The following is a 48,388-nucleotide window of genomic DNA, read 5'->3' as shown; positions in this document are numbered from 1 at the left end:
GCCCGGGGGTGGCCCCGGGCGCAGCGAGACGGTGCCGTCGGCCTCGCAGGTAGGCGGCACGAACGTTCTCGACGGGCAGGTCCAGTTGTTCGGCGAGGCGGGTGGCGACTTCGTCGGTGAGCGAGGCGTGTCCGCGTTCCAGGGATGCCAGAAGTCCGCTCGAGACTCCGGCTTGGGCGGCGAGCGTCGGCTGGGTGCGCCCGGACAGTTCCCGGAGGGTGCGCAGCGTGCGCTCTTGTTCGGGGACGTCGACGAGGTAGTCCATCGAGACGCCGAGCAATCCCGCTGCGGCAGCGAGGTTGTCGGCGGTGGGGGTGGATCTGCCGCGTTCCCAGGTGGATATCGCGCTGGTGGTGATTTTCGGTCCGCGGTCGTCGTCGACGTCGAATCCGGCTTGCTCGCGCAGCACAGCGGTGATCCGCAGAGCGAGGTCGCCTTGGGACCAGCCCTTCTTCTCGCGCTCTTCCAGCAGGCGATCGGGACGGAAGCCGAGCAACTGTATGCGGCTCATCCGGCGCACCCGTACATGGTCGGCCATGCTGCCGCACCCCGGTTGTGTTGTCACAAAGTGTCACAATTGATTACCGCAGTAAAGTTCTATAATAAAGTCGAATACAGTTTTGGAGGAGTGCAATGGCAAGGACCCGTAGACGTTTGACCGCACTGGCGGCATTGCCTTTGGTGGCGGCGGTCGGCGCGGCCACCGCGCACGCTGCCCCGGGGCAGCCCGGGTTGGCCGCTCCAGGCCAAGGACAGCCCGGGTTGTCGACGACACCGACACCACCGACGCAACCAGAGAGCAGGCAGGCCGCGTATCTGCCGCCTCCGCCGCCGGTTCCCGCGCGCCCGCGCCCGAGTCAGCAACAGCCGCAGGCGCAGACGGTGATCCAGCCGCGCGCACCGCGGGCGGAGGCATCGCCGGAGTTGGAGAACGTGCCGGATGCTGGTGAAGCCGACGAGCAGCCGGTGGTCGAGCCCCCTGCCGAGGCCGCGCCGCCACGTCCGGACACCTTCCGGTTTGGCTCGACCACACTCGATGTTCCCGACTGGGTGGATCCGGCGCTGGTGAGCGAGGCTCAGGCGTGGTCGAACTGGGCGGAGTGGTGGGTCGCGGCCGGCTACGACCAGATCGGATTCAGCAAGGACGAGAGCGATCGTCGTGCGGCGAGCACGCTGGCGGGTGCGGGGTTGGGCGGATACGCCGGTGCCGTGATCACCACGCCCTTGGGCGCGCTGCCCGGCTGCTTCATCGGTGGGGCGATCGGCGCTGCCGCCGGGTTTGCCCTCGGTGCACCGACCGTCGTGGGTGCACCGGGGATGGCGGTACTCGGTGGCATGGGTGGTTGCATGGTCGGCACTGCGGTGCTCGGCCTGCCCGCTTTCGCCGCCGGTGCTGCCGCTGGTGCTCTCGTCGGTGGGGCAGTGGGTGGGGCGATCGGCGGCGGCACCGACATCGCTCCGGTTCCCAACCCCTTGGACACCCCGCCTCCGGCCCCGGCTGTCTCGGGTGACCCGATTCCCGCGCCAGGACCCGTCCCAGAGCCGGTCGTGGTGCAGGAGCAGGTGGTGCAGGTCGCCGGGCAGGTGGCGCAGCAGATCGAGCAGGCTGCTCCGCAGATCAGCGCGGTAGCCGACCAGGTCGCTGCGGTGCACCCGGTTGTGGAACAGGCCGTGACCTCGCTGCGTGATGCCATCGCGGGGATCCCGATGTTGGATCCGGCGCAGTTCGGTGCAGTCGCGGCGCCGTTGAACGAGTTGATCGGCGCTGCCCAGACCATCGCGGCGGCGTAGGGGAGACGGGGGTGACTTCGGTGGACGATCGAACCAGTGACAGGCAGTGGGTGTTGCCGCCGCTGTCCGCGGCCGTCGCCGAGGAATCCGTGGCCGCAGACGGGGACGCGGGGTGGCTGGGCTGGGTTGACGACCCCGACGCGGCGCCCCTGGTCCCCGGGGGGCGCGGGACGGTGTTCGATGATCAGGCTCAACAGGTCGATGAACGGGAACGGCCTCTGGCTGCCGTTGATGACCCGGTGGCGGAGTTGGCTGCCCAGACCCGTCGCCGCGCAGATCACGCGATGCGACGCCGACGCGCGTTCGAACGTTTCGCCTCGGCCGCGGGGACGGTCGCGGCAGTGGCTGTCGTCGGCGGCGGGGCGTGGCTTGCCCTTGCCGGTGGCCAGAACTCCTCGGCGGCACCCAAACCCGCGCCCACAGCGGTCCCCGCGGTTGAGACAACTCCGCCGTCGGCGAGGACTGCCGCACCAGTGTGGTGTGAGGAAGTGCAGACCCCGGGGCGGGTGGTCAGTGCCAGCGCCGGTGACCGCGCCACTGCGATCGGGGTGATCCTGTTTCAGCAGTACGCCTGGTATGAACTGCGCGACGCCGACGCGGTCCGCTCGGTGCTGGCAGCCGATGCCGTCGCGGCATCGGTCGAGGCGACCCGCGCGGCGATCGCCACCACTCCGGCTGGGACACGGCACTGCGTCACCATCACCCCGGTCACCGGCGACCGGTTCAGCGTGCACATCGCCGAACGGCATCCCGACGAGTCGGAGGTGTCCTGGGATCAAGTGGTCACCACCGCCCAACGGGACGGGGCAGTCGTGATCACCTCGATTACTGCGGGGGGCAACTGATGACGCTGCATGTCGATTGGGGCGCACTCAACGGTCGCGACGACGCGGAAGTCTGCGGGCTCGAGGCAACGGCTGCGCCGGGGTCACCAACCGGCCTGGTCGCGGTGCGTGGCGGAGGGGGGCGGCTGCTGCGCGCCGAAGCACCGCCGGTATTGGTGGTGGGCAGCTCAGGCGGATCCGGTACGACGACAACGACTCTCGGGCTGGCAGCCGCAGCCGCCAGCTGCAGTGACGGTGAACTGTGGCCGGTAGCTGTGGACGCCACCCTCGGCGGCGGCGACCTCGCCGCGCGCGGGTGTGATGCGGTCGCGGCGGCGAGTTCGCTGCAGAGCTGGCTGGCCACCGACCAACCACAGTTGCCGTCGACGGTGTCGGCGTTCACCGGCGCCACCTCGACCGGCGCGGCGGTGCTGGCGCGCACTCCCGATCCGTTGCCTGGGCGTCAAAGCTATGTCGCGGTGCACCGGTATTTGGAAGCGGCGGGGGCACTGCCGATCTATGACGCTGGTGCGCCGGTGAGCAACCGGCTGGTGTCACCGCTGCTGGCCGACCCGCGCATCGCGTTGGTGATCACCGTGGCCGCGCGGGCGGATGCGCTCAATCGGCTCATCCCGGTGCTGCGCTGGCTCGACGACCACTTCGGTCAGTTCCACATCGCCGATGCGGTCTTGGTCGTGACGCAACAGATTCCCGGTGCCGGGTCGGCCGCGATCCATCACCTGCGCGCCCACCTGGGCGCGTGGGTGCGCTCGGTCGTCGCGATTCCCTATGACCTTCATCTGGCTGAAGGCGGGCCGGTGTCGTGGCATCGCCTGGCCGGGCACACCCGCGCGGCCTACGTGCATTTGATGGGAGATCTGCGATGACAACAACCACCCGAGTACGCATTCGCCGCGGCAGTGCCGCTGTGGTGGCGGCCGCCGCCGCGGTTACAGCGTTCGGTGCCGCCCCGGCGACTGCTCAGCCGCAGGTAAGTCCGGTTCCACCGTCGGCTGCGGTGGAGTCGTCCATTCCGTGCACGCCGTTGCATGTCATCGGATTCCACGGCACTGGCCAGTCCGGTGAACAGGCCAATCCCACCGTCGATTCGGGCTTCTTGGGTGATGCGGTCACGCGGCCGCTGCTGCAGGCCGCGCAGCCGTTCGTCTCGCGCCAGCTTGTGGCCTACGCCGCGGACTTCGGATTCCAGAACAAGCCCTACGTCGATTCGATGACCAGCGGCCTGGCCGAAGGTCTACGGACGATCGCCGAGTACGGCAACCGGTGCAAGGAATCCAAGATCGCCATCATCGGCTTCTCCCAGGGCGCGCAGATCGCCGATGAAATCGCACGGATGATCGGCAACGGTGATGCCAACGCGCCGGTGCGAGCCGACCGGATCGCGGCGGTGTCGTTGTTCTCCTCACCGATCAGGGAGAACGAGTCGGCCATCTTCCCGGGGACCACGCAGCGGCTGTCACCGACAGTTCCGGCTGGCCTGCCTACGACGGTGCTGTCGGAGTTGCTGCTGGCCAACCCCACCCCGGCGCCGGGAGCGGGACTGGCGCCGAAGGTCGGCAGATACACCGGTTATGGCCGGCTCACCGGCATGGTCGCTTCCTGGTGCAACGGCGGCGATGTCGCATGCTCGACACCGGCGGATGCTCCGCTGGCACGCACACTGGCCAACCTGGGCGGTCAGATTCATTTCTCGGCGCAGGACCCGTTGCGCACGGTCACCGAGATCGCCGACGCGCTTGGTGGCTCGGTGCTGCGGACCGCGGCCGGGGTGATCAACAACGACGTGAACTTCTCCAACGGCCGGTTCTCGGTCAACAACTCGGGCAAGACGATTCTGGGGCGGCTCGCTGAGAACTCCGACCCGCGTTCGGTGACATCGCAGGCCGACAGCGACATCATCCGCGCGGTGATCAAGACCGGCGTGATGGGTTTCAACGCGGCGGTCGCGGTGGCCCAGAAGGTTCTGACCCCCGCCACGATCGCCTCCCTCGTGGCGGTCGGGATGACCAATCCTGTCGGCGCTCTGGCTGATCTGGGGATGAAATTGGCGGGGGCGGTGCTGGATCTCGTTCCGCCCGCGACGATTTCCAGCGGCGTGCGCTACATCTTCAATGAGGTCACCAAGGACGTGACCGACAATGCGGGCCTGGTGAGGATGGCCACCGACCTGCGGTACTGGAACTCCGGTGCCCAGCACACCTCCTACGACGTCGCCCAGGTCGGCGTCGACGGGCAGACAGCGGCCCGCTACACCGTCGACTGGTTCGCCGCGCTGGCCAAGGCCCTCGGCGAGAAGGCCACCACCCCGTCATCGCAGCCGTACCAGCCCACCACCGTCGTCGTGCCGCCGAAGACGGCGTCCCCGACCACGGTGTCGTCGAAGTAGATGCGGAATCGGCGGGGTGATGAGTGATGACCGTGATCGCGACGGGATGCGCGCGCGATGAGTTCGGCTGGCGCGGCCGCGGCGGTCGGTGGCGTCGGGATGGTGACGCTCACCGCGGTCATGGTCGTGATGTTCGCCGACGCCGATCGTTCCTCGACCAGTTGTCTGCCGGGGAATTCCTCCCCGGCGCCGGTACTGGCCGGGGCGGTGGTGGCGTCCTCGGCGGCCGATCCCGCCGGGCTCGGTATGGCACCGGGAAACGCCAGCGAGCGGGTGATGCCGATGGCTGAGGGCACCTACACACTGGCGAGTGGATTCGGCCCGAGGTGGGGCGAAATGCACAAAGGCGTGGATTTCGCCGCAGAGATCGGCACTCCTATCTACGCGGCCGCCGACGGTGTGGTCGTCGCGGCCGGTCCAGCGTCTGGCTTCGGCAACTGGATCGTCATCGACTCCATCGGCGAGCAGGGTCAACCCTTCTCGACGGTCTACGGACACATGCGTGACGACGGAGTCGGTGTGCGGGTCCGCCAGCAGGTCAGCGCAGGCCAGCAGATCGGCACGGTCGGCGACGCGGGTCAGTCCACCGGTCCGCATCTGCACTTCGAGGTCGTCCCGGGTGGCCGCTTCACCGGCGGAACGCAGATCGACCCGATGCCGTGGCTTGCCGGTGCGGCAACAAGTTCGGGCACCGGCGCCCCGGACAAGGCTGGACAAGCACCGGTGCCGAGTTGCCCGCCGGGGTTCGGCACTCAGGGCGGGCAGCTCGCCGATGGGACTGTCCCGGCCGAACTCGATCGGTGGTATCGGCGGGCGGGTTCGCTGTGCCCGCAGATCACTGCTTCACTGCTGGCCGCGCAGGGCCGCCAGGAGTCCGGGTTCCGGCGAGGGCTGACCTCACCGGCAGGCGCTGAGGGGCTGGCGCAGTTCCTTCCCGGCACCGCGGCCTCGCTCGCACCCGATGGGCAGCCGTATGTGATCGACGCCGACGGCAACGGCACCGCCAGCGTGTGGGACGACGGTGACGCAATCGTCGGCCAAGGCCGCTACATGTGTGCGCTGGCATCGCGGATCGAGGAATGGAAAAGGCAGGGAACAGTTTCCGGCGACACCGCAACGCTGGCGCTGGCGGCCTACAACGCCGGTGAGGGCGCGGTGCTGAAGTACGGCGGTGTCCCCCCATATGGCGAGACACAGAACTACGTGCGGGTGATCGTCGAGGCCGAGCCGCAGTTCCGCTCCGCGGGTGCCAGCGGCCGTTTCGACCCGGCGCCGGGCAGCCCGCTCGGCGATCAGACCGTCGCCGCGGCCCGCCAGTATCTGGGCACCCCATATGTCTGGGGCGGGGGCGGGCCGTCGGGCCCGTCCGGCGGTGGCTTCGACTGCTCCGGGTTCACCTCCTATGCCATCCATGCCGCCTCCCACGGCACGGTGACCCTGCCGCGCACCAGCGAGCAGCAGTGGAGCGTGGGCGTGGAGATCCCGCTCGAGGAAGCACAACCCGGTGACCTGGTGTTCGGCAACTGGGGTGAGGCGGGACCGGGGCACGTCGGCATCGTGGTCGGACCCGGCCGGATGATTCACGCCCCGCAGTCGGGTGAGTCGGTGACCGAGGCGGATTTTCAGCGCGGGATGCGGGCGCGGCGGGTGATGTGACGTGACCCGAAACCGGCATTCGATCGGCATCATCGTTGCGGCGCTGTGCGCTGCGGCCGTGGCCGGATGCGCGCGCGACCACTCGACACCCCCGCCACCGGTGACGTCGACACCGGCCACCGTCCCCACCCCGCTGACGGCGTCTGGTCCGGTGGCGGGACAGAGCCCCGATGCTGTGGCCGCCGGTGCGATGCGCGAGCTGTACACGCTGGTGCCCGGCCGCGAGAGCTCGGGTGATTCGCTGCGCCGCGTCGCGGCCTGGTTGAGCCCGGCGATGCGGATTCGGATCGAACACCTGCCCGCTCCACCGGCAGCGTCGTTGCAGTGGGCGAGCTGGGTAGAAAGTGGCGCGCGGGTCGAGGCGGCGACGTTCGTCAGCGCCGAGCGTCCACCGCGCGAGCAGCCGGGCACCGCGGCGCGCAAGGTGGCGGTGAGCCAAACCGTGCGCTGGCCGGATGGTCGTAGCGAGCCGCTGCCGCCGTTCAGTGTGGCCGTCACCGTCGTCGAGACCGGCGACGGCTGGCGCGTCGATGACTACCGGACCTGGTGAGGAAGGCGGCAATGGTGTTGACCAACTCCGACTGGCCGCCGGTGCCGATGTGGAGTCAGCGGGTTCCCGGGCAGGTGGGCCGCCCGCCGTTGGTGTGGCTGCTCGGTGCGCACGGCGGGGCTGGTACCACCGCGCTGGCGAGCTCACTGAGCTACGCCGGCGACGCGCACCGGCGGTGGCCGGGTTTGGTCGGCATCGGCCGCGACCTGGACTCGCCGTTCGTCGTGGTGGTGGGCCGTACACACATGTCGGGACTGGCCGCAGTGCATCACGCGCTGCTGTCGCACGCACACCAGGCCACGCCCACCGGTGTGCGGTTGCTGGGCATGATCACCGTCGCCGACTCCGACCGGCCACTATCGAAACCGACCGCCACCCGCCGCGACACCGTCGAGGCATTGGCCCGCGACCTGCACGCCGTGCCGTGGCGGCTCGGATGGATCGAGCCGTGGCGAACACTGGAGTCTCACGAGCTGCCCGCCTGGACACCTGATCACCCCCGCCGCGTCGGCGAGCGCGACCCCACTCGAGTACCTCCCGCGCCGGTCGCCGGACTGGCCGAGCAGCTGTTCACCACCGCCCGCGCAGCGGTCACGCAACTGCGTCAACAGCCGCCGACAACAGACCGTTCCGGCCGGGCGGAGGCCGGATAAACCGTTGGCTCTCAACACGTTTCGACAAACCGAAAGGAACGAATCTATGAGCATCACACTCGCCGCGTTCGACGTCCTGGCCCAGCAGACGGGGGACAAGATTCCGGTCGCTCCCGTCCAACCGCCCGGCTCGGACAAGATCCAACTGCTGTTGGGTGTCGGACTGTGGCTGGCCACCGCCGCGATCGTCGGCTACGGCATCCTCTCCGGCGTCAAGTTCGCTGCCGCCTACAGCGAAGGGCACGCCTCGTCAGGGCAGAAGATGGCCCCGGTCGCGTGCGCGATCGGCGCGGCGATCACCGGCAGCGCCGCGGCGTGGGTGTCGTTCTTCCTGTGACCGGATCACCGACCGGGAGTTACGCGATGGTCACCCCGCCTGCCGAGGTCACCGGCCCGCTGCTGTCGCTACTGGGTCACGTGCTGTGGCTGGTGTTAGCCGCCTGTATCGCCGGAGGCATCTGGGCAGGAGTCGAATTCGCCCGGGACTACGAGTCCGGGAAAAGCCTCAAGCAGGCGAGCACCCGGGTGATCACCGTAGCCCTCTGTGCTCTGGTCGCTGGCAGCGCCAGCGCCTGGGGCGCGGTTCTGCTGAATTGAGGACATCACGACGATGAGGATTCGCGCGAAACTATTCGCGGCGGCGACGACGAGTCTGCTTGCCGCCGTAGCGATGACCGGATGCAGCCGCGAGGACACCCACCCCGTAGCCAGTTCGGTGGTGGACACGACCGCCGCACCGTCCGCGGCGAGGTGGCAGCTCTACCGCGGGGTCTACGTGCCCTACACCGCCGCGGGGCCCGCCGATGTCAGCGGCGCCGCACCGGCACGCTATCGGCAGATCCCGCAGGGCGCGGTCGCTGCCGCGATGCAGGGCCAAGCCCGGCTTTCTCTCGCGCCGGACGGCATCTGGCCAGCCGTGACCAAGGCCGTGGCGCTGGCCGGGCCAGGCCGCGACCGCTACGCCACCGAACGCGTCATGGCCTCCATCACCCAAGAAGCAGATCCGGCGCACACCGCGCAGTTCGCCGGGTTCCGCCTCGAGGGCTGGACCCCGGAAGCGGTGACGGTGTGGCTGGCCACCCGGATGCCGTCGGGGCCGTTGTTCGCGCAGCCGACGCGGATGGTGTGGCACGAGGCGGATTGGAAGATCGAGCTTCCCCTCCCATCGGCTCCCGGCAGCGGTGACCGCGTGCCCACCGATCCAGTCGAACTGCCGAACCTGCACGGCTATACCGAATTCCATCACTGAACGGACATGCGAAGAAGGGGAGACCAGGCCGTGACCGACAGCGACGACCAGCCCGAGACACGATCGGGATGGATGCACAACCGGACCAGCCTCGTACTCGCGGCCGGGTTTCTCGCCTGCGTCCTGGTGGCCGCGGGCGGAGTGCTGGCGGGCCGTCTTGTCACCGCTGACGACGAAGCGTCCGGCCCACATGCCTCGACGTCGGCGACGGTCACCACCAGCCTGATCCCGAACCCGCCCTCAGCTGACGGCGGGTTCGGGCCGCCGTCTGCCGACAGCCTGGGGCGGCCGGTCGCGCATCCGAACAATCCAGCAGGCCAGGCGCTTCGGCAGTCCGGGGTGGGACGTGGCGACTACCGATGCGAGGTGCCGCCGAACTGCGCTGCGGTCGAGGCGCCCGCCGGAATGATGTGGCAGGAGATCAAGCCTTCGGTGCTGCCGTTCTCGACCAGCGATGGACCGGCCCGCGTCGAGGGTGTGGCGGCCACCGGCTACACCCGAACACCCCAAGGTGCGGCGATCGCGGCGTTGCACATCTTCTGGCGCGCGGTGGCCAGCCGAACCAACTTCGACGTGATCAGCGCCCGGCAGATGGTCGGCAGCCGTGCCGATTTGGAGAAGCTAAAGGCCACCCGAGAGTGGGACTACACCTCGCGGCCGTCGACGATCCCCAGGCCTGCGGCGTTCCGAGTGACCGCGTGGCAGGACGAATTCGCCGCGTTGCAGTTCGCTGTTCCCGCGAAGGATCCCGGCACCTACAGCACCCTGTCGCTGGATGTCGTATGGAGCGAGGGCGACTGGAAGTTGCGCGCGCCCACCGTTGCGGCGCCTCAACGCACGGTGGTGTCCCTGGTCGGGTGGACGCCATGGTGAAACGGACGCTGATCATCATGGCGGCCATGGTGGCGGCCCTGATCCTCATTCCGACGATCGCCGCGGCTCAACCTTCGGACGGCTCCACCGCGACACCGCAGCCCACGACCCCGGCCACCACGACGAGCCCGCAGGCCAGCGACAACGACCTGTATGCCGACTGCCGGGAGTGGGGCGCGAATGTTCCCGGACCGCTCGGGACACTTGTCGAGGGCGCCTGCGATGTCGGCACGGCCGCGCTCAACCCGGGTGAAGCTGCGGGGGAAGCGCTCAAGGGGGCGGTCGGTAAGGCCGCGGTGGAATTCGCCGAGGGATGGAAGAAGGGCATCGCGCTGATGTTCTCCTGGTGGTACCGCACCCCGATCACCTCCGCAACCAGCTCGGACTCGACCTCGGATCTGGTCGGTGACGTCCATGAATACCTGCGGTTCTTCCAGATCTGCGCGTTCACCTTCAGCGTGCTGATCGCCACCGGCCGCGTCGCGGTGGCCTCGGCGCAACTGCGCAGCCAGCACGCGACCGAAGCGGCGACGATGGTGGTGCGCACCGTGCTGGTCTCCAGCATGGGCGTCGGGCTGATCGTGTTGGCCGATGACGCGATGCGCGCGGCGTCGGTGTGGTTGCTCGAGACCATGGCCGGCGGCGTCGACCCCTCCCACGCCCTCGACCGAATCATGCAAATCGAATCACTCGGCGGCACATTGGGTGCGGGCCTGCTGTTCGTCTTCGCGTTGATCGGGGTGTGCGGTGTCGTCGCCCAGATGGTGTTCATCCTGATGCAGATCGCGGTCTCGAAACTCGTGCTGGGGGTTTTGCCGCTGGCGGCGTCGTTCTCCGGCACCGAGGCAGGCCGACAGGCATACAAGAAACTCATCGCCTGGACGACGGTGTTCCTCCTGTTCCCGCCGGTGACCGCGCTGATCTACGGCACGGCGTTCGCGCTGGCGTTCGGCGCCCAGGACGCTCAAGGCGCGTTGGCGGGAATGATCCTGTTGACGCTGTCGGCGCTGGCGTTGCCCGCGCTGGTTCGTCTGCTGGTGCCCATGGCTGGCCAGGTCTCCGGCGGAAGCGGCGCTGCGGTGATGGGCGCCGTGCTGCTGGCGACCGGCGCGGTCCCGCTGGCGGGCAGCTTCGCCAGAGGCGCTTCGCAGATCGGCGAGGGCGGCAAGAGTCCGGCGGCCAGCGGAGGACGCTCCGATGGCGACGCACCGACCGGCGCGGTGCCCACGCCGACACCTCCCTCTCCCTTCGGCGGGATGGGCGCACCGGCACAAAGTAGTGGTGCTGCCACTCCCGCCGCCCCTGGTGCCAGCGGCAGCGCCGCTGTGGCGGCCGCGGCTGGGCCGATCGGTGCCGCCGCAACGCAGGTGGCGCAGCGCGTGCAGAACATCGGCCAGGGGGCGGGGCAGATCCTTGCCGACGGTGCGCAGCGCGGCACCGGGTCACCGGACCTGCCACCCCCCTCGGGGCCTTCGGGATCGGTCCCCCCGACGGGCGGACGGTCGGATGGTCACTTCTGATCAGGGAAAGTCAACGAATTCATGGTGAATCAGCAACTGGACCCGAACGCACGACGCACCTACGGCGCCGGTCACGAAGTGCGCCGGACCTTCGCCTTCGGTCTGCCGCGCAGAGTGTTCTACACGATCTTCGCCTCGATCGTGGTGGGGGTCATCATTTCGATGATGGGCCTGCCCCTGATCGGGCTGGGCTGGGCGGGACTGTCGGTGCTGGCGGCGGTGCCGATGAGTCTGCGGCTCAACGGCAAAACCGGCTATGAGTTCTTCCTGCTGGAATGGGCGTGGCGGCGGCAGAAGCGGTCGGGCCGCAACGTGCTGCGTGCCGGGCCGCTCTCGCATGCCCCTGGTGGCCGCACCAGGCTGCCAGGCATCGCTGCGGGCACCGAAATGTGGTGGGGCACTGACAAATACGGTCGACGGTTCGGCATGATCCGCATGCACTCCACCAGCCAATACACCGCGGTGCTGCGCTGTTCACCGCGCGGGCTGGCCGGGATGGAGCAAGACATGATCAACCTCATGGTCGCCGAGTGGGGGGCGTTCCTGGCCAAGATCGCCGAACCCGGGGACGTCGCCGCGATGGTCACCGTGCTGGAAACCACGCCGGAGACCGGCGCTCGCTTGCACACGGAGATGACGCGGATCGAAAGCGCCGCCGCACCAGCGAACGCGCGCGAATGGCTACGTCAGGCCGGAGCGGGGCAGGCCGCCGACCGCACCGGCTACCAACTGCATACCCGCATCGCGATCACCTGGAATGCGCGCACCGAGGCCAAGCGCAAGGACCCGATGGTGATGATCGGCGAGCTGGCGGGCCGGTTACCGGAGTTGTGTGAGCACCTCAGCCGCTGCCAGGTGATCGCCGAACCGATGTCCGACCACGAAATCACCGCGACGGTGCGCCGCTGCTACGACCCGCGGCCCGAGACCGAAATGGCCGTGGAAAAGCTGCTGCGCCACCGTGGCGCGGTGCCACCGGGTGAGGTCATCGACTGGACCGACGCCGGTCCATTGGCAGCCGACGAACTCGACAAGCAGACCTATTCCCACGACAGCGCATACTCCCGCACCTGGGTGATGGTGGACCCGCCACGCGGATTCTTCGACGAGACGGTGCTGCGGCCGCTGATCGCCGGCCGCGCGGATGTTCCCCGCAAACGGGTGACGTTGACCCATCGACCACTCTCGCCTGCGGACGCTGCCGAGAGTGTGGACGCGGACATGCTCTCCGCGGTCGGCGAAGTGACCTCCACCCGAGGATTGACCACAGCGCGCGCCAATCTCAAAGTCGCGGCAACCAACCAAGCTCGTGAAGAGCAGGCACGCGGCGCGGGCGTCACCGACTACGACCTGGTGATCACCGTCTCCGCCACCACCCGTGACGAACTCGACTCCTATGGCGACATCGCCCGCGATATGGCCACCGGCGCGCACATGCGGATCCGCCCGGCCTTCGGCCAGCAGGCAGCAGCCTTCCAAGCCGGCCTGGGCATCGGTGTTCTGCTGCCCGACCACGCAACCGTCAGCCGCGCGCTGCAAGGAGAATGAGATGCGCCGACCGCTGTACGGCACGCGCCGGTTCGTCGAAGACCATCTCCTGCGCTCGTATGAGACGCGCACCCCGAAACCCCGACCCGCCTCCCCGGACGCGCTGATGCTGGGGCGACGTCGCCGCCGGGAAGCAGCGCGCGCCAAAGCCAAGGCCGACGCCGAACGCTACCGCGCCGAGGAAGCCGCGCGCGATCCATCCCGCCGGGAGCCGACCTGGCGCAGGGCTCATCGCCTGACACGCAGAGGACTGGAAGGGCCAGGCGGGGGAGCGATGGGCGTGGTCGACCCGCCACCACGCTTCAGGTCCACCACGGTGCAGGCGTGCGGGTTGTACCCGTTCCCGGTCGGTGACACCCACCCGTTGGTCGGCACACCGCTGGGCATCAACTCCCACACCGGCGGCACGTTCTGCTACGACCCGACCTCGGCGACCTACTGGTCGCGAACCCAGGTCACACCGAGCTTGTTCATTCTCGGGTTGCCGTCGTTCGGCAAGTCCAGCTTGGCGCGCGAACTGGTGATCGGGGAAGTCGCGGCCGGACGCTGCCCGATCATTTTCGCCGACACCAAGGGTGAATACACCAAACTCGTCGACGACCTCGGTGGCGTGGTGATCGGCCTAGGCCACGGCCACGGCCACCTCAATCCCCTGGCCCTCGGTGCGCTCGGCTCGATCGTGCCGCGCCTGCTGAATGCCGGGCGCGCCGACTTGGCGGCGAAGGTCCGGGCAGAAGTGCTTGCTCGCCGTCGACGGCTTGTGCAGGGATTGTGCGAGATCGAACGCGGCGAACGACTCGCTCAGATCGAACGCAACATCCTCGGCCAGGCGCTGCGGATGCTGGACGAAGATCCGCGTTTCTCCCCGACCCAACCGCCGCTGATCAAGGATCTGGTGGAGCTGATCGAAGCCGCGCCCGACCAGCTCGTGCGCCGCGCCCGCGCCCGCGAGAAGACCGGCTACATCGACATCGTCAGCGGACTGCTGGCGACGCTGGACGCGCTGCTCGACGGCGATCTCGGTACGGTGTTCGCCGGTCCGACCACCCAGCCGCTGAACCTGGCCGACGAGGTACCGGCCGCGGTGTGTGTGGATATCTCCGCGTTGTCGGCCGGTGACGACAAATTGTTGGCCGCGGTGATGTTCGCCTGCTGGGAGGACGGATTCGGCGCGGTCGAGGCCGCGCACACTCTCGCCGATGCGGGTCTGGCGCCGCAGCGCACGTTCTTGACGCTGATCGATGAGCTGTGGCGGGTGCTCAACGCCGGGCCGGGCATGGTGGAGCGGATCAACGCCACGACACGGTTGACCCGCACGCTGGGCACGGCGCTGCTGATGATCACCCACACGGTCAAAGACCTCGAATCGCTCGAGTCCGAATCCGACATCAAGAAGGCCAAAGGCTTCATCGAGCGGGCGGGCGCGGTGATCGTCGGTGCACTGCCCCGCGATGAGATGAACGCGCTCGACCAGATCATCCCGTTCACCGCTGCCGATCGGGCGATGGTCTCGGCGTGGAGCACACCGGGGATGTACGACGCGGCCACCGGCCGCCAAGCCGCTTCACCAGGCCGCGGCAAATTCCTACTCAAGCAGGGCACTCAGCGGGTGCCGGGCTCACCCTTCGAGACCCGATTCACCCGGATAGAGATCGAACGCGGCTGGCACGATACCGATACCAGGTTCGCGGGGGTGCGAGCGGCATGAAGCAGCCGTCGAGCACCGACCGCCCGATCTATGCCGGCGATACGCACGCGACCTTCTACGTGGCGATCGGGCTGCTGGGGTTGTGGGTCGATGCCACAGCGACCGTGTGGCTGTCGCTGTGGCTGGGCGGCGCGCATCCGGGCAATCCGCTGATGGTGTTGCTGGCGTGGGGATCCGGCCGCCAATCATGGACGATTCCGGCTACCGCGTTGGCGCTGGTGTTCGTCATCGCGCAACTGGTGGCGCTGGCGTGGGTGGTGCGCAGCTGGTGGCGGCGCGTGCGCGACACCGCGCACGGCGGCCGCCGATTCGATTTCGTCGCGCAGTGGATGGCCAAGCCTGCGGATGTGGCGGCGCTGAGCCGCGATGCGGGTTGGGCCACCGCCGCGCGACTGCGCAGCACGACCTGGCCGGGCATTCCCTTGGGCGTTCTGGTCACCCCGCGCGGCACCCCCGGCTACGACCACGTCAGGACCCAGCAGCATCCCGACCGGATGCTCTACAGCGATTGCGAATCGCTGTCGGTCGACATCTGGGGACCACGCTTCGGTAAAACCACCAGCCGCGTGATCTCCGCGATCGTGGAAGCGCCAGGACCGTGCGTGGTGACCTCCAATCGCCGCGATGTCGTCGACGCCACCCGCGGTGTGCGCGAAAAGCTCGACAAGGGGAAAGTTTTCGTGTTCGATCCGCAGCGCATTACCGGTTCCGGGGAGCCGCAATTCTGGTGGGATCCGCTGTCGGCGATCACGATGGACGATCGCGAGATGTGGCCGGACCGCGCGGAGAAGCTGGCCGACATCTTCCTTGCCGCCACGATGCCACCGGGCTCGCGTCCAGATGCGTTCTTCGATCCGGAGGGCCGCGACCTGGTGGCTCGGCTCTTGCTGGCCGCAGCGGTCGAAGACGAGCCGATCACTCGCGTATACGACTGGATCACCGACCCGACCCCACAACCGCTGCAACATCTGCGCAAGAGCGAATTCGACACCGCAGCAACAGCCTTGTCGAGGTTCATCGGCTACTCCGCACGGCAGAAAGACGGTTTGTTCGGCACCGCGAAGAAGATGACCAACATTCTGTCGCGCCCGAGCGTGCGCAAATGGGTGACCCCGGCCCCGGGGCGGCCACAGTTTGATGCGCGCCGGTTCGTCACCACACCCTCCACCCTCTACATCTTGTCCAAGGAAGGCGTGGACAGCGCCGGAGCGTTGGCCACGGCGTTGACGTGGGCGACCTGCGATGCCGCCGAGCGCCATGGTGAGGCGTGCGGAGGCCGGTTGCCCGTGCCGATGGTCGTGGCACTCGACGAGCTGGCCAACGTCATCAAATGGCCTGATCTGCCGGGCAAGTTCAGCCACTACGGCGGCCGCGGCATTCTCATGATGGCCATCCTGCAGAACTGGTCGCAGGGGGTGAACTGCTTCGGCGCCGAAGGCATGCAACAACTGTGGGACGCTGCGAGCATCCGCTGCTATGGCGGCGGTGTCGCCGACGAGACGTCACTGAGCAAGTTCAGCGATCTCATCGGGCCACGCTGGGAGATCGCTACATCGACGAACGTTTCGCGCCCGTCGGATTTCCTGTCGATGACTGGCGGGCATACCTCGGTCAGCCGCGATACCCGCGAACACAAAATTCTCCCGGTGGCGCATCTGGCGCAGCTGCCACGCGGACGCGTGGTGATCCTCTGGCGCGGGCGGCCCGCGCTAGTGCGGCCGGTCCCGTACTGGGATCGCCCGTACGCCGCGGAGATTTCCGCCTCGCTGGCCGCCTACGACCCGGCCACCAAGTTCAGCAAGCCCGAGCAGCCAGCGATCGCGCCACGGCGTAGGCAGTGGGCTCGAAAGCTGGCGCGCCGGAGGCCCGCCGCGCTGCCGACGACCGCACCGCTGCCCACGCTGACCCAATCCACTGACATCGAGGACGTATTGCCATGAGCGAGTTTGATCCCGAGGACCTGTCGCTGGATCTGCGGGTCGGTTTCCGGTTCGCGGAACTGATGGAGAAGCGGTTTCCGACCAGTGTGCGCGATATCGCGAACACTCTCGCCGACCGCAAGATCGTGGAGGCGATCAACACTGTCGGCGGAGGGCGCATCGGCCGGCAGCTCGACCAGCTGGCCACGAAAATCGCGGCAGAGCAGGCGCAGGCGCTGGCCACCGGCAAGAGCGGCCCGGCCCCGCAGTTGGGGTACAAGAATCTTGAGGATTTCTGCACGGAACTGTTGTTTGAAATTTATGCATTCAACCCGGAGTCGACGTCTTTGAAATGGTGCCCGGACTGGTGGAAACATGTTGGGGCGCATTACCGGATCGAAGCGCTGTGGCGAGCCTATGAGTATCACCGCCATGAAGGCCTCACCGGCATCGCGGACTGGCTGAAGTCCTACGCCGATCCGACCATGCGGGCACTGATGGACCCTGAGGGCCCGTTCACCTTCTGCCACGCGATCAAGGGCCACGAGTACCAGGGCGACGCCGTAGCGCCGCTCACCCACACTCCGATGCCGCCGAACTGGCCACATGAGACCAGCCGGACACCGGCAACCCCTCCCGCTGCCGACGGACCGGATGAGCAGGAGTTTCACGACACCGACGACGAAGGGATCTGATCATGACTACGCCGCCGTTGGAAGATCCCGGCAAGGAGCTGGCGGCCGCGCTGCGCACGGCGGTGCTGGCGGCTGCCAAACTCGGTGAATTGTATGCCCGCCGCCGCGAGCTGCTGTTGCGCCGTGAGCTGGCCGCCGGTGGTTCCTCCGGGCGCGATATCCAACGTCGGATCAATGCCGAACGCAAGCTGGCCGAAGATCGGCTGCGCGCGATGCGCGGCACCATGCGCACCCTCGCGTCGATCACTCCCGCTACCATCGCCGATGTCTACCGTGACGCGGTCGCGTGGCGTGACCAGCTGCCGATGGCCAAGGAAGTCGCCGAGTGGGTTGAAACCTACATGCGCGGTTTCGGCATGGATCCTGCCCAGTTGCAGGCGGCCGGAAAGGAATTCGCGCGCCGCGCGGAGCCGACAGCGCGGCCGGGTCTCGCACTGGGCATCACCGACACCGATATCTCCCGCGCGAACACCAGCGACGCGACAGCGGTCGCCCAGTTGGCGGCCGAGCACGACCGGATCCGCCCCGCCACCCTCGACGGCTTGACCGCCCATCTGGGCCCAGAACGTATGCGGGAGGTCCGGGCCGCCCTCGACCAGGCCGACATGGCGGCGGCGCGGGCGGTCTATGAACGCCACCAGGGGTTGACCGGGACGGAGGCGCTGACTCCGGCGATGCTGGCGGATTGGCGCGCGGCGGAAGCGACACGGTGGGCGGTGAACAATCAAGCCGCGGACCTGGCACTGTTCGCCGCACTCATCCTCGACAGCGACAGCGGTGATGACGCCAGTGAGAAACCTTCGGCACGGATGACCGACTTGTGGCTGGCGTGGCGGGCCCGCGAGCGCGAGGGTCTTGCGCATCCGGATCTTGCGCAGCTTTCAGGGCTGGCCTTCGCCGCCCAGCTCGACCGCGCCCACGAATGGGTATCGGACTTCGATCCGGACGGCTATGACGAGTGGCGGCGCATGCGCTCGATCGACCCGCGGCGCGCGGATGCGGCGCTGGTGCACCGCTATGAAGTCGAGCAGGCGACACAGTGGGCCGCCGAGGTCGGTGATGACCTGTGGAAACACGGATTCGCGCGCACGGCCGCGCAGCACCCTGACGACGGTCTCGACCAGATCGCGCGGCGGGTGTGGCTGGCGGCGGGCAAGCCCCCACCGGCGTGGGATCCCGATGTCAGCGCGCCGCCGTTGGAACAGCGGTGGGCCGAACAGGTTCAGGCTGCCACCCGCGTGCAGCAGCAGGACCCGGATCTGTGGCGAGATTGGCAGGATTGGCACAGCGATCCCAATCGCCCGCCGACCGAGACCACCGCGCGGGATGCGGACATGGTCGCCGACTACCACCACATGCAGGCCGAAACGTGGGCCAGCGAGGCACGCGAGGCCCGAACCCTGGCCGAGTCCGTACCTACCCGCACCCCGAGCCAGTTGTTGGCGGCGTGGCGCTCGCATACCGCCGGTCAGCATGTGCTCACCGCCGAATCCGACACCGAGCAGGAGGTTTTCGACCGGGCGCAATCGTGGCTGCAAACGCGAGACCCGATCGCCTACATGGCCTTCGCCGCCCATCTCGACGCGGTACCCGAGTCCGAGCGCGCCGGTGCCCGCGCGGATCTGGTGCGTGATTACGAAACCCATGAGGCGCGCCGATGGGCCGAAGCCCTCGAGACTTTGGGCGCGGTCGCACCGGGCACCGCAGCGCGTGACGCCGACGAGTTGATCAAGATGTGGCGCTCCTACACCAGTACCCTGAACAAGGAAGGGGCACAGCAGCAATCGAACACCGGCGCGCAAGGACAGACGGCGAAGACCGGCGCAGGTGCCGGGCAGCCGAGGCGTAGCGGGCAGGAGGCGGCCCGTTCGCAGCAGGCTCGGGCGGGCAGGCCTGCAGGCCCGCAGCCGAAGACGCCCAGTTTGGCCAGCTTGGTCCAGGGCCGCGTCCCTGATTGGGTGATCAGCCGGCCGGGGTGGCGCCAGAGCGTGGAAACGACATTCCGCGGGCTGGTCAGCGCGGGGGTTGACCCGCAAGTCCTCGCCGACGCGGTAGCGGATCTGCGATTCGCCGACGCACGCGACGCGACCAGGCTGTCGATTTGGAAGATGCGCCGTACGGCTGGCCAGGGGCACGGCGTCGAGTCGGCAGACCAGAATGCGGGAGGCGCGGTTGATGACGTGGTGAATCAGATTTTGGCCAATCGCCGTGGAGGGCGCCATTCGCCGGGCGACATTGCCGCGTTCGAGGCGCGTTTGGCCGGGATGGATCCCGCGGCCGCGCAAGCACTGCGGATTGTCTACCGCGCGTTCGCCACCGCGCCGGACTCGGCGGTGCAGTCCGCGTCGCACACAACACCGCCATCGGCTGGTCCGCAGATGGGTTCGCCGCACCGGTCGCACGAGCAGGGCCGCTGAGCGGGGCGCGGGTATGAACGAACAGCGGATCGACGCCGAGGTCGACCGGCAGCTCAAGAAGCGTCAGAGCGAGATCGTGGCTCAGAAACTGGAGGAGGCGTTCGAGGCCGATCCGCAGCTCATTGCTGATATCGAGGCGCTCGCGGCGCGGGCGGTGAAAGACAAGCTCGCCGAATTGACAGCGGCCGCGGCCGAAAGCACGGCTCCGCGGTATGCGGATGTGGGGCAGTGGGTGAACGACTACCTGTCGGTGGTCTATTGGCGCGATGTTGCCGGTGTGGACTCCGGCCATTGCTGGTGCGCGCAGTGGTGGAGGCATGAGGAGGCTGTTGAACGGCTCACTCCGCTGTTTCAGCGTTGGATGCAGTTGGAGGCGACTGCTGAGGGCATGCTGACCTGGTGGGCAGTCGCCGACCTCCATATGGGGAGGCTGCTGGCCAAAGACGGCCCGTTCAGCCGGTGCACACCGGCCAAGCACTACGCCGGACCCGACGCGGCAGGCCTGCCCTGTATGGATCCACCGGAAGAAGGAACGCCGACCTAGGCCGGGTGATTCGATCGTGTCCCGGCTCATCGGTGTGGTCGGACGGCAACGGGCCTACCGTGCCGCCCTTCCTCGCTCGACGCGGCGCGCAGGCTGGTGCTGGGCGATCACAGATCCAGGGAGGTACGCAGGGCGGCTTCGACGTGCTCGACGGTGTCGGGGGCAACACTGTCGATACGGTCGCCAACCCAAGGCCGGTACACGCGGTGGGTGGCGGCGGTGTTGACGAATCCGTGGCCGGGGATGCGCACGGTCAGCACGTCGCGGTCGTCGGTGTCGAGCAGGTCCAGGGCCATGAACCAGGGGCGCGCGGAGTCGAGTACCGCTTGGTTGGACACGAGCAGCACGATCTTCTGCATCGCCGCGCCGGGTTGACCGTAGTTGTGAATGTCGCCTCGGGTCAGCCTCACGCGGCGCCTTGGGAGCGCTTGTGGTGGTCGGCGAGCGAGGCGGCGTACTCGGCCTCTTCGGCGGCGGCCTGGGCTTCGGCGGCAGCCTCGTCGTAGCTCGGGGGGACGAACGACCGTACGGCCTCGTTGCGCGCGGCGCGCGAGAGCCACGCGGACGGGGATTGCCCGGCAAGTTCGGCGTGCTTCTGCGCGATGCGCCAGGCCTCGTTCTCCAGCGACAAGGTCACCTTCGTCGTTTTGCGAGCCATACCCCAGACCCTACCCGCAGCCGTACCGAGAGTCAGCCCCCGGCTGACGCCGATCGGCTTGCCCTTCACGACTGACGGCGGATCCGTCGGCGCATCGTGCCACCGGTATGGGACCGGGCGGGCTAGGGTCGGACATCAAGCGATGCGGATGCAGATGCCCGGCCCCGCGGCCGGGCATCTCGCCCACGGTGGTGACGCACCGTGGACGGCAGGGCCTCAGCCCTGTGTCATCCGAATCGCTTCGAGGACGGCTCTGGCGACTGCGGCAATCGCCGTGACGGCGGGCGCCCAGCGCCGGAGCCTGCGCCAAAACGGATGCCTCGGGCGCTCGTCCATGTGAATCACCTCCTCTCCCTTCGGTTTCCAACGGTGAGCTCTTCCGTTGGAGCACCGCGTGCGGCGGGAGGAGTGTTCGCCCCGCTCGGCGCGGGCGTCGTGCGGCGCGGGCGCCGAGCGGGGCGAACGGGACCCAGTCCAGTGGATCGGCGGCCAATTGTCGAGTAGCATCGGGGCCGGAGCGATGACGGATTGATACGCCTACGCTCAGAAGGTGACGATGGGACATAGAGGAAGACCTCTAGACGCATCAATCGGTTTTCTGCATTCCGTCCTGATTCGGTAGAGTGCAGCCCGTGACGGGTACCGGCAGGAGCGGATCGAAGCCCAAGCGCGACCACCGGCAGACTCGATTGGCGAACCTGCAGGCGATCAAGGTCGACGGCCGCAAGCGGATCGATGAGGATGTGCGGGCAAATCTGCAACAGTGGTACGACTTGGGCGGCACCCGCCGAACCCACATCGAGGTGCGCGCCGGGTTCCTGCGCCGTCTCCATCCCCTGACACCCGACGAACTCGAAGCCGCGGGCGATATCGTCGACCGACCCAAGCCGGACCTTCCGCGCCCGCCCGCGCTCGCGAAACTGACCACCATCCCGAAGGGCGTGGCGCTGCGCACCGCGCTGACAATGCTGTTTCTCGTCCAGACGCAGCCGCGGGCACTGCGTCGTGGGTCGCGCGTGGACATCCCGATCGTCTGCGACGACGATCACCGTTTCGGGCTCGTGGATTTGATCGCGGTGAACGCGACCCACACGGTCAGACCGGACGGTGGTGAGTTCGCGGCGACGACCGCTACCAACTGGCAGCGTCAAATCCGCAGCGCCCTCGCACAGCTGGCCGATGTCGGGCTGGTCTCTCTGCCGTCTGGCGGCGGCCGCGGTAGCCCGCGCTACCACGATGTGCGCCTGCACAGCGAGGTCGGCAATGTCGAGGGCACGCAACCGCCGGTCTACACCCCACCGCAGGCTCGGCGTACCCCGACGTTGACCATCCCGATCGAGTTCTTCATCAACGGTTGGGTGCACGCACTGACCAACCGCGAGATCGCGAATTGGCTGATGTACCGCGAGCTTCGGACGCAATCGGACCCGCCGAAACCATCCGAAGATGGGAGCCTGCCCTGCGATCTGCGCATCGCCCCCCGCACGAGACTGATCGATTACGACCTGACCCGGGCCACATGGGACACCCACCGCAACCTGAAGGCCTTCGGCCTGTTGGATGTGTGGACCGATCCGCGTCGACGGCACAACGGTACGACCGATGAGGGCAAATGGGCGGAGCCGCACCGATTCCGGCTCATCGACGAAGGACTGGAGGTGCCCGGCCTGGAAACCGTGGAGGCCATCCTCAAGGACACGACGATTCCGCTGAACCTGTGACCGTGCGTGCGCGACCGCTGCGGTCGGCCACTGCCGAGTCGGGAATCGGTGCCACGTCACGGCGGGCCTCCTCGAAGCATGAGAGGAGCGCCCGGCCCGAGGCCAGCGGCACTAGATCCGGCCGCCGGGCATGGACCGACTCCCTCTCGGGATCGGCGCCCGGCCCGCGGCCAGCGGCATTTCGTCCATCAGAGTAGCCGACCGCGCAACACTGACGGGTGGTGCCACACTCGGCGATCGCGGGCGGCACCGCTCGGATGCTGGCCGCTTATGTGCGGTCGGAGCTGATGACGTCCAACGCCTCGAGCAGGTCGGCGACGAGGAAGGCGACCGCAGCGGCGGTGGTTTCGGGGTCGCCGACGCCTTCCTCGGCGCGTCCGGCCATTACCGATCCGATGGCTTCGGGTCCAGCGAAATGCTCGGCGAGCTGGTCCAGGGCGGTGCTGGTGACTTCGCGGCTGAGTTCGTCGGCGAGCAGGGCCAGGAATCCCTCGCGTAAGTCCTCGGTGGGGACTGCGGCGAAGAGCCGGTAGATGTCGTGAGCATCCTTGTCGTTGACGCGGCGAGAATCGTCGAGGCGTTCGGTGATCTTGTGGGATTTCGCGACGATCAACGCGGCGGGCGAGGCGACCTTGATGGCGATGACGCGCGAATCGCCGGGTGCCAAAGACCTCACCGGCATTTCGCGGTATTCGACCAGGGCGGCTTCGAGGCCGTGACAGCGGCGCGTGGCCTTGTTGTCGTGGGGTGGGATGCGCCCACCCCGGGTCCGCGGGGTGCCGGGCCCGGCGAGTTTGGCTGGGACCATGAGGTCGACCGGAATGCCGTCGGCGTTGATCCAGGAACCCGGCTGTCCTGTCGCCGAGGGCAAGAAGCCGGCCTCGCGCATGGCCTGTTCGATCTTGGGGTCGGGCTCGAGCAGACCGGGGTCCAGGGCGAGGTCGCTGTCCTTGGTGGTTTCGGCCAGGGCGATGTCGAGTCCACCGGTGTGCAGGTAGACGGCTTGAGCGCCGATGACGATGACCGCTTGTCGCTGCTCGGCGAGTGCTTCGAGGGCGTCCAGCATGACGGTGCGTGCCTTGATGAGCAGGTCGGCGGGGTCAACGCCAGGATTGTTCATTGCGCTCCATCCAGTCGAGGAGTTCTTCGGCTTCGGCGGGTGCTCGCCCTGGCCCGGTCAGCAGATCCACCGCGACCTGGCTGGGAGCGGCGATCCGTAGTCCGTCGAGCGCGTTGCGAGTTCTTTCGAGGACGACAGGATAGGCGGGCCGGGCGATGAGCACGTTGGCTCCGGCTTCGGCGGGGCGCAGATCCCACGCCTGGGCGGCCTGCTCTGGATCGGTGGCATACAGCATCATTGAGCGCGTCGGGGCATACGGTGCCCAGACACTGGCGGCGAGGCTGCCGGTCACGGCGTAGTCGGCGACCGGTCGTTTGCGCATCCGATCCATCAAGACCGTCATTCCCCGCGGTGCGATCCAGCGGGTCGTGGTGTTGGCGTGCAGGAACTGATAGTCCCGGCTCCAGCGCCGCAGCAGCGCGGTCGGGCTCGAAACCACGACCAAACCGTCCTCGTCGCGGCTGGCCAACTTCTCGGCGTTCAGGAATTCCAGCACCCGGTACACCGAGCCGGTCGAGGCGCCCGATACGTCGACCAGCTCCCGAATCTTCCACGGACCGGCGATGTCGGCCAAGGCGCGCACGATCTTGGCCGCAGGCTCACCATTGAGTGTCGACTGCGGCCGCCCGGGACCGCGCCACGGGTCGCGGTCTGCGCCCCGATCACGCAGGAACAGCGCCGGTGAGTCCACCCGCAGCAGCAGGTTGCCGGTCGCATCCGCGTACGACAACCCGGACTTGGCCAGATGTTCCCGGGCGGATTCGGACAAATACGGTGCGACCACCACGCCGACGCTTCCCGGCCGCCGAGCCATCCAGTGGGCGAGCTGATTGCGGACGCGATGAAGATCGCGCGGCCGCACTTCGTGCTTGGCCTCCACGAACAAGGTGACTTGCCGTCCGTCAGAGCCCTGCACGGTATACACCGCGTCGACGCCGCCGTCGTCGGGCCCTGGCTGCTCTTGCAACGTCCAGGTCGCGGGCAACCTGTCTCGGATCACGGCGGCAGCCGCCGACAGCATCTCGGCTTCGGTCCGCGGTGGCGCTTCACCCACGCTCATGTTCGGATAATACAAGCATTCCGAACCCCACGGAAACTATTGGTTTACCGAACACGACGTGTCGTGAACTAGTGACGCGAGCCAGGCACCTGCACGGCAACCCATACTGCGAGCCGGGCAACACCGACCACGGCCTCCTCCCTGCTACGGCGCCGTCATCCGAAGCAGATGGTGGCGGGTCTGTCGCACGTCGGCCAACGCTCGGTGCCCGCCTCCGTTGGGCAACCACCTGCGGGAGTGAGCGTGGTCGGCTCGAGGGACCATGACGTCGGCCCAGTGGCTGCTGTCGGCCAGCCGGGTGCGGCGCATGCCGTGGCGGGTGCAGTCGGAGGTGATCACGGACCGGTCGTATTCGGCCTTGTAGGCGAGAACGGTGCGGTCTTTGGTGATGCGCAACAGCCGCTTGTAGACCGTGGGCCAGTCCGGCACGCCATCGGCGGTGACCTCGGCGTCGGTAATGCCATGCACAGCGAAGGCTCCCGGTGTGATCGGCATGCCGGGGCCGGGGTTGACCAAGGTGTCCAGCAGCGTCTTGCCGGTGGCGGCGTCGATCACCGCGATCTCGATCACCGCGCCGTACATTTCCTCGGTGGTTTCGGTGTCGAGGATGACCGCGGCGCCGGGTTCGAGCATGCTGCGGGCGAACCGGATCGCCGCGCCGGCTGCGGAGTGCAGTTGCATGCTGGAGCGGTAGGTACGCAGGAGTGGGTTCTGCTCGATCGCGGCTTCGACATCGCCTTTGGTCGGGCCGCCGTCGATGCGTTCCCAGTCGATCTCCCACACGTCCGGGCCGGGCACCCACCAGCCCCACATCTCGATGCCGTGTTCGGCGCCGAACCATCTCAGGAACGCGCGGATGGCTCGCGAGCGGGACACCGCGCGGCCGCCGACCAGCTCCAGCAGGGGCGACTTCTCACCTTTCGGGGTCGCGCGTACCTGTTCCCAGTCGATGTCGGGCAAATCCAGCAGCGCGAGCACATCACCGGTGCGGTACAACGGCACCGACACGGTGCGGTATCGGCCGACCTCTTTGTCGTGGTGGGCTTTCGGCTTCACCCATCCGGCTTCGACGGCGATGTCGAAGTGACGGCGCACGACATCCAGCAGTTCCGCGGCGGCGTCGGCGGTGACGAGCCGGTCCTGGCGGACCTGTTCGTCGAGTTCTTCGTCGGCGGCCAGGGCGTCGATGTCCTCGCGGCGGTAGCGGCCGAAGCGGCCTTTCTGGATCTGCCGCTCGGCCACGACCGCGGCGAACTCGCGCCACTGCCACCCCAGCCGTGTGCAGGCTTCGTCCTGGCTGACCGAGGTCGCGGTCCATGCCTCGCGGGCGGCGATGACCGCCTCGACCTGCTCGGCGCTGACTGCGTCGATTTGGGCGGGCGCGAACAGCTCGTACTCCTCGCCGCCGCGGGGTGAGTACACGTCGACGACCTCGAGGTGCCCGGCTTCCGCGAGTGCGTGGATGTCGGTATGTTGCACCGGCCGGCCGAGACGGCGCGTGAGCCGCTCAGCGCAGCGCGCCGAGCCGATCGGATGCTCGGCGCCGAACCGCTCGACGATCTGCGGCACCAGGCCACGGATCTGCTCGACCTGCTCGGGCAGCCAGCCCCTGGGGTGGCCGGGCTTGGGCAGCATCCCGGCTGCGTCGGCCTTCTCGAACTGCCAGCGCGCCAGCCCGATCGCGTCGGCGAGCACGAGCGGACCGTAGTGGGATCGGGCGCTGGCAGTCATCGACGAAGTCTCCTCAAATCGCAACGCTTGCAAGGCGATTCAGCAGTATCGTCCCAGGACCCACCGACAAGAAGAACTTCGACACGCGTCCACGAACATGACTTCGGCCCCGGGCGCAGGTGCGGGGCCGAAGCGGTTGGTGATCACTCCTCGACCGCAGTTCGAGGCTGGGCCGAGATTACCCCTCTCACCCGGGTCGGTCGGGCATCTCGCCCAGGTGTCGCAGCCGAACGGGCGCCACTTGACATGCTCGGGGAGAGTGGCAATGTCCTGGGTGAGGCCGGGGTCTGAAGCGTCGAGTTCGGGCCTTGGCCGGAACGCCGCAGGCTCGGTCGTTGGCGAAAGGGCTGGGCCTGCGGTGTCGTGAGCAGTACGTGGTTCGCGGTCAGGAGTTCCGCTCGCGGGCCTTCCACTCCAGGAACACTTGAGCGATCGGGGTGAGCGAGACCTCGCGTTTGGTCGAATCCATGATGGTGCTGGCCATGCCACCGGGTGCGCTACGGGCCAGGTCCCAAGACGATTCAGGCAGTGACCCGTCCCGGTGCTCGATGAACATGGACTGATCATCGGCGGACAGCGTCCTCCACCATTTGAGCAGAGGCTCGCGGTAGGTGGCCAGGACACCTTGCAAGCTCGGCAGCAACTGTTCTGCGGCGTTGCCCGTGTAATTCGCAGTCCAGACCGCTTCTCCTACGACGTAGCTGGGATCCATCCGCCTGAGGTCGTCCGCCAACGATCGCGGAAGCGGCATGCCGGGTTCGGCGAGCAAGGCCACCCGGTCATCGAGGTTGAGCAGGGAGAACCACACCATGCTGGTGTTCGCCACGACGTCACTGTTGTCCACACCAGAAATTAGACCAGTCGCGACCGACACCACGCGTTGATCGAAACGGCGGCGATCGCACGAACCAGGCGGGCGGCTGCCGGAGGCAACCCGCTGGGCTTACTCGGGGATGACCAGGATCGGACTGCGTGGCTCGCAAAACCTCTCGTCACCTTCGCGGTGCATCACCGATTCGGCAAGGGCGCCCGCTCGGTCGGCTGCCCCGAAACCTTCCACGACGTCTAACCGAGGATGCCGCGCATAGCCGTGAGCACCAATCGGAACCCGAGCATCATGCTGTCCGCCACCGACATCTCGTGCCCGCCGTCGCCGAAGTCCACCCGCACATACGTTGCACGGGAGTCCGGCAGGTCGTCGCGGTACAGGTCGATAGCGACCGGCTTGTAGCCCTCGCGCGGCACGTACGTCGCCTCCGCAATGTGTCCGTGCGATTCCTCCGGCGCCTCCGGCTCGCGGTCCTCCACGCACCACGACGGGCATTCGACTCGGCTCATTGCATTCCCCTCCACAAAATCCAGCGGTCCGCGCGACGCCATCCCTGCGCCCGCAGGTGCCCCAGATGGACCGCAACCCAAAGCTACCGATCACGCCTCATCTTCGATCGCGGTCAGGTCTAGTCAGTCGAGCTGAGCGACGACCACCGGCAGCCACCGACGCCGATTGATTGAATGTACCGCAGTCGGATCTTGCCGGATGTAGGCGGCGAACGGCAGCTCAGAGGTGCCTAAGTCAGCCAAGTAGCCTCGGACGCATCGTCTTCCGCCCGCCGGATCGTGTCGGTCCGACGTGCCACAGTTATGCATGTGAGCTACCAATATGTGAGCTTGACCGCCGCGATCGGCGACAAGCACTGCCCGCTGCGCCAGTATTTCGATCGGCGCTTCCCGCACATCAAGCCCGTGCAAGCCGATTACCGGGCATCGGCGGGGACGCTGCTGGTCGACGGCGCCACCGCGAACCCGGGAACCCTGGGTGCCGCGTTCGATTTCCTCATTCGGTTCACCCTGGACGCCGACTATCGACCGCAGATCGCGGTAGCGTCCCCGTGGATCTCCTGTAGGCCGGAGTACATCGGCGAAGTTCTCGAGGTGGCGCGGCTGGCCGGTGCCGCAGCTCGTCGACCGCTGTCGGCGAGCGCGTTGTCGACGGTCATCCGCGCGTGCTGGGCGCTGGCGTTGTGCACGGAGGTGTACCGCAACCCGTTCGCTTTCCCCGCCTCGCTGTTGGCCGATCCCATCCGCAGTGGCCGCTTCAACGCGGAGACGCTGCTCACGCTGGCTCCGGATGATGCGATCACACAGGTGCGGGCGCTGTACGTACTGGCGCTTAGCGAACTCGGCGAGTTGCTGTCTCCGCCGATGTCGGCGGTGGCGTTGGGGCCGACGTTCGCCGCCTCGCGTTTTTGCGGCGCCGACGCCGACATCATCGTCGACGGCGCGCTGCTCGAGCTGAAGACCCGGCTGGGTACCGCGACGAAGTCCGGGCGCGCGGACTCGCTGTCGCTTGCCGATATCTACCAGGTGATCGGCTACGCGGTGTTCGACACCACCGACACCTTCCGGATCCACACGATCGCCCTCTACTCCGCCCGCTACGGGGTGCTGCATCGCTGGCCGCTGCAGCAGCTGCTCGACACCGTGGCCGGTGAGCCGGTTGATCTCGCTGCCGAGCGAGCGCACGTGTTCAAGCTGTTGAGTTCGCCCCAGGGCATGTCGGCGTGATGGGTGTTGCGGCCTAGGCTGGAAATGTCATGGATGACGCCGAGTGGGGGGACGAGGAACATCTTTGAGAAATCCGGCGGTTAGCAGTTACCGCATATAGTCGCACACTATGTGTGGTAGTGTCGGTCTCGTCCTGCCGCGATGCGCTGTTCGAGCGGGGGCGACTCGGGAAACTATCTGCGGTACTGGTGGAAGGTCGGTCGAATGGGGCGGGTTCGGATGCTGCCGCCGCCGGTGAGCAGTGTGCGGTTGGCCGACGCGGTGCGGATCTACCTGGCCACGATCACGGTGCCCAACACTCGTGCGACCTACGCGGCGGCGCTGCACAGGTTGGTGGCCGATTTCGGTGCCGACACGAATGTGGCGTTGCTCGATCGGGAACCGGATCGGGTCGCCGGCTGGTTCACGTTCGTGTGGGGCGGCAAGGCTCCCAAGACGTTCAACATCCGGTTGACCGCGCTCGCGGCGGCGTGCGGGTATTGGCGTGAACAGCAGTGGCTGACCGGTGATCCACTGGTGCGGTTGCGGGCCCGGCCCGCACCACCGGACACCAGCAAAGCGTTGAGCCGCGAGCGGGTCACCGAGATCTTGGGATCGGATGCACCACTGCGGGAACGGGTGCTGTGGCACATGCTCTACGAATCCTCCGCACGCGCCGAGGAAGTACTGATGCTCGATGTGCCCGACCTCGATACAGCGAACCGATGCGCGGTGGTGACCCGCAAGGGCGGGGCGCGCGAGCTCATCGCGTGGCAGACCAGCACCGCGCGGCTGCTGCCACGGCTGCTGGCCGGCCGCACATCCGGTCCGCTGTTTCTTACCGACCGCAAAGCGCAGCCCTCGGTAGCCCGCAACGATATCGACCCGTCGACAGGGCGGGCGCGCCTGTCGTATCGGCGCGCGGCGGAGTTGTTCGAGACCCACACCGAACGTTTCAGCGACGGCCCGTACACGCTGCACCAGCTGCGGCACTCCCGGTTGACGCACGCCGCGGAGGAGGGCGCGTCGACGCCGGTGCTGATGAAGCTGTCGGGCCACACGTCGGTTCGCAGCCTTGCCAAATACGCGCGGGTGTCCGATGAAGGGCTGCGCCGTTATCAAGCCGACAGCGACCCGGCCGCACGGCGGCGGGGGCGCTGATCCAGCTCGAAGGGCGCTCCAATCAGTGCGACGCCTACGGCTCCGAGGTCATCTAGTCAAGTGCGCGGACCGTCCGTGTCGCCGGTCGACGGGACTCGCCGCCGGGTCGTGTCAGTGCTGTCGTCGATTATCCGGGTCCGGCTGACCTGACTTGCTCCGATCCGACAGCGGCAGAGGCAACCCGCCGACTCGTCAGCCTGTGGCTGACAGGTCGTCACGCGTCGACGGTTGACGCCGGGGATTGCTTGCCGGGCTGTTCTATTGACGGGGGCGGATGACGATCGCCGCGCGCCTGTACCAGAAATTGGCGGTGTTGCCTTCATTGCCCATGTAACCCTCGATTTCCGACGCGAACGGCTCGAGCGTCGAGTTGGATTCGCCCGTGCACAACTCCTCGTCCAGGACATACGGCTCAGCGGGCTCACCGGCCGTCCCTGACCGGTCGATCAGCCAGGTCAATGTGATGATCGACTCGCGCAGCTCGCCGAGATCTTCCGATCCCGGGACCAAAGGAAGGCTGGATTGCACCGGAAAGCTCTCGGGGTCATCGGGCACGGGATCCACCATTTCCCCGTCGTCATCGAAGTCCACCTCAGAGCTTTCGACGCATTTCCACCCGTCTTCGACGCGCTCCCAACGCTGACGATAGATCAACATGTAGGAGGTGTAGTCGTCCTCGTCGTAGGAGTCCACGACCTCTGCGAGCGCCAGCGATATGTCGCATCCCGCGAGTTCGGCCGCGGCGAGCATCAGCCCGGCACGGGCAGCATCGCCGCCCTTGAGCTGATCCCACCCGAATCCCTGCTGGGAATACTGATGATCCAGCAGGTAGACAAGTCGAGGAGGTGGGCGTTTCTCCGGCTGGTCGTGGAAAGACTCCATCGGTGTGGTGAAATGCGCGCGCAACTGCTCGGCCAGTAACGCGACCGACGGATGCGTGGCGAAAGCGGCCGCGTCCGGGCCGGTACGCCCCTTCGCCACCAGGTTGTAGGTCAGCGTGATCCGGAAACCGTCGGTGACCGGCAGCACCTCATGCTCGCAGTCGCCATAGAAGGCGACGAACGACAGCTCCTGCGGTGAACCCTGGTCGGTGACCTTCGTCCCCTGCTGCTCGATCACCAACTCCCCGCCGGTGAACGCCGAAGGCAGAGTCACCACCAGCGTGCCGATCATGCCGTCAGCCTTCTCCGAATCCTGATGACGCCGGAAGAATTGTCCCGGCTCATACACCAGCATCGAATGCAGCTCCGCCGACAACTCGCAATCCGGCGCCAGACCCAGCTCGGCCCGCAGTATGTCCAGCATGGGCAGCAACGTCTCGCGCCACCACCGCTCGTCGACCGTCACCCGGTCCCGCGGAACCTCCCATGTGTCGCGCACAGTCGCGTCCAAGAGGGTCTGCTCGCGCAATCCATACCGTGCCGGCCGCGCGACCTCGCACAGTCGCCGCGCCTGAGCCGGCATCACCGGCAACCGGATCGGCCCCACCCCCTCTACCTCGATCAGCAGGTTCTCCGCCGACCCCGTCCGACGCGCAGCGAATGAACCCCCCGACGGCGCCGAACCCATGAGCTCGCCGATCACCCGCAGGGTCTCGTCCGTCATGCACTTCTCCCATGTTCGGCAACCGTCGCGGGCATCCTCTCAGGGCCCACCGACGATCCAGTCCCCGATGCCGGGAACAGCGGAGACAGAGTCGGCCGGGCCCCCCGGCCCAGGTCTACGCCGTACGCAGGTAAGCCACTACCGCACCCCGGTCAGTGCGCAAATTCCGGCTCGCGAACCCGAAAAGTCAGGTGTCAGTCGTCGTCGCGGGCGTCGGGATCACGTAGCGGGCGGTGTGTTCCGCCGAGGTCGGGCAGGTGGAAGGCGTAGTGCCCGTCGATGCCGATGTGGCTGCGGATGAACGCCGACAACCGGGCAGCGTCCTCCTCACGGACCGGATAGTCCTGTGCACGAAGCTGTTCCAAGGCGCGGTCGCTGTAGATGGTGTTCCACAGCGCGAGACAGTTGAGCACCAGCCCGAGTGCTGAGAGTTGGTCTTCCATGCCCTCGTAGTAGGTGCGCACCATTTCCCCTTTGCGGCCGTGGTAGATCCGCCGCGCCAGGTCATGGCGGCCTTCGACGAGGTTGGCCTGGGCTTTGCCTTCGCGCCGGTAGGGTTCGTCGTCGGCCAGCCGCAGGATGTGCAGAGTCTTGAAAATCCGGCCGTAGTGCGCGATCGCCTCCCCCAGCGGGGTCGGCCGCCCATCGCGGGAAATCATGCGGGTCACGTCGTGACCGGAGACCTCACCGGAGTGGATCGACACCGCCACCCGGCATATGTCCTGCCAGTGCGTGGCGATCTTCTCGGCATCGATGCGACCGCGGGCGGCTTGATCCAGTGGCCCGTAGTCGGCGTGGATGTCGAACCGCCACAGGCGCTGATCGGGCAGGTTCGCCAGCTGCGGCCGGTATTGGTAGCCGGTCAAATGCAGGAGACCGAAGACGATGTCACTGTACGATCCTGTATCGGTGATGACCGAATCGGGCACCTGTCCGCCGCGCTGGCTCTGCAACACATCAACGATGTGCAGCGAGTCGCGTGGGGTGCCGGATACGACCTTGGCGGCCAGGCCGGCGGCCTGATCATTGAGCATGTTCAACCAGGTGATGCCTCGTCGGCGTCCGAAGAATCGTGGGCTCGGTCGTGCGTGGATCGTGCGGACCGGGGTGATGAACCGGATGCCGTCGACCGACGCCAGCAGCCCGCCACCCCAGGTCCGCGCCAACGGCACCCGCGCTTGGGCCTCGATCAGCGCGACGTTTGCGTTGCTCATCGTCTCGAGTCGCACGTAGTGCTGGTCGACGTGATGCAGCCGGTCCCGGGGCAGCGCGGGCACACCGGGACTGGTCACCGGTTTGAAACCCACGTTCATCGCATGCCCGCACAGCACCGCGGCCACCGACAATCCGAGGTCGGCGACGCGGGCGTCATTGCCGGAGGCGTGTACGAACGCCTCGGTGAACCTGGGCACCCACGACATCACTTCCAAGACCATCTCGGGCAGATCGACCTCTGGCATCATCCGCTCGACGCGCCGACGCAGATCGGTCAGCGACGGCGGGTCCGGCACTGCCTCGAGTGCGGCCAGGTGCAGCTTGCCGTCCTCGTCGATGCTGGCAGGGCCGTCGCCGTCCAGGCGAGCGGCGACCTGCCGGTAGGCGGCATCCACCGCGGCGGCGTGATCGGCCAGCAGCGTCGCCGGGTCCGAGGGCAGGTTCAGCGCGTTCATGCCCGCCTCGCGGGTCCGTTCCCACGCCGCCCCAGACAGCAACTGGGCGCGGGGGTCGCGCCACCGCGACGAGTGTGGCGCGAAGATGTTGCGGTGTTTGAGATTGCGGTGGAACTGCTCCAACAGGCACAACGTGTAGGCGGCGCGGTCCACCGTCTCCGCCGGGCGGCCTTCCCGATAGACGAGGCGTTTCCATGCCTTGCTGATCAGGTCGTGATCGACCTTGCGGGCATCGAGCCAGGTTGCGGGCAGTTTCGTCTTCGTGGTCATCAACTCACCAAGAGTCTTTGTCGCCGCCAGCACCGCCGCGCCGTCTGGGGTCGCACCGAACTCGACGACCCGCATCATCGGGGGCAGGAATGTGCGCACCGTCGCCAGTCTCCCGGCCAGCTCGGTGAGCCGCTGCCCGTTCAACTCCGCGTCGTCGGCCGGGACCAGTACTTCGATCGCGGCGACCGCTCTGCGCAGCTCACCCTTGGTGACGTTGTTCTCGATGTGGTCCCAGATCATCTCCAAGCTCAGCTGCGGTCCCACCTCCGTCATCTCCAGCAGCACCTTCACCGCGGCAGCGAGCTTGCCCGCGTGCCGGGACACCCGTGGGTAGCGGCGTAGCTTCTCGTCCCTGGATTCGCGTTCGGCCTTGGAATACAGGTCGGTGACCATCAGCAGATCGAACAACTCGAGAACGTCGTCGGTGGCCCGCTCGATCAGCACCTTCACCGTCGCCACCAAAACCGCCAGCCGATACTCCAGTGGCTCCAACCGGCGCAACTGGGGCGCCTTGCTCGACAACCCGTAGGTCGCCAACCCGACCAGCCGGCGCGGCGGCACCTGCGACACATCCAGATCGACCCCGACCCTGATCAGGTCCGACAACCGGGCCACCGCTGCGACCATGCCCTTCGAGGTGGGCCGGAACACGCCCTTACGCAGCCGCTCCAACTCGGTGACCCGCCCTTTGCCATCGGCGGGCGGGCTCAGCAGCGACCGCAACGATGCCTTCGACGACCCCGACAATCCTCCCGTGAGTTGAGCCCACAGCCGCCGATCGGCCGCCTTACGGCCCTCCCCGACCAGCCGTTCCAACGTCGTAATACCCGGCAGCAGCGCTTGGCGCTCCCGCAGCCAGGCCACCGCGCCGTCGAAGATCGCTTTCGGGCCGTCGCCGGTCATCCACGACTGATCCGCGATCCACGCCACCAACTCCGCCTCGACCTGGCCGAACGAGACCAGGCCATACTCCCGCTGGATCTCCCACGCGTGCTCGAGCCGGGTCTTGTCCCGATCCACGTAACTCTTCAGACACGCCGGATCGGCGATGCCGAGCTGCTCAGCGACATACTCGACCACCTCTGTCGGCACATCCAGGGGATCGACCAGGAACATGCCCAAGTGACGGACCGTCACCATCTGAAGCGCGAATCCAAGGCGGTTGTAGTCACGGCGGCGGGCCGCGATCAACCGCCGGTCCTCATCATCGAGATAGAAGAATCTCTCCAGCTCAACCCGTGAATACGACCCGAATCGGCCGTAACCCTCATCCGTCACCGCGACATGAAATCACCTACCCGCCAACCCCGTTACCCGCATCAGGATCGCTAGCGCCGGATCTCGCGAAACTGTTCCTCGACCCCCGAGTGGGACGCTGTGATCCGAAAGATCGCCGAACACTCTGCCAGCGCGCTGTCGCTGGCAGAGTGCGAGCGGATGCTGCTCAGCAGCGATGACCCCACGGCCCAGTGGCTGGACCAGACGACCGCCGAACTCGGACCACTCGCCGAGGATGCCTACGACCTGGAAACGTTCCGCGCGATCCACCACGCAGTCCAGCTGCACGGAGACGGGCCCTGGCCGGTCGCCGAGCTGGCCGCGATCACAGGCCGCGATGTCGCATCCGTTGAACGCATCCTCCGGCGGCTCGTCGAGGCCGGCATCGGCCAGTTCGACCAGTAACCACGCGAGACCCGCGCCGCAGATTCCCGACGCTGATCAGGCCGGTTCGACAGCGTCAAAAGGTACCCACTGACGCAGACTGGTTCCACTGACCCCGTTCTTGGTCATGACTTGGACCTCGATCTCGGCAAACCATATGGGAGTGGTCCCGATATTGAACCGCGCCCATCGGTAGGCGATCGCCGGGATCCATTCCTCCCCGAGGCGCAGATCGAAAGAAAAGGCCTTCTCGCCCAACGTCACCGGCATGACGCGCTCCGGCTCGCGGGCTGGCATCACCCATGCTCGCCGCGGATCAAGGCGGACCGGCCGGGGCGGTTGCAGCATGCGGATGGCGGCATAGCGATCGTCGTTCATCACACACTTACCCGATCCGCGCGATCGACGTCGGCACCGCAGGCACCGCGGTGGCGGCCGGGGCCTGCCGCGTCCAACTGCACCGCTGGGCGCCGGTCCCGGCGAGCTGGACACGGGTGGTGTGCGGCCGCCGCGCCCTACGGCCGGTGACCTGGATGTCGAACGTCATCGCCTGTAGCCTTCCCCGCCCGCGGCCCAGACCGATGTATCCGGCAAGTTCGCACCGGATCTCGAGATCCGGCCGCGCCCATCGTGGACCGGTGACGACGAGGACGCCCTCGTGGCTGCGCAGCCGGGCCAGCACGGCGCGCATCCGGCTCGGCGGCGCGTCCCCGGCGACGTCCAAGACAACGACGTCGACGCCATCGAGCAGAACGGCGGCGATCGTGAGCGGGTCCTCGCCCTTCAGGTCGGGGATGTGAGCCAGCCGGGTGAGGTCACCGTTCATCTCGGTGAAGGCCAACAACCCCAGCTGCGGCTGTCCGATGACGGCGACCCATCCACCGGCGGCGGTGACGGCCGCCAGCAAACCGAGCAACGGGGTGCTGCGGCCGGTGCAGGCGACCACACCGCCGCGCGGCAGGCCGCCCTCCGGCAGCGCCTCACCCAACCCGCCGGGCACCGGGATAACCGTGCTCGCCGAGCTGGTGGGCAGCGGTGGTGGCTCGATCGAGCCGACGCGTCCTGGGATGGCTGCCATGCGGGCGCGCAGGGCGGCGAGCTGCTGGTCGCGGGGGAGGCCAACCAGAGTCTCCACAGACGCTTTACCGAACATATGTTCGATGATATCGGACCGATCGGTCCGCATGTGGAGGAGTCGTTACACCGGCGTGCCGGGCATCGCGAAGCCACGGAGGTGCATGAATCGTCACCGACCACTCCGAGCACGCTGCTGGGTTGTCCCGGTTCCAAGCAGGCAGCTCGAGTTACCCCCAGCGTTTGCTGCCGACGCTAGGGGTAACTCGAGCGCTCGAGTTTGTCGGGGGACTCTGCGATTGTTGTTCGTTACGAGTGGCTTTGGAGGTGGGAATTCGTGGACGCGCTGCGGCTTACCGGTGCTGATCTGGCTCGGCTGTACGCCGGTGGTCCGGCTGCGCTCGAGGGGCCGATGCGTGACGAGTTTCGGTTGCATCTGGCGGGGGCGGGGTTCGCCGCGTGGACCCAGGTCACCTACTACAAGCGGGCTCGCGGGTTCGTGAAGTGGCTGGTGCACACCGACGCGCATCCGCAGGCGTTCACCGATTCGCCGGCACGTGATGAGGCGGTGCTGGACTATCTGAGTACGACCACGCCGGCTACGCGCAAGGTGACTTTGGCCGCGATCCGTGCGTTCTACGAGTGGCTTCGATTGGGGCCGGTACTGGTGGATCCTGTGGCCGTCGATCGCGCGCGGCCGCCGACTTTGTCTGATGTCGAGCAGGCGCGGGTGCTGGATGCCGCCGCAGCGCGGACAGCCCGTGATTACGCGCTGATGGTGCTGTCGTTGGATGTCGGGCCCCGGCCGTCTGAGGTGCGTCGACTTGATCTCGACGATGCGGAGTTGTCCGCGCGCGGTGGTCGAGTTCGGTTGACGGCGCCAGGCGGCCAGGAGCGTTGGGTGGCGCTGACGCAGGCGACTACTTGGGTGCTGCTGGGTTGGCGCACTACTCGCGCGACGCTGCTGGGACGGCGCGCGAAATCCGGGCCGTTGTTCTTGACCCTGACTCGGTACGGGCGGATCCAGGATGATCAGAGTCTGGAGTACATCGTCGCCGAGATCGGCCAGGACGCCGGTATCGACGGGCTGACGCCGTCGATGCTGCGGGCGACGGTCAAGCAGCGGTTGTACGCATCCGGCTTGTCAGCGGTTGAGGTCGCTGCGCGAATGGGACAGACCTATGTCGATTCCCCGGCGGTGCGCGCTCTGTTCGTTTCCTCGGTCGCGGCAACTACCGCGCCGCGCCGGTCTGCGGTGACGTCCGGACAGTTGAGTTTCGAGCTCGACGTCTGAGCCGATCGCGCCGAACTGCCGCGCCGCGCGGCGGCGCGGGCTCAGCGTTCGCGATCGTCGAGGTCGCGGTCCGGGGTCCGCGGCGGTTCACGGTGTAGTCCGGCCTGCTGGCTGCGGTCGTGGTCTCGCGACGGCTTCGCGCCCCGCTGGGTCTCTGGGGCGGTCATGTCATGGCTGTCGTACTCATGCGGTTCCAGTGCCGGATCCGCGCTTGGTGTCGACGATCCGGTGGTACGGCGCATCCGACCGAACCGTGTCGGATCCACACCCTGGCGCGGCCGGTCGCGGCGCGACGCGGCGGCGCGATGCGGCACATCACCGGCGGGCAGTTCGAACTCGCGCCGGACGGCGGACGCTGCCTCCGCGATCCGCGCGGGGGCCTGCGGCGCCTGGGTTGCTGTCGCCGCCGTGCTGCTCGCGCCGACGCTTGCGAACCGCTGATGAATTTCGTTCAGTTCTCCGGCGGCGAGCGCGGCGAGCTGGCGGGCGCGAGCAACCTCGCCCGCGGCGAACGCGGCGCGCGAGATGGCGTCAACGGTGCGGCCGATCTGGTGGAGCACGGCAAGATTCGCCAATGACGGATTGGCGTGTGCCCGGGAGGCGAGCAGGATCACCGCCCAGCCGCTGGCGCTGTTGCGGCGATTCCATTGCGGCGATCGCGTGTCTTGGTGTGCGGGCAGCTGGGCGTACGAACTCAAGGTCCGCGCGGCGCGCGCCATCACTCCGGGCTTGCTCTCGTAGGCCAGTGACCACGCCGACATGACTCCGGCGGCCTGGCGTGCGGCCGCAGCGAATGCGGCGGTGTCCTGAGCCGGGATCGACGAAAACGTATTGGCCCATCCCTCGAGTTCGGCGACCGCAGCGTTGATGTCGCGTCGCGACGGCGGCGCCGCGCGCTGCACCGCAGCGGGAAGCGGTCCCGAGCGCGCGGGAACGGCGGACTCGTCGCCGTTCAAGTACCGCGCGAGTGCGTCTTCTGCCTCGCGCCATTCGCGTTCGGCGTTGGCGCGCTCGCCGGGGGTGTCGTCCCAATTGTTGCGCAGCCGGGGCAGGGTGAGGTCAGAGGCAATCGACCCGCCGCTGGGCAGGATCGGCGGCCGCCGACGGCCGCCGCCTCCGCGGTGAGGTGGGCGCAGACCGACACACCAGCCGCGCACCTCTCCGGTTTCGGGATCGCGGGAGCGGCGGAACAGCACGCCCTGGCTTCGCAAGTTGCGCACGAACTCAGCTTCACTGCGCGAAGCGGCGAGCGAGGCGCGCACGACGCGTTCGACGGTGTCACGTTCGGGTTCGATAGTGGCGGTGCGCATGGCTTGCTTGGCTTCCCCTCGGGCGATGCCCGCAGCACGGGCAGCGGCGTAGACCTGGGCGCGGTGGTAGCCGCGGGTGGTTCGGCCATCGTGGCGGCCGAGGACCACCCGAAGGCCGTGACGCTGTTCGAGTACTTTGCAGGCAGTCTGAGCACGTACGAAGTCGTTGTAGGTGTTGACCTTCGTGCCGTCTTCGCGGACAGCGGATGCGGCGATGTGAATGTGGTCGTTGCCGCGTGCTGACAGGCCGTGTCGGATCGCGACCCACCGCGCATCCGCACGCCCGGACCTACGGCTGGAGAACTCCATCAGATCCATGAACTCCTGCGCGATGGCAGCCCACTTCTCGTCGGGCAACTGGCCTTCCTCGGAGTGCAGGCTCAGCGAGCAGTGCCAGACGTTGCCTTCACGTTTTGGTTCGAGCGGATTCAGCACCGGCCGACCATCTGATCCGATGATCGTCTTTCCCACCGAATCACGGAGGTAGTTCGGAACTGACACCTCGACACCGAAAGCGCGGCGCGGCGCGTCGATCTCGCGCGCGATCGCCAAGCCTTGGGCAACGCTGAGATCGCCGGAAAAGCCCAGCCCGACCACGGAAGCATGCCCGGCAACGATGTGGGGGTGCTCGTGCTCGTTGTCCATATCCGGGCCGACGCTGACGAGGTAGGCGATCAGCCCGCTCATTCGCGCACCGCGTGAGATTTTCGGGATCACCAGCGCGTCACCACCTCGATGGCAGTGCTGGCGCGATCGGCGTATCTGGTCACGGTCGCGTACACGCGGGCAAGTTCGTCGGCCTGGTCGCCGTGTTCGTGGGTGGCGTTGACGGCCTTGGCGATCTGGTTCAAGTTGGTGCCGATGCTGCGCAGTGCGTTCTGCACTCGGAACAGCTCGTGCACCAGTTCCCGAAACTCGTCTGGGGAAACCGGGATCTCGGCGGCGAAGACAGCTTCACGGAGCAAACGTGCCGGGGTGACATCAGCGATGGCCGCCAGCTCGAGGAGTTCGGTCTTCTCTTCTGGTGTCAGCTTGACGTCGACCCTGTGCGTGCGTGGGCCGCCTGGATTGTTGGCGGTGCGGCGACGGCGGTTCGCTCTTGCAGCATTGCGGGCACGGGACTTGGTAAGTATGCGCACCGCCCGCGGCTCGGATGCGTTGGTGGACTGCGCGTCACCCACGGAGCCACCGCCTTTCACCGTCTGCGCGGACCGCGTCGCCCCGCGGTCGCAACTGCCGATTCCAGTGCAGCACGGGTGCTTTGGCGGCGCAACGGCGTCCCTCACTTAGACGGTCTAAGTATATAACTTGCTCGCGCGAAGGCAGCCTGTCGCGAGCGTCAACTCTTCAGTGGGGTGGGGCGATTCAAAGCGGCCTGGACGGGCCTGCTGCGCTGGAATTCGGCTGATCATGCCGGGGTGCGGCGGTGGCTCGTGGTCCCGCCGCTTCCGTTGGCAGTTCAGCGGACGGCCTGCCGTGCCGTCGTTCGGCTGCTGCACGGACCGACGGCACGGCAGGGGAGCTAGGCGAAGAACGCCCAGCCGGTGTGCTGGTCTGGGGTGCCTCGGGTGTAGAGGTCCGCGCGGATCTGTTCGATTCCGTCGTCCTGGTGCTGGTAGTAGAACCCGATTTCCTCAAGCGTTTCGCTCGGGTAGGTGGCGGTCACGGCGGCCTTGGCTGCGTGGTCGAGCCACGCGCGAAAGCCTTCGGTGAGGTCGCGCTCTGGGATCGCGATATCGACTGTGTGGCTGACGACATCGCCGCGCACCGGTATGGCTCCGGCAACCTTTTTGGAGGTGGCGACGATCGGGTGGACGGTCCGCAGATGTGCGGCGAGATGTTCGGCTTCGGAGAGGGTGAGCGGCGTGTCGGTGACAGTGATGAAATCGGCACGTGAGGCGATGGTGCCTCGGATGTAGTCCTCGTGGTTGGGTTTCTGGTCGTCGCGGGGGCATTGTCCGTACCGGTCGAGGTCCTTGAAGTAGGCCATGTCCATTTCGATGGCCCACCATCGGTGGGCTCGATCGAATGCCTCGCGGGCGTCGGTTCCGGCGTCGGTGGCGCAGACGTAGAGGAAGAATTCGTCGGGGGTGGGCATAAGGCTCCGTTCTCGTTCGCTGGGTGTGCGGATGCGCCGCGCACGCCTCGTCGGGGCGCGCGTGTGCGCGGTGAGTCGGGATGGCGGTTTTGCTGGCCGGGGTCCTTTCGTGCGTGCGGATCTGGGCGCAGCCATACCGGGCCGGTTCTTCGGCGTCCAGGCTCGCGAAGCGACCCTTGGGCTGGGCCTGGACGCCGGAGGGCCGGTCCGGTATCCGTGAGGCAGATCCGGGCGCGCGGAAGGACCCCGGGCCGGCCTGGTCCTGGCGCACGTTGCGACGGGCGGGGCGGCACGGTGGGGGCCATGCTCGTGAGCGGGGTAATGCGGTTGGGCATCCGTAGGATTGGTGCATGACGGATCTGGAGGATTTCGAGAAAGCGGTTCGCGCGGAAGCCGAACGCAAGATCGCGGCGGGGCGAGCGCTGCATGCGGCCGCGGCTTCGGTGCTCGAGGTGCACGAGAACTACCGCGCGCGTTACGCGGAGGCGGTGGCGGTAGGTTTTGATGAATCGGAGTTGAAGCGTCTCGGTCTCACGGTCGATGGTGTGAAGCTCGCACCGACGCGGCCGAAAACCCGTGCCGCGTATGGGGGCCGAGGAAGGCCGCGATCGGGGCCGCGGTCGGTGGCTTCGGTTGCGCCCGCTACGGCGCTGGCCGCGGCGGAGGACAGGGCGGGCGAGGCTCCGCCGAGCGGTGCCGATCTGACCGCGTAGCGTCCTTGTGGTAACGGCAAATGGCCCCTGGTCCGCGGTGGTGCGGACCAAGGGCCATTTGTGTAGGTGTGTCGCTCGGTGCTTCGGCTGCGGCTCAGTCGGTGTTGGTTGGGTCGTGCTCGGCTGCTCGGCAGATGAGTTCGGCGACGGTACTGATGTCGGGGTTGGTTCCCTCGGCAGGCTCGAGAGTCAGGCTGGGGATGGTCCAGTGGACCTCGCCGCCGGTCTGGATGTCGGGGTAGTCGCCTTCCCAGAACTGGGCCAGATCTCCGTTGGTGAGCATCATGAATTGGTGGCCCGGCTGCCCGTGCCATTCCTCGATGGTGTCGGGAACTCGGTTGAACACCGCGGCGGCGAGGTCTTCTGCGCTGCGCGGTCGGTTGGGGTCGATGCCGGGTGTTCCGAAGCGGTCGTGTTCGCAGTTCCAGTGTTCGCGCCACGCGCGGCGGTAGTCCGATCCGGTGTATCCGTTGTAGGGACGGTGTTCGGTATGGATGCTGCATCCGGCGGGGTATCCGGGAACGTCCGGACTGACCATGATGGCGATGTTGGCGTGGTAGCCGTGGTGGTCGGGATTCTCGGCGCGCAGGTGTGCGTAGATTTCCTCGCCGATGGCCTCGGGGTGGTCGAGGCTTCCGTGGGTGACGTCGAGGATTCGCCAGTCAGCGGGTGCACCGGTGGGGCCGGTGATCGGCCGGACGGCGACGGTGACGGTGTCGGTGGCTTGCATGGGGAATTCCTGTTCTCGGGGTTGGATGAGACGGCTGCGCTGGCCGGTGCGGCTGGGTCGTGGCCGCAGCTGGGGCAGCACGGAGCGCAGCGGAGTTCCGCCGGGGTGTGGGCCGGTGTCGCGAGGGCACCGGCCGATCTGCCCGGGTGGGTTGTGGTGGTGTCGCTACTGCGACGGCTCGGGTTTGACGTGTCCGGATACCGAGCGGGCGATCCGGTAGAGGATTCCGCTGGGTTTGCGGCGTGCTTCGACCTTGTCGGCGCACTCCCCGCCGCAGGATTGGGCCGAGATCGTCGCCGAGTGCGGGGTTCGCCAGTGCATCGTCCAGTCGCTGGGGCATCCGGCCTCGGTGCTGGTTTTCCCGCACGCGGCGCACACTGCGGGTTGCCATTGGTCGCGGTGGATCACGGGGCTGTCGCCCTGGCAGGCAAAGCAGTAGGTGATGGTGCCGGGGGTGAGGCTGTATGGGCGACCGTCGGGCCCGTTCTTGCTCGCCGAACACCCACAGCATGAGGTGACGAAATCCGGATCCAGAGTTTCGGCCGCGACCTCGTTCATCCCACACTCGCAGATGACGTTGCCGGTGAGGGGATGGGCGGCGAACCGGTGAATGTGACTGCGGCCGGCCGTGGTCTGCATCCAGGCGCGCACGACCTCCGTGCGCGCGTGCGCGATGGCGGCCGCGCGACGGTAGTGCTCGGCCTTGGCGCGCCACTGCTGCGCGTATTCGGTCTCGGGCGGCCACTGCTCGGCTTCGGCGCCCGCGGTGCGGGCGTATCCCTCGGCGCGGCTCGCGGTCTCGGTCAGGTCGGCGATGGCTCGTTGCATCCTGGCGACCGAGGGGGTGTTGCGACTGAGCATGGCGCGCAGGTTGGCGGTGGCGGCGTCGATTTCCTCGGCCGTGAGCGTGGGGGCGGGGTTCGGGTGGGTCATCGTGCGCGCTCGCTCAGCTCGCGGCCGGTGGGGCAGATCTGCATGGTGGGCTGCCAGGATGCGTCGGCCTCGTTCCAGTGGGCCAGGCCGGGCGTGCCGCACACCGCGCAGTCGCCGCGTACGTGGTCGTAGTAGGCGAAGAATGCGTCCAGGTGGGCTTGATTTCGAAAGCCTTGGTTGCGGCGCGCTCGGTCGAATACGCGACTGGTCATGTGGTTGTTTCCTTGGTGTTCTCGGCGGATCGTCGTCGTCGCGCCGGGCGCGTACCCTGCGTCCGGCGCAACTCTATTTTATCTGCAACACGCATATCACGCAAATTACGCATTGTGTGGCTGTTGGGCGATTGCGGCGGATCGTGGTCGTCTACGGGTGTTCGGGCGGCGGCGGGGGTTCGTCGTCGTCCGGCCCGGGGACGGCGGCCAGTGGCTTCGCCGGGGCCGGGTAGGCGAGTGCACGGAGGCGGCGTAGGCGGTACCAGTCGGCTCGCCACTGGCGCACGGCTTCACCGGTCAACTGCTCGAGGTCTTCGACGTCTGCGCATGCCTCGGCCATCTGCGCCATGCGGCGGCCGACTTCTTCGAATGAGCGTCGGTAGCTGTCCTCGACGACTTGGTAGGCGTCGGCCCAGGGGCGGACCGGCATTCCCATCGTGTAGACCTCGGACACGTACAGCACGAGTCGGGGCAACGACGGGGGCGCTGAGTACGTGCCTACGCCCTCGAGTTCGAGGGGGCCGCGGGCGCGGGCGATGACGGCTTGGGGTGTGGGCTCGCATCCGATGTCGACGAGTTGGCGGATCACCCGGATGACGATCGAGGGCAGGTAGCCTTCGATGTCGGTGTCCTCCACGATTGCCAGCACGTCGGCGGCTTGGGTGGTGGGGGAGTTGAGCACTGCGGCGACAAGGTGGTTTTCGGGTTTGGCGACCACCAGGGTGCGGGCTTCGAGGTGTTCGGCGATCGCGGCGTATACGTCGGTCTCGGGGTCGGTTTCCTCGGGGACGGTTTCGGCGAGTTCGGGTGCTATCCGGAGGTCGGGGCCTTCCTCGGCCGGGTCGGTGCTGTGTGCCTGCATTCCCCGTCCTCCCGAGGCCGAATCGGCGAATCGCGCCCGCCGGCCGGGTGTTCTCCTCGGGGTGCTGGCGCGCTGCTCTCGAGTGTATAGACGGCTTTGTGCGGTTGCCATGATCGTGGGTTCCGTTCTGGCGCAGTTCTTTAGCGCCGGGTGATGGTTGTTGGAGCCTCGGCCGGGCGGGTTGCGCGGTGTGGCCCGGGTGGTTATCCCGCGGCCGCGAAGATCGGTGCGGCGGGCAGCAGGGCGCGATATCCGCTCCAGTCGAATCGGGGATTGATCAGCTCGGCGTCGTCGATGAGCAGTGCCGCGCGCTGGGTGTGTCCGTCCCGGTGGGCGGCGACGGCGGCCGCGGCGAGGCGCCTGCCTTCGCGTTCCCGGGCGGCGTGGCGGGCTGCGCATTCGGCGGGGGTGCGCGCGAGGAGTTCGGGGTGGTGCTGGATGTGGAGGTGGGCGGCGTGTTCGAGGGCTTTGAGTCCGTAGACGGGGACCAGTGCAGGCAGGTCGTAGGCGGCGACGTAGCGGGCAGCGTCGTGCGCGGCGCACGGGCAGTGCAGCGGTGCGACGTAGCCGGGTGCGTAGTCCTCGACGGCGAGGGCGATCAGTCGGCGGTGCAGCAGGGTGATCGGGGGCATGGTGGGGTCCCTTCCGGCGGTGGTGGGGTGTGGGTGTGGTGGTGTGCTCGGGCGGGTCGGCAGGACCGACCGGCGTGCGCTGGGTGCTGGCCGCTCGAGAAGGCGCAGCACGGAGCGCAGCGGAGTTCCGATCCGGGCGGCTCCCGCCGACCGCCCGGGTGCGGGTCGGTCGGCGGGGTCGGGGATTATGCGCTGAGCGGGGCGGTGTCCTTGTAGGCGCGGACTATGACGGCCATTCCGGGGCCTGCGTTGCGGCCGTAGAAGGTGCGGCGCCCGCGCTGGAATTTCCACCAGTCCGACCGGCGGCCGCGCCGGTGGTCGATGACGCGGGCCAGTTCGCCACCGCTCCAGGTGGTCAGGGTGCGGCCGTCGCTGGCGACATAGGCGAGAACGCGGCCGGGCCCGTGAGGCAGGGCCTCAAGCACTGCGCGGGCGCGGTCGTCCATACAGCGGTAGCAGTGGGACAGATCGGTATCGGGATCGATGCCGTAGCCGGTGCCGATCCCGGCGCGGCCGTCGGCGTCGATGTTGGTGTATTCGTGGCCGCAATCGGCGGTGCCGTGTCGGGCGTACCAGCCGCATTCGATGCCGCCGGGGGCGGTGTAGGGCCGGAACGCTTCGGCCGGGCCGTAGTGTTCGGCGTGACGCTGAGCGCGGCGGCCGCGGTTGCGTACGGGGTGGCCTGCCAGGTTGCGCGCTTTCGCCGCGGTGGGCGTGCCGTACTCGGCGATCCATGCCCGGATGTCGGCCAGGGTGTCGGCGTCGATTCTCCAGGCGTCGACACCTCCGGCCAGCGAGAAACTGCCGGTGCCGCTCTCGTCCGGGCTGAGCAGCGTGTCTACGTGGTAGCTCGCGCCGGTGAACTGTCCGGCGGGGTGGCCGTGCGCGGCGGGGGTGCCGATCTGGGCGGCGTCGTAGAACTCGACGACGGGCGCGGCGTCGGTGCGGAGTTTGCCGCTGGCGGTGATGAGCGGTGCGCCCGCGGGGACGTAGCGGACGGTGAAGGGGCGGCCACTGCAGGCGGTAAAGACTCGGTCGAATTCGGGGGCGTTTGTGGTCATCTCGGGGGCGTCCTTTCTGCGGGGCACCGGCGGCGGTGCCTGTCGGTGACCCGGGCCGCCCTTCTCTGTCTGCGTTTGTCACGCATTGAGGGCATGGGTCGGCCCGGGGTGGTTCAGTGTTGGGGTGGGTCAGGCGGAGAACATTTCGAGCTGTGTTCCGTCGATCTCGCCTCCGGCGGCAAGGCTCGCGTAGTAGCGGCGTTGCGTTTCGGCCTCCTCGCGCTCGTGCTCGAGCCTGGTGATGTGCGCGGATATCATGGCCGCGCGTTCGTTGTGGATTCGCTGCAACGCGGGGGCGTCGAGTGCGGCGGCGCGCGCGAACAGTTCGGGCAGTTCGGGCAGCTGGGCGAAGTGGCGCAGGATGGCGCGCACAACGGCGCGGGTGCGTTGCTCGGTCCGGTCGGGTACGCGCTCGCTGTAGGGGTTGTAGCGGCCCGCAACCATGCGCATGACGTAGATCGTGCGCATGGTCTCGATCTCCGCCAGCGTGATATGCGTCGACTGGGCGACCAGCCGAATTCCGTTCACCGTCGGCCGCTCGGGGCGCTTCTGGCCTTCGCCGCCGTGGGCCCACGGGCCGCCGCGTCCGTTGTCGTAGCCGTAGACGACGTTCACCGCGCGTGGTTCGCGCTGCTCGGCGGGCTCGTAGAACGCGACGGTGAAGCAACCGCGCACGTTCGAGGCGGTCACGCGGTAGTAAGCGCGGCCGTTGTCGTGGTCGATCTCGACGACGGCGCGGCCCTCGCCGAACTCGCCCAGATCGAGCTGGATTCCCGGCGCGGCGGCCGGGCGGGGCTCGGCGGTGGTGGCGGTGCCGGTGGCGGCGTGGACGGGGCGCGGGCGCTGGTCGGCCGGGCGGGTGATCAGCTCGGCGACGGCTTGGGCCAACTGCACGACCGGCCGGGCGGCGGACACGGTGACGGCGTGAGCGTCGTCGTCGACGACGGGCGCGGGCTGCTCGTCGTCGGTGGTGGCCACGGCGTAACCCAGGCGCTCGAGCTGGCTGGTCAGGTTCGCGCGGACGACGCCGGCCGGGTCGGCGACGGGTTCGACCTCGACCGGGTCACCTTCGAAATCCTCGATGCCTTCGGTCTGGGAGATATCGAAGACCACCACCATGCGAAACCGTGTGCGGTATGCGGTCTCGTCGCCCTGGCCGTCGGCGTCGACGGTGATGAACTCGGCGGGTTCCTGCTCGGCGGTGTCGCCGCCTTCTGCATTCTCGGTGCCCTTGGGCGCGACGATGCGTAGCGCGCGCTCGCCCTTGCGAATGCTGCGGCCGCGGGCCTTCCAGCCTTTGAAGCTGTCGACGTCGGTGAGGGTGATTCCGCGTTCCTCGGCCTGGTTCCAGAGCATCGCGACATTGCGCAGCGAGTAGCGCAGCAGCTTCGGCGAGGTGGCCTGGACGAGTTGCCCGACCATCGCCGCGACGGCTTCGGGGTCGGTCAGTTTCTCGTCTGCGGCGTCCTTGATGGCCTTGTCTGCGGCGTCGCGCTCGGCGCGCTGTTCGGGGGTGTACTTCTTCCGGCGGTATCCCATTTTTGCTGCTACCCTCCGCTTCTCGGGCTGTCCTTCTGTTTTAAAATCTTACGCATTTCACGCATATTACGCAATTCGATTGGTAGTGATCCGGATCACTGTTCGGCCGGTTACTCGATGATGTCTCCGGCGCGGAATGCGGCCCATGCGGCGCGGTAGGCGTCGAGGAAAGTCGGGCCGTCGGCGTAGGAGATCGCGCGGTGATCGTCGGCGGCGTCGTAGAGCGACACCGTCCATTCGGTGATGTCGGCGCGGTCGGTGGCTAGGTAGTGGTCTTCGTGTCGGCGTTCATGAAATTCCCCACCAGATCCAGGTTCTCGTTCACGTAATCGGCCAGGGCCGTGTTCACGTAATTCCCCAGCCCGGGGCAGGCG

46 protein-coding genes are annotated in these 48,388 nt (G+C 67.7%); 24 read left to right on the top strand and 22 right to left on the bottom strand.

Annotation, left to right across the window (positions count from 1 at the left end; translation table 11 throughout):
* A partial coding sequence (locus tag ACWEO7_RS28360) for a helix-turn-helix domain-containing protein (protein WP_452427666.1) occupies positions 1-538 on the bottom strand: 538 nt, incomplete at its 3' end.
* 95 nt (positions 539-633) lie between these two features.
* On the opposite strand from ACWEO7_RS28360, the gene ACWEO7_RS28355 reads away from it, so the two are divergent.
* Genes ACWEO7_RS28355 through ACWEO7_RS28270 form a run of 18 tightly spaced genes read left to right on the top strand, consistent with a single transcriptional unit; the run spans position 634 to position 20,354 of the window.
* Positions 634-1,791, top strand: a complete 1,158-nt coding sequence (locus ACWEO7_RS28355) for a hypothetical protein (RefSeq protein WP_452427664.1) — start codon at positions 634-636, stop codon at positions 1,789-1,791.
* Positions 1,792-1,811: 20 nt separating this feature from the next.
* Positions 1,812-2,636, top strand: a complete 825-nt coding sequence (locus ACWEO7_RS28350) for a hypothetical protein (protein ID WP_452427662.1) — start codon at positions 1,812-1,814, stop codon at positions 2,634-2,636.
* Complete coding sequence (locus ACWEO7_RS28345) at positions 2,636-3,502, top strand: MinD/ParA family ATP-binding protein (protein ID WP_452427660.1); 867 nt, start codon at positions 2,636-2,638, stop codon at positions 3,500-3,502. The genes ACWEO7_RS28350 and ACWEO7_RS28345 overlap by 1 nt, the downstream gene beginning before the upstream one ends.
* Entirely contained in the window at positions 3,499-5,022 is a 1,524-nt protein-coding gene (locus ACWEO7_RS28340) for a cutinase family protein (RefSeq protein WP_452427658.1), read from the top strand. The genes ACWEO7_RS28345 and ACWEO7_RS28340 overlap by 4 nt, the downstream gene beginning before the upstream one ends.
* Before the next feature lie 57 nt (positions 5,023-5,079).
* Positions 5,080-6,678: a peptidoglycan DD-metalloendopeptidase family protein gene (locus ACWEO7_RS28335; protein ID WP_452427657.1), complete on the top strand. Its 1,599-nt coding sequence runs from the start codon at positions 5,080-5,082 to the stop codon at positions 6,676-6,678.
* Position 6,679: 1 nt separating this feature from the next.
* Positions 6,680-7,228 (top strand): hypothetical protein, encoded by a 549-nt coding sequence (locus tag ACWEO7_RS28330; RefSeq protein ID WP_452427655.1) that lies wholly within the window; start codon positions 6,680-6,682, stop codon positions 7,226-7,228.
* A gap of 11 nt (positions 7,229-7,239) precedes the next feature.
* Entirely contained in the window at positions 7,240-7,881 is a 642-nt protein-coding gene (locus tag ACWEO7_RS28325) for a hypothetical protein (protein ID WP_452427653.1), read from the top strand.
* A gap of 46 nt (positions 7,882-7,927) precedes the next feature.
* The gene (locus tag ACWEO7_RS28320) at positions 7,928-8,218 is read left to right on the top strand and encodes a hypothetical protein (RefSeq protein WP_280184399.1); all 291 of its coding nucleotides are present in this window, start codon (positions 7,928-7,930) and stop codon (positions 8,216-8,218) included.
* A 26-nt stretch (positions 8,219-8,244) separates the two neighbouring features.
* Positions 8,245-8,478, top strand: a complete 234-nt coding sequence (locus tag ACWEO7_RS28315) for a hypothetical protein (protein ID WP_280413588.1) — start codon at positions 8,245-8,247, stop codon at positions 8,476-8,478.
* A gap of 13 nt (positions 8,479-8,491) precedes the next feature.
* The gene (locus ACWEO7_RS28310) at positions 8,492-9,130 is read left to right on the top strand and encodes a hypothetical protein (protein ID WP_452427651.1); all 639 of its coding nucleotides are present in this window, start codon (positions 8,492-8,494) and stop codon (positions 9,128-9,130) included.
* A 30-nt stretch (positions 9,131-9,160) separates the two neighbouring features.
* Positions 9,161-10,003, top strand: a complete 843-nt coding sequence (locus ACWEO7_RS28305; RefSeq protein WP_452427649.1) for a hypothetical protein — start codon at positions 9,161-9,163, stop codon at positions 10,001-10,003.
* Positions 9,997-11,523: a hypothetical protein gene (locus ACWEO7_RS28300; protein WP_452427647.1), complete on the top strand. Its 1,527-nt coding sequence runs from the start codon at positions 9,997-9,999 to the stop codon at positions 11,521-11,523. Before ACWEO7_RS28305 ends, ACWEO7_RS28300 begins: the two co-directional genes overlap by 7 nt.
* A 21-nt stretch (positions 11,524-11,544) precedes the next feature.
* The gene (locus tag ACWEO7_RS28295; RefSeq protein WP_452427645.1) at positions 11,545-13,071 is read left to right on the top strand and encodes an SCO6880 family protein; all 1,527 of its coding nucleotides are present in this window, start codon (positions 11,545-11,547) and stop codon (positions 13,069-13,071) included.
* A gap of 1 nt (position 13,072) precedes the next feature.
* Positions 13,073-14,779 (top strand): ATP/GTP-binding protein, encoded by a 1,707-nt coding sequence (locus tag ACWEO7_RS28290; RefSeq protein ID WP_452427643.1) that lies wholly within the window; start codon positions 13,073-13,075, stop codon positions 14,777-14,779.
* Positions 14,776-16,719 (top strand): type IV secretory system conjugative DNA transfer family protein, encoded by a 1,944-nt coding sequence (locus ACWEO7_RS28285; RefSeq protein WP_452427641.1) that lies wholly within the window; start codon positions 14,776-14,778, stop codon positions 16,717-16,719. The genes ACWEO7_RS28290 and ACWEO7_RS28285 overlap by 4 nt, the downstream gene beginning before the upstream one ends.
* Entirely contained in the window at positions 16,716-17,393 is a 678-nt protein-coding gene (locus ACWEO7_RS28280; RefSeq protein WP_452427639.1) for a DUF4913 domain-containing protein, read from the top strand. Before ACWEO7_RS28285 ends, ACWEO7_RS28280 begins: the two co-directional genes overlap by 4 nt.
* Before the next feature lie 2 nt (positions 17,394-17,395).
* On the top strand, positions 17,396-19,810 hold the full coding sequence (locus tag ACWEO7_RS28275; RefSeq protein ID WP_452427637.1) for a hypothetical protein: 2,415 nt from the start codon (positions 17,396-17,398) through the stop codon (positions 19,808-19,810).
* Positions 19,811-19,823: 13 nt separating this feature from the next.
* Complete coding sequence (locus ACWEO7_RS28270; protein ID WP_452427635.1) at positions 19,824-20,354, top strand: DUF4913 domain-containing protein; 531 nt, start codon at positions 19,824-19,826, stop codon at positions 20,352-20,354.
* Positions 20,355-20,461: 107 nt separating this feature from the next.
* Here the strand turns inward: ACWEO7_RS28270 and ACWEO7_RS28265 are convergent, their stop codons facing one another.
* Entirely contained in the window at positions 20,462-20,764 is a 303-nt protein-coding gene (locus ACWEO7_RS28265) for a hypothetical protein (RefSeq protein ID WP_280246943.1), read from the bottom strand.
* On the bottom strand, positions 20,761-21,012 hold the full coding sequence (locus tag ACWEO7_RS28260; protein ID WP_280246944.1) for a hypothetical protein: 252 nt from the start codon (positions 21,010-21,012) through the stop codon (positions 20,761-20,763). Before ACWEO7_RS28260 ends, ACWEO7_RS28265 begins: the two co-directional genes overlap by 4 nt.
* A 632-nt stretch (positions 21,013-21,644) precedes the next feature.
* Between ACWEO7_RS28260 and ACWEO7_RS28255 the strand changes: the two genes are divergently transcribed.
* A complete protein-coding gene (locus ACWEO7_RS28255; protein ID WP_452427633.1) occupies positions 21,645-22,733 on the top strand; it encodes a hypothetical protein in 1,089 nt (362 codons plus the stop codon).
* Between the two features lie 268 nt (positions 22,734-23,001).
* On the opposite strand, the gene ACWEO7_RS28250 is transcribed toward ACWEO7_RS28255, so the two are convergent.
* The 5 genes from ACWEO7_RS28250 to ACWEO7_RS28230 all read right to left on the bottom strand — a co-directional run bounded on the left by ACWEO7_RS28250 (position 23,002) and on the right by ACWEO7_RS28230 (position 27,982).
* Positions 23,002-23,853 carry a hypothetical protein gene (locus tag ACWEO7_RS28250; protein ID WP_452427631.1) on the bottom strand — a complete coding sequence of 284 codons (852 nt, stop codon included), beginning with the start codon at positions 23,851-23,853 and terminating at the stop codon, positions 23,002-23,004.
* Complete coding sequence (locus ACWEO7_RS28245; protein WP_452427629.1) at positions 23,834-24,913, bottom strand: hypothetical protein; 1,080 nt, start codon at positions 24,911-24,913, stop codon at positions 23,834-23,836. The genes ACWEO7_RS28250 and ACWEO7_RS28245 overlap by 20 nt, the downstream gene beginning before the upstream one ends.
* Before the next feature lie 144 nt (positions 24,914-25,057).
* Positions 25,058-26,644, bottom strand: a complete 1,587-nt coding sequence (locus ACWEO7_RS28240) for a 3'-5' exonuclease (RefSeq protein ID WP_452427627.1) — start codon at positions 26,642-26,644, stop codon at positions 25,058-25,060.
* Between the two features lie 385 nt (positions 26,645-27,029).
* Positions 27,030-27,488: a hypothetical protein gene (locus ACWEO7_RS28235; protein ID WP_452427625.1), complete on the bottom strand. Its 459-nt coding sequence runs from the start codon at positions 27,486-27,488 to the stop codon at positions 27,030-27,032.
* A gap of 221 nt (positions 27,489-27,709) precedes the next feature.
* Entirely contained in the window at positions 27,710-27,982 is a 273-nt protein-coding gene (locus ACWEO7_RS28230; RefSeq protein ID WP_452427623.1) for a hypothetical protein, read from the bottom strand.
* Between the two features lie 309 nt (positions 27,983-28,291).
* Between ACWEO7_RS28230 and ACWEO7_RS28225 the strand changes: the two genes are divergently transcribed.
* Together ACWEO7_RS28225 and ACWEO7_RS28220 are read left to right on the top strand one after the other, a co-directional pair.
* Positions 28,292-29,209, top strand: a complete 918-nt coding sequence (locus ACWEO7_RS28225) for a hypothetical protein (protein WP_452427621.1) — start codon at positions 28,292-28,294, stop codon at positions 29,207-29,209.
* Between the two features lie 204 nt (positions 29,210-29,413).
* Positions 29,414-30,349 carry a tyrosine-type recombinase/integrase gene (locus ACWEO7_RS28220; RefSeq protein WP_452427619.1) on the top strand — a complete coding sequence of 312 codons (936 nt, stop codon included), beginning with the start codon at positions 29,414-29,416 and terminating at the stop codon, positions 30,347-30,349.
* Positions 30,350-30,607: 258 nt separating this feature from the next.
* Here ACWEO7_RS28220 and ACWEO7_RS28215 read toward each other — a convergent pair whose 3' ends face one another.
* On the bottom strand, positions 30,608-31,954 hold the full coding sequence (locus ACWEO7_RS28215) for a 2OG-Fe(II) oxygenase (RefSeq protein ID WP_452427617.1): 1,347 nt from the start codon (positions 31,952-31,954) through the stop codon (positions 30,608-30,610).
* 194 nt (positions 31,955-32,148) lie between these two features.
* Positions 32,149-35,172, bottom strand: coding sequence for a Tn3 family transposase (locus ACWEO7_RS28210; protein ID WP_452427615.1), 3,024 nt, complete (start codon positions 35,170-35,172; stop codon positions 32,149-32,151).
* A gap of 99 nt (positions 35,173-35,271) precedes the next feature.
* On the opposite strand from ACWEO7_RS28210, the gene ACWEO7_RS28205 reads away from it, so the two are divergent.
* On the top strand, positions 35,272-35,577 hold the full coding sequence (locus ACWEO7_RS28205) for a hypothetical protein (RefSeq protein ID WP_452427613.1): 306 nt from the start codon (positions 35,272-35,274) through the stop codon (positions 35,575-35,577).
* Between the two features lie 36 nt (positions 35,578-35,613).
* Here ACWEO7_RS28205 and ACWEO7_RS28200 read toward each other — a convergent pair whose 3' ends face one another.
* Together ACWEO7_RS28200 and ACWEO7_RS28195 are read right to left on the bottom strand one after the other, a co-directional pair.
* On the bottom strand, positions 35,614-35,934 hold the full coding sequence (locus tag ACWEO7_RS28200) for a hypothetical protein (protein WP_452427611.1): 321 nt from the start codon (positions 35,932-35,934) through the stop codon (positions 35,614-35,616).
* 7 nt (positions 35,935-35,941) lie between these two features.
* Positions 35,942-36,691 carry a hypothetical protein gene (locus ACWEO7_RS28195; protein WP_452427609.1) on the bottom strand — a complete coding sequence of 250 codons (750 nt, stop codon included), beginning with the start codon at positions 36,689-36,691 and terminating at the stop codon, positions 35,942-35,944.
* Positions 36,692-36,967: 276 nt separating this feature from the next.
* Here ACWEO7_RS28195 and ACWEO7_RS28190 point away from each other — a divergent pair, with 276 nt between their 5' ends.
* The gene (locus ACWEO7_RS28190; protein ID WP_452427607.1) at positions 36,968-37,924 is read left to right on the top strand and encodes a tyrosine-type recombinase/integrase; all 957 of its coding nucleotides are present in this window, start codon (positions 36,968-36,970) and stop codon (positions 37,922-37,924) included.
* A 41-nt stretch (positions 37,925-37,965) separates the two neighbouring features.
* Here ACWEO7_RS28190 and ACWEO7_RS28185 read toward each other — a convergent pair whose 3' ends face one another.
* The 3 genes from ACWEO7_RS28185 to ACWEO7_RS28175 form a co-directional block, all read right to left on the bottom strand.
* Positions 37,966-39,921 (bottom strand): relaxase/mobilization nuclease domain-containing protein, encoded by a 1,956-nt coding sequence (locus ACWEO7_RS28185; protein WP_452427605.1) that lies wholly within the window; start codon positions 39,919-39,921, stop codon positions 37,966-37,968.
* A gap of 26 nt (positions 39,922-39,947) precedes the next feature.
* Positions 39,948-40,415 carry a plasmid mobilization protein gene (locus tag ACWEO7_RS28180; protein ID WP_452427603.1) on the bottom strand — a complete coding sequence of 156 codons (468 nt, stop codon included), beginning with the start codon at positions 40,413-40,415 and terminating at the stop codon, positions 39,948-39,950.
* 341 nt (positions 40,416-40,756) lie between these two features.
* Entirely contained in the window at positions 40,757-41,332 is a 576-nt protein-coding gene (locus ACWEO7_RS28175) for a hypothetical protein (RefSeq protein ID WP_452427601.1), read from the bottom strand.
* Between the two features lie 350 nt (positions 41,333-41,682).
* Between ACWEO7_RS28175 and ACWEO7_RS28170 the strand changes: the two genes are divergently transcribed.
* Complete coding sequence (locus ACWEO7_RS28170) at positions 41,683-42,045, top strand: hypothetical protein (RefSeq protein WP_452427599.1); 363 nt, start codon at positions 41,683-41,685, stop codon at positions 42,043-42,045.
* Between the two features lie 94 nt (positions 42,046-42,139).
* Here the strand turns inward: ACWEO7_RS28170 and ACWEO7_RS28165 are convergent, their stop codons facing one another.
* From ACWEO7_RS28165 to ACWEO7_RS28135, 7 genes are all read right to left on the bottom strand, one after another.
* Positions 42,140-42,775 carry a hypothetical protein gene (locus ACWEO7_RS28165; RefSeq protein WP_452427597.1) on the bottom strand — a complete coding sequence of 212 codons (636 nt, stop codon included), beginning with the start codon at positions 42,773-42,775 and terminating at the stop codon, positions 42,140-42,142.
* A 165-nt stretch (positions 42,776-42,940) separates the two neighbouring features.
* On the bottom strand, positions 42,941-43,708 hold the full coding sequence (locus ACWEO7_RS28160; RefSeq protein WP_452427595.1) for a hypothetical protein: 768 nt from the start codon (positions 43,706-43,708) through the stop codon (positions 42,941-42,943).
* Entirely contained in the window at positions 43,705-43,920 is a 216-nt protein-coding gene (locus ACWEO7_RS28155; RefSeq protein ID WP_452427593.1) for a hypothetical protein, read from the bottom strand. Before ACWEO7_RS28155 ends, ACWEO7_RS28160 begins: the two co-directional genes overlap by 4 nt.
* Before the next feature lie 151 nt (positions 43,921-44,071).
* On the bottom strand, positions 44,072-44,782 hold the full coding sequence (locus ACWEO7_RS28150; protein WP_452427591.1) for a hypothetical protein: 711 nt from the start codon (positions 44,780-44,782) through the stop codon (positions 44,072-44,074).
* A 203-nt stretch (positions 44,783-44,985) separates the two neighbouring features.
* Positions 44,986-45,414 carry a hypothetical protein gene (locus ACWEO7_RS28145; protein ID WP_452427589.1) on the bottom strand — a complete coding sequence of 143 codons (429 nt, stop codon included), beginning with the start codon at positions 45,412-45,414 and terminating at the stop codon, positions 44,986-44,988.
* A gap of 185 nt (positions 45,415-45,599) precedes the next feature.
* On the bottom strand, positions 45,600-46,475 hold the full coding sequence (locus tag ACWEO7_RS28140; protein ID WP_452427587.1) for a hypothetical protein: 876 nt from the start codon (positions 46,473-46,475) through the stop codon (positions 45,600-45,602).
* Positions 46,476-46,604: 129 nt separating this feature from the next.
* Complete coding sequence (locus ACWEO7_RS28135) at positions 46,605-48,014, bottom strand: ArdC family protein (protein ID WP_452427585.1); 1,410 nt, start codon at positions 48,012-48,014, stop codon at positions 46,605-46,607.
* Positions 48,015-48,388: the final 374 nt, after the last annotated feature.

It is taken from the genome of Nocardia sp. NPDC004260 (assembly GCF_053603155.1).
Note: the sequence above shows the minus strand (reverse complement) of the source record. Positions and strands in the feature narration are given on the sequence as shown.

What these genes read in the sequence shown, in the direction of transcription:
- ACWEO7_RS28230 (WP_452427623.1), bottom strand. Translation starts at nt 27,982, where the DNA reads ATGAGCCGAGTCGAATGCCCGTCGTGGTGCGTGGAGGACCGCGAGCCG.
- ACWEO7_RS28140 (WP_452427587.1), bottom strand. Translation starts at nt 46,475, where the DNA reads ATGACCACAAACGCCCCCGAATTCGACCGAGTCTTTACCGCCTGCAGT.
- ACWEO7_RS28170 (WP_452427599.1), top strand. Translation starts at nt 41,683, where the DNA reads ATGACGGATCTGGAGGATTTCGAGAAAGCGGTTCGCGCGGAAGCCGAA.
- ACWEO7_RS28275 (WP_452427637.1), top strand. Translation starts at nt 17,396, where the DNA reads ATGACTACGCCGCCGTTGGAAGATCCCGGCAAGGAGCTGGCGGCCGCG.
- ACWEO7_RS28220 (WP_452427619.1), top strand. Translation starts at nt 29,414, where the DNA reads ATGGGGCGGGTTCGGATGCTGCCGCCGCCGGTGAGCAGTGTGCGGTTG.
- ACWEO7_RS28300 (WP_452427647.1), top strand. Translation starts at nt 9,997, where the DNA reads ATGGTGAAACGGACGCTGATCATCATGGCGGCCATGGTGGCGGCCCTG.
- ACWEO7_RS28135 (WP_452427585.1), bottom strand. Translation starts at nt 48,014, where the DNA reads ATGGGATACCGCCGGAAGAAGTACACCCCCGAACAGCGCGCCGAGCGC.
- ACWEO7_RS28215 (WP_452427617.1), bottom strand. Translation starts at nt 31,954, where the DNA reads ATGACGGACGAGACCCTGCGGGTGATCGGCGAGCTCATGGGTTCGGCG.
- ACWEO7_RS28280 (WP_452427639.1), top strand. Translation starts at nt 16,716, where the DNA reads ATGAGCGAGTTTGATCCCGAGGACCTGTCGCTGGATCTGCGGGTCGGT.
- ACWEO7_RS28270 (WP_452427635.1), top strand. Translation starts at nt 19,824, where the DNA reads ATGAACGAACAGCGGATCGACGCCGAGGTCGACCGGCAGCTCAAGAAG.
- ACWEO7_RS28260 (WP_280246944.1), bottom strand. Translation starts at nt 21,012, where the DNA reads ATGGCTCGCAAAACGACGAAGGTGACCTTGTCGCTGGAGAACGAGGCC.
- ACWEO7_RS28165 (WP_452427597.1), bottom strand. Translation starts at nt 42,775, where the DNA reads ATGCAAGCCACCGACACCGTCACCGTCGCCGTCCGGCCGATCACCGGC.
- ACWEO7_RS28245 (WP_452427629.1), bottom strand. Translation starts at nt 24,913, where the DNA reads ATGAGCGTGGGTGAAGCGCCACCGCGGACCGAAGCCGAGATGCTGTCG.
- ACWEO7_RS28320 (WP_280184399.1), top strand. Translation starts at nt 7,928, where the DNA reads ATGAGCATCACACTCGCCGCGTTCGACGTCCTGGCCCAGCAGACGGGG.
- ACWEO7_RS28325 (WP_452427653.1), top strand. Translation starts at nt 7,240, where the DNA reads ATGGTGTTGACCAACTCCGACTGGCCGCCGGTGCCGATGTGGAGTCAG.
- ACWEO7_RS28355 (WP_452427664.1), top strand. Translation starts at nt 634, where the DNA reads ATGGCAAGGACCCGTAGACGTTTGACCGCACTGGCGGCATTGCCTTTG.
- ACWEO7_RS28145 (WP_452427589.1), bottom strand. Translation starts at nt 45,414, where the DNA reads ATGCCCCCGATCACCCTGCTGCACCGCCGACTGATCGCCCTCGCCGTC.
- ACWEO7_RS28185 (WP_452427605.1), bottom strand. Translation starts at nt 39,921, where the DNA reads ATGAGCGGGCTGATCGCCTACCTCGTCAGCGTCGGCCCGGATATGGAC.
- ACWEO7_RS28150 (WP_452427591.1), bottom strand. Translation starts at nt 44,782, where the DNA reads ATGCAGGCACACAGCACCGACCCGGCCGAGGAAGGCCCCGACCTCCGG.
- ACWEO7_RS28175 (WP_452427601.1), bottom strand. Translation starts at nt 41,332, where the DNA reads ATGCCCACCCCCGACGAATTCTTCCTCTACGTCTGCGCCACCGACGCC.
- ACWEO7_RS28340 (WP_452427658.1), top strand. Translation starts at nt 3,499, where the DNA reads ATGACAACAACCACCCGAGTACGCATTCGCCGCGGCAGTGCCGCTGTG.
- ACWEO7_RS28290 (WP_452427643.1), top strand. Translation starts at nt 13,073, where the DNA reads ATGCGCCGACCGCTGTACGGCACGCGCCGGTTCGTCGAAGACCATCTC.
- ACWEO7_RS28250 (WP_452427631.1), bottom strand. Translation starts at nt 23,853, where the DNA reads ATGAACAATCCTGGCGTTGACCCCGCCGACCTGCTCATCAAGGCACGC.
- ACWEO7_RS28315 (WP_280413588.1), top strand. Translation starts at nt 8,245, where the DNA reads ATGGTCACCCCGCCTGCCGAGGTCACCGGCCCGCTGCTGTCGCTACTG.
- ACWEO7_RS28160 (WP_452427595.1), bottom strand. Translation starts at nt 43,708, where the DNA reads ATGACCCACCCGAACCCCGCCCCCACGCTCACGGCCGAGGAAATCGAC.
- ACWEO7_RS28295 (WP_452427645.1), top strand. Translation starts at nt 11,545, where the DNA reads ATGGTGAATCAGCAACTGGACCCGAACGCACGACGCACCTACGGCGCC.
- ACWEO7_RS28285 (WP_452427641.1), top strand. Translation starts at nt 14,776, where the DNA reads ATGAAGCAGCCGTCGAGCACCGACCGCCCGATCTATGCCGGCGATACG.
- ACWEO7_RS28335 (WP_452427657.1), top strand. Translation starts at nt 5,080, where the DNA reads ATGAGTTCGGCTGGCGCGGCCGCGGCGGTCGGTGGCGTCGGGATGGTG.
- ACWEO7_RS28200 (WP_452427611.1), bottom strand. Translation starts at nt 35,934, where the DNA reads ATGAACGACGATCGCTATGCCGCCATCCGCATGCTGCAACCGCCCCGG.
- ACWEO7_RS28310 (WP_452427651.1), top strand. Translation starts at nt 8,492, where the DNA reads ATGAGGATTCGCGCGAAACTATTCGCGGCGGCGACGACGAGTCTGCTT.
- ACWEO7_RS28345 (WP_452427660.1), top strand. Translation starts at nt 2,636, where the DNA reads ATGACGCTGCATGTCGATTGGGGCGCACTCAACGGTCGCGACGACGCG.
- ACWEO7_RS28240 (WP_452427627.1), bottom strand. Translation starts at nt 26,644, where the DNA reads ATGACTGCCAGCGCCCGATCCCACTACGGTCCGCTCGTGCTCGCCGAC.
- ACWEO7_RS28155 (WP_452427593.1), bottom strand. Translation starts at nt 43,920, where the DNA reads ATGACCAGTCGCGTATTCGACCGAGCGCGCCGCAACCAAGGCTTTCGA.